The 57,671-nt window shown below is 64.2% G+C and carries 38 protein-coding genes and 1 tRNA gene (1 of these 39 only partly in view); 15 read left to right on the top strand and 24 right to left on the bottom strand.

All coding sequences use genetic code 11. The features are described 5' to 3' along the window. The 6 genes from DGI_RS06050 to nifB form a co-directional block, all read left to right on the top strand. A protein-coding gene (locus DGI_RS06050) for a nitrogenase component 1 (protein ID WP_021759918.1) crosses the window boundary here: on the top strand, positions 1 to 204 show its 3' end. Its footprint begins 1,182 nt before the window's first position; 204 of the gene's 1,386 nt are visible here — the last part of the coding sequence; the start codon falls outside the window, past its left edge; it ends in the stop codon at positions 202 to 204. Between the two features lie 115 nt (positions 205 to 319). Further along, the gene (locus DGI_RS06045) at positions 320 to 1,531 is read left to right on the top strand and encodes a radical SAM protein (protein ID WP_021759917.1); all 1,212 of its coding nucleotides are present in this window, start codon (positions 320 to 322) and stop codon (positions 1,529 to 1,531) included. Positions 1,532 to 1,545: 14 nt separating this feature from the next. Further along, positions 1,546 to 1,845, top strand: a complete 300-nt coding sequence (locus DGI_RS06040) for a (2Fe-2S) ferredoxin domain-containing protein (RefSeq protein WP_021759916.1) — start codon at positions 1,546 to 1,548, stop codon at positions 1,843 to 1,845. Between the two features lie 129 nt (positions 1,846 to 1,974). Beyond that, entirely contained in the window at positions 1,975 to 3,402 is a 1,428-nt protein-coding gene (gene nifE, locus DGI_RS06035) for a nitrogenase iron-molybdenum cofactor biosynthesis protein NifE (RefSeq protein ID WP_021759915.1), read from the top strand. After that, entirely contained in the window at positions 3,399 to 4,814 is a 1,416-nt protein-coding gene (locus tag DGI_RS06030; RefSeq protein ID WP_021759914.1) for a nitrogenase component 1, read from the top strand. Before nifE ends, DGI_RS06030 begins: the two co-directional genes overlap by 4 nt. Before the next feature lie 12 nt (positions 4,815 to 4,826). Continuing rightward, entirely contained in the window at positions 4,827 to 6,125 is a 1,299-nt protein-coding gene (gene nifB, locus DGI_RS06025) for a nitrogenase cofactor biosynthesis protein NifB (protein ID WP_202961837.1), read from the top strand. Between the two features lie 151 nt (positions 6,126 to 6,276). Here nifB and DGI_RS06020 read toward each other — a convergent pair whose 3' ends face one another. From DGI_RS06020 to DGI_RS05960, 13 genes are all read right to left on the bottom strand, one after another. Continuing rightward, on the bottom strand, positions 6,277 to 8,715 hold the full coding sequence (locus tag DGI_RS06020) for a penicillin-binding protein 1A (RefSeq protein ID WP_021759912.1): 2,439 nt from the start codon (positions 8,713 to 8,715) through the stop codon (positions 6,277 to 6,279). Between the two features lie 7 nt (positions 8,716 to 8,722). Next, positions 8,723 to 9,583 (bottom strand): hypothetical protein, encoded by an 861-nt coding sequence (locus tag DGI_RS06015; protein ID WP_021759911.1) that lies wholly within the window; start codon positions 9,581 to 9,583, stop codon positions 8,723 to 8,725. 171 nt (positions 9,584 to 9,754) lie between these two features. After that, positions 9,755 to 14,188 (bottom strand): translocation/assembly module TamB domain-containing protein, encoded by a 4,434-nt coding sequence (locus DGI_RS06010; RefSeq protein ID WP_021759910.1) that lies wholly within the window; start codon positions 14,186 to 14,188, stop codon positions 9,755 to 9,757. A 2-nt stretch (positions 14,189 to 14,190) separates the two neighbouring features. Beyond that, complete coding sequence (locus tag DGI_RS06005) at positions 14,191 to 16,074, bottom strand: autotransporter assembly complex protein TamA (RefSeq protein ID WP_021759909.1); 1,884 nt, start codon at positions 16,072 to 16,074, stop codon at positions 14,191 to 14,193. Between the two features lie 108 nt (positions 16,075 to 16,182). Continuing rightward, positions 16,183 to 18,933: a molybdopterin-dependent oxidoreductase gene (locus DGI_RS06000; RefSeq protein WP_021759908.1), complete on the bottom strand. Its 2,751-nt coding sequence runs from the start codon at positions 18,931 to 18,933 to the stop codon at positions 16,183 to 16,185. Continuing rightward, a complete protein-coding gene (locus tag DGI_RS05995; protein WP_021759907.1) occupies positions 18,930 to 19,886 on the bottom strand; it encodes a radical SAM protein in 957 nt (318 codons plus the stop codon). Before DGI_RS05995 ends, DGI_RS06000 begins: the two co-directional genes overlap by 4 nt. A gap of 10 nt (positions 19,887 to 19,896) precedes the next feature. Further along, the gene (locus DGI_RS05990) at positions 19,897 to 21,039 is read right to left on the bottom strand and encodes an ABC transporter ATP-binding protein (RefSeq protein ID WP_021759905.1); all 1,143 of its coding nucleotides are present in this window, start codon (positions 21,037 to 21,039) and stop codon (positions 19,897 to 19,899) included. Between the two features lies 1 nt (position 21,040). Then, positions 21,041 to 22,135 carry an ABC transporter ATP-binding protein gene (locus DGI_RS05985; protein WP_021759903.1) on the bottom strand — a complete coding sequence of 365 codons (1,095 nt, stop codon included), beginning with the start codon at positions 22,133 to 22,135 and terminating at the stop codon, positions 21,041 to 21,043. Beyond that, on the bottom strand, positions 22,132 to 22,992 hold the full coding sequence (locus DGI_RS05980; RefSeq protein ID WP_021759901.1) for a carbohydrate ABC transporter permease: 861 nt from the start codon (positions 22,990 to 22,992) through the stop codon (positions 22,132 to 22,134). Before DGI_RS05980 ends, DGI_RS05985 begins: the two co-directional genes overlap by 4 nt. Continuing rightward, positions 22,992 to 23,930: a carbohydrate ABC transporter permease gene (locus DGI_RS05975; protein WP_235619945.1), complete on the bottom strand. Its 939-nt coding sequence runs from the start codon at positions 23,928 to 23,930 to the stop codon at positions 22,992 to 22,994. The genes DGI_RS05980 and DGI_RS05975 overlap by 1 nt, the downstream gene beginning before the upstream one ends. A gap of 138 nt (positions 23,931 to 24,068) precedes the next feature. After that, positions 24,069 to 25,637: an extracellular solute-binding protein gene (locus DGI_RS05970; RefSeq protein WP_021759897.1), complete on the bottom strand. Its 1,569-nt coding sequence runs from the start codon at positions 25,635 to 25,637 to the stop codon at positions 24,069 to 24,071. A gap of 50 nt (positions 25,638 to 25,687) precedes the next feature. Beyond that, on the bottom strand, positions 25,688 to 26,818 hold the full coding sequence (locus tag DGI_RS05965; RefSeq protein WP_021759895.1) for a C45 family autoproteolytic acyltransferase/hydolase: 1,131 nt from the start codon (positions 26,816 to 26,818) through the stop codon (positions 25,688 to 25,690). 12 nt (positions 26,819 to 26,830) lie between these two features. Then, positions 26,831 to 28,213, bottom strand: a complete 1,383-nt coding sequence (locus DGI_RS05960; RefSeq protein WP_235619944.1) for a glutamine synthetase family protein — start codon at positions 28,211 to 28,213, stop codon at positions 26,831 to 26,833. Between the two features lie 373 nt (positions 28,214 to 28,586). Here DGI_RS05960 and DGI_RS05955 point away from each other — a divergent pair, with 373 nt between their 5' ends. Continuing rightward, positions 28,587 to 30,584, top strand: coding sequence for a hybrid sensor histidine kinase/response regulator (locus DGI_RS05955; RefSeq protein WP_051286545.1), 1,998 nt, complete (start codon positions 28,587 to 28,589; stop codon positions 30,582 to 30,584). A gap of 13 nt (positions 30,585 to 30,597) precedes the next feature. Then, complete coding sequence (locus tag DGI_RS05950) at positions 30,598 to 32,004, top strand: sigma-54-dependent transcriptional regulator (RefSeq protein ID WP_021759892.1); 1,407 nt, start codon at positions 30,598 to 30,600, stop codon at positions 32,002 to 32,004. 27 nt (positions 32,005 to 32,031) lie between these two features. Here the strand turns inward: DGI_RS05950 and DGI_RS05945 are convergent, their stop codons facing one another. The 3 genes from DGI_RS05945 to DGI_RS05935 all read right to left on the bottom strand — a co-directional run bounded on the left by DGI_RS05945 (position 32,032) and on the right by DGI_RS05935 (position 35,587). Next, positions 32,032 to 33,054 carry a calcium/sodium antiporter gene (locus DGI_RS05945; RefSeq protein ID WP_021759891.1) on the bottom strand — a complete coding sequence of 341 codons (1,023 nt, stop codon included), beginning with the start codon at positions 33,052 to 33,054 and terminating at the stop codon, positions 32,032 to 32,034. Between the two features lie 178 nt (positions 33,055 to 33,232). Beyond that, positions 33,233 to 34,243 carry a cytochrome d ubiquinol oxidase subunit II gene (cydB, locus tag DGI_RS05940; protein WP_021759890.1) on the bottom strand — a complete coding sequence of 337 codons (1,011 nt, stop codon included), beginning with the start codon at positions 34,241 to 34,243 and terminating at the stop codon, positions 33,233 to 33,235. A gap of 12 nt (positions 34,244 to 34,255) precedes the next feature. Next, positions 34,256 to 35,587 (bottom strand): cytochrome ubiquinol oxidase subunit I, encoded by a 1,332-nt coding sequence (locus DGI_RS05935; protein ID WP_021759889.1) that lies wholly within the window; start codon positions 35,585 to 35,587, stop codon positions 34,256 to 34,258. A gap of 339 nt (positions 35,588 to 35,926) precedes the next feature. On the opposite strand from DGI_RS05935, the gene DGI_RS18710 reads away from it, so the two are divergent. From DGI_RS18710 to murB, 3 genes are read left to right on the top strand one after another with little or no spacing between them, the layout of a single operon-like run. Continuing rightward, positions 35,927 to 36,511 (top strand): hypothetical protein, encoded by a 585-nt coding sequence (locus tag DGI_RS18710; RefSeq protein WP_021759888.1) that lies wholly within the window; start codon positions 35,927 to 35,929, stop codon positions 36,509 to 36,511. A 7-nt stretch (positions 36,512 to 36,518) separates the two neighbouring features. Next, positions 36,519 to 38,630, top strand: a complete 2,112-nt coding sequence (locus tag DGI_RS05925) for a PP2C family protein-serine/threonine phosphatase (RefSeq protein WP_021759887.1) — start codon at positions 36,519 to 36,521, stop codon at positions 38,628 to 38,630. After that, positions 38,627 to 39,607 carry a UDP-N-acetylmuramate dehydrogenase gene (gene murB / locus DGI_RS05920; protein WP_021759886.1) on the top strand — a complete coding sequence of 327 codons (981 nt, stop codon included), beginning with the start codon at positions 38,627 to 38,629 and terminating at the stop codon, positions 39,605 to 39,607. Before DGI_RS05925 ends, murB begins: the two co-directional genes overlap by 4 nt. Positions 39,608 to 39,757: 150 nt before the next feature. Here murB and DGI_RS17030 read toward each other — a convergent pair whose 3' ends face one another. The 5 genes from DGI_RS17030 to DGI_RS05895 are packed head-to-tail and all read right to left on the bottom strand — an operon-like array spanning position 39,758 to position 47,578. Then, positions 39,758 to 41,482, bottom strand: coding sequence for a sensor histidine kinase (locus DGI_RS17030; protein ID WP_051286543.1), 1,725 nt, complete (start codon positions 41,480 to 41,482; stop codon positions 39,758 to 39,760). A 34-nt stretch (positions 41,483 to 41,516) separates the two neighbouring features. Continuing rightward, positions 41,517 to 42,947: a PAS domain-containing sensor histidine kinase gene (locus DGI_RS17025; RefSeq protein ID WP_021759884.1), complete on the bottom strand. Its 1,431-nt coding sequence runs from the start codon at positions 42,945 to 42,947 to the stop codon at positions 41,517 to 41,519. Then, on the bottom strand, positions 42,944 to 44,113 hold the full coding sequence (locus DGI_RS05905; protein WP_021759883.1) for a sensor histidine kinase: 1,170 nt from the start codon (positions 44,111 to 44,113) through the stop codon (positions 42,944 to 42,946). Before DGI_RS05905 ends, DGI_RS17025 begins: the two co-directional genes overlap by 4 nt. 13 nt (positions 44,114 to 44,126) lie before the next feature. After that, positions 44,127 to 44,534, bottom strand: a complete 408-nt coding sequence (locus tag DGI_RS05900; protein ID WP_021759882.1) for a response regulator — start codon at positions 44,532 to 44,534, stop codon at positions 44,127 to 44,129. Continuing rightward, a complete protein-coding gene (locus tag DGI_RS05895) occupies positions 44,531 to 47,578 on the bottom strand; it encodes a chemotaxis protein CheB (RefSeq protein ID WP_158407294.1) in 3,048 nt (1,015 codons plus the stop codon). The genes DGI_RS05900 and DGI_RS05895 overlap by 4 nt, the downstream gene beginning before the upstream one ends. 308 nt (positions 47,579 to 47,886) lie before the next feature. On the opposite strand from DGI_RS05895, the gene DGI_RS17020 reads away from it, so the two are divergent. Both DGI_RS17020 and DGI_RS05885 read left to right on the top strand, forming a co-directional pair. Beyond that, on the top strand, positions 47,887 to 50,355 hold the full coding sequence (locus DGI_RS17020; protein ID WP_021759880.1) for a cache domain-containing protein: 2,469 nt from the start codon (positions 47,887 to 47,889) through the stop codon (positions 50,353 to 50,355). A gap of 569 nt (positions 50,356 to 50,924) precedes the next feature. Next, positions 50,925 to 51,302, top strand: a complete 378-nt coding sequence (locus DGI_RS05885) for a hypothetical protein (protein WP_021759879.1) — start codon at positions 50,925 to 50,927, stop codon at positions 51,300 to 51,302. Between the two features lie 409 nt (positions 51,303 to 51,711). Here the strand turns inward: DGI_RS05885 and DGI_RS05880 are convergent, their stop codons facing one another. The 3 genes from DGI_RS05880 to DGI_RS05870 all read right to left on the bottom strand — a co-directional run bounded on the left by DGI_RS05880 (position 51,712) and on the right by DGI_RS05870 (position 56,315). Continuing rightward, positions 51,712 to 53,766 carry a diguanylate cyclase gene (locus DGI_RS05880; protein WP_021759878.1) on the bottom strand — a complete coding sequence of 685 codons (2,055 nt, stop codon included), beginning with the start codon at positions 53,764 to 53,766 and terminating at the stop codon, positions 51,712 to 51,714. A gap of 339 nt (positions 53,767 to 54,105) precedes the next feature. Further along, positions 54,106 to 55,932 (bottom strand): methyl-accepting chemotaxis protein, encoded by a 1,827-nt coding sequence (locus DGI_RS05875; protein WP_081696854.1) that lies wholly within the window; start codon positions 55,930 to 55,932, stop codon positions 54,106 to 54,108. Between the two features lie 306 nt (positions 55,933 to 56,238). After that, a tRNA-Arg gene (locus tag DGI_RS05870) sits at positions 56,239 to 56,315 on the bottom strand. A gap of 202 nt (positions 56,316 to 56,517) precedes the next feature. Here DGI_RS05870 and DGI_RS05865 point away from each other — a divergent pair. Continuing rightward, on the top strand, positions 56,518 to 56,874 hold the full coding sequence (locus tag DGI_RS05865; RefSeq protein WP_021759876.1) for a DsrE family protein: 357 nt from the start codon (positions 56,518 to 56,520) through the stop codon (positions 56,872 to 56,874). A gap of 224 nt (positions 56,875 to 57,098) precedes the next feature. Next, positions 57,099 to 57,656, top strand: a complete 558-nt coding sequence (locus DGI_RS05860; protein WP_021759875.1) for a DUF2087 domain-containing protein — start codon at positions 57,099 to 57,101, stop codon at positions 57,654 to 57,656. The last annotated feature ends 15 nt before the right edge of the window (positions 57,657 to 57,671 follow it).

Raw genomic sequence — 57,671 nt, 5'->3', positions numbered from 1 at the left:
AACTCCTACGCCAAGTACATCGCCCGTGACGAGGACATCCCCCTGGTGCGCCACGGCTTCCCCATCGTGGACCGCGTGGGCCATCAGTACTTCCCCACCACCGGCTACCGCGGCGGCATGCGCCTGATCGAAAAGATCGTGGACGCCCTGCTCACCCGCACGGAACGCGACGCCCCGGTGGAAACCTTCGAACTGGTCTTCTAATCCGCAACACGCCCCAGGAGCGGGGCCGCCCGGCCCGGGCAACCTCCCGGCCCAGGCCCACGGCAGCCCCGCTCCTTTCTTTCCACCACATTTCGGGAACCCGCAGGCACGCACCATGCACAGCACGGCCCCCCTGGACTCCGAACTCTCCTGCGGCAGACTCCATCTGCCGGTGGCCGCCCGCTGCAACATCCAGTGCAAATACTGCGACCGCAACTACGACTGCGCCAACCAGTCCCGCCCGGGCGTGGCCAGCGAGCTCCTCACCCCCACCCAGGCCCTGGCCTACCTGGATGCAGTCCTGGCCGCCAAGGACGACATCACCGCCGTGGGTGTGGCCGGCCCCGGAGACGCCCTGGCCGATCCGGAAAAAACCCTGGAAACCCTGCGTCTGGTGGCCCAGACCCACCCGCAGTACACACGCTTCATTTCCACCAACGGCCTGGCCCTGGCCGAGCACGCCCAGGCCCTTACCGAAGCCGGCGTCTCCCGGGTGTACGTGGCCGTGAACGCCGTGGACCCGGCCATCGCCGCCCGGGTGTACTACTTTGTCCGCGCCGGCAAGCGCAATCTCTTCGGTCAGGAAGGCGCCGCCCTGCTCATCGAATCCCAACGCCAGGGCATCGCCGCCTGCAAGGCGCTGGGCCTGGAAGTCATCGCCGTGTGCACCGTGATCCCCGACATCAACGATGCCCACGTGGCCGATATTGCCGCATGGCTGGCGGCGCTGGGTGTGGACGGGCTGGAACTGACCGCCTTCCACCCGGCCCAGGCCTCTCCCCTGGGCGCGCACCCCCCCGCCACCAAGGCAATGATGCTCGCCGCCCGCGAAGCCGCCGCACCGCATCTGCCCCTCATGGAATGCTGCACCCACTGCCGGGCCGATGCCATTGGCCTCCTGGGCGAGGAAAAGGCCACCACCGTCTTGAACAAAATCAAGGCCATGGCCGCAAACGAAAGCCCCTGGGCCATGCCAGACGCCCAGCGGCCCCTGGTGGCCGTGGCCACCAGCAACGGCGAAACCGTGGATACCCACCTGGGCCACGCCCGCCGGCTGCTCATCTATCAGAACGATCAGGGCCTCGTGACCCTGCAGGGACACCGCCAGGCCCCGCCCAAGGGCGGCGGCGACGACCGCTGGAAAGCCCTGGCCGACCTGCTGGCCGACTGCAAAATTTTGATCGTCGCCAGCGCCGGGGACACCCCGCAGCGGGTGCTCGGCGAGCACGGCCTGAGCGTGCGCGTGGTGCCCGAAGACACGGACGTGGCCGCCGCCGTGCTGGCATCCTTTGGCGTCAAGAACAAAAAAGGCAAACAATCCAAGTGAGTGGAGGAGACCCCGTGGAAAAGCCAACCTATCACATCCTGCTGTGCCAGTCCTTCCGCGCCAAGGGCGAACCCAAGGGCGTGTGCCACAAGAAAAGCTCCGGCCTGGCAGGCTACGTTGAAGAACAGATCCTCGATCGCGGCCTGGATGCCCTGCTGACCACCACCAGCTGCCTCAAGCAGTGCGACAACGGCCCCGTGATGGTCATCTACCCCCAGAACGTCTGGTACGGCGGCGTGGAATCCGAAGATGCCGTGGATGCCATCCTGGACGCCATGGAAGAAGGTGGCGTGGCCGAGGATTTTGCCCTCTAGTTTAACAATTTCGTCAGGCGGCCCGTGTTTTCGGCCGGGCCGCCCTGGACAATTTTCACCAGATTGTTAGCTTTCATACCGTCGTCATCTGAAAACTGACCATCAGACCCAGACGCACGGAGGACCGCCATGACCGACCACGCCACGCCCACCAAATCCGTTATTTTCGAGGAACGGGCGGATCAAATCCACGTCACCGGCAACGACGCCGCCGGCGCGCCCAACGTCTTTGATCTCGCCTGCAACCGCCCCAGCCTGGCCGGCGCTGTCTCCCAGCGCGCCTGCACCTTCTGCGGCTCCCGCGTGGTCCTCTACCCCATTGCCGACGCCCTGCACCTGGTCCACGGCCCTATCGGCTGTGCGGCCTACACCTGGGACATCCGCGGGGCCATGTCCTCCGGTCCCGAGCTGCACCGGCTCTCCTTCTCCACGGATCTGCAGGAGCGCGACGTCATCTTCGGCGGGGAAACCAAGCTGTACAAGGCCCTCATCGAACTCATCGACCGCCACGAGCCCAAGGCCGCCTTTGTCTATTCCACGTGCATCGTGGGCATCATCGGGGACGATATCCAGGCCGTCTGCAAGAAGGTGAGCGAGGAAAAAGGCATCCCCGTGCTGCCCGTGCAGAGCGAAGGCTTCAAGGGCAACAAGCGCGCCGGCTACGAGGCCGCCTGCAAGGCCATGGCCCAGCTGGCCGGCACGGCGGACGTGTCCGACGTCTCCCCCCTGTCCATCAATATTTTGGGCGATTTCAACCTGGCCGGGGAAATCTGGGTCATCCGCGATTACTACGAGCGCATGGGCCTGCAGGTGGTGGCCACCATCACCGGCGACGGCCGCGTGGACGCCATCCGCCGCTGCCACGGCGCAGCCCTGAACCTGGTGCAGTGCAACGGGGCCACCCAGCCCTTCGCCAAGATCATGGAAGAGAAATACGGGCAGCCGTATATCCGCGTCTCGTACTTCGGCATTGAGGACATGGCCCAAGCCCTCTACGATGTGGCCGAGTTCTTCAAGGACAAGGACCCCGCCATCATGGACCGCGCCCGCAAGATCGTGGCCGAGGAAGTGGGCGGGCTGCTGCCCAGGCTGCGGGAGTTCCGCAAGGATCTGGAGGGCAAAAAGGCCGCCATTTACGTGGGTGGCGCCTTCAAGGCCTTTTCCCTCATCAAGGCGTTCCGGCACCTGGGCATGCAGGTGGCCCTGGTCGGCTCCCAGACCGGGACCAAGGAAGACTACGAGGAACTGGCCGCCATCTGCGATCCCGGCACCATCATCGTGGACGATTCCAACCCCCTGGAGCTCTCCGCCTTCATCAAGGAAAAAGACGTGGACATCTTTGTGGGCGGCGTGAAGGAACGGCCCATTGCCTACAAGCTGGGCATCGGCTTCTGCGACCACAACCACGAGCGCAAGGAATGCCTGGAAGGCTTTGTCGGCATGTACAACTTCGCCCTGGAAGTGCACCGCACGGTCATGAGCCCGGTGTGGCGCTTCATGCCCCGCCGCGTGGCCAAGGCCGCTGCCACCGCCCACTGCACGGAGGCTACCATATGAGCGACGCCACCACCCTGGAACGCACCCCCAAGGGGCCGACCATGAAAGCCAAATCTCCCGATTTCGTCTCCACCACCAATGCCTGCAAGCTCTGCACGCCCCTGGGCGCGAGCATCGTCTTCCGCGGCATCGAAGGGGCCATCCCCTTCCTGCACGGCTCCCAGGGCTGCGCCACGTACATGCGGCGCTACATCATCAGCCACTTCCGCGAACCCATCGACATCGCCTCCTCCTCCCTGGGCGAGAAGCAGGCCATCTACGGCGGCGGCCCCAACCTCAAGCAAGGCCTCCTCAATGTGATGAAGAAGTACGAGGCCAAGATGGTGGGCATCGCCACCACCTGCCTCACCGAAACCATCGGGGACGACGTGGCCATGCTCCTGCACGAATTCAAGCAGGAATTCGGCGACCTGGACCTGCCGGATCTGGTGCACGTCTCCACGCCCAGCTACTCCGGCTCGCACATGGAAGGCTTCCAGGCCGCGGTGAAGGCCGTCTGCGATCAGATGCCCCTGCCCGTGAGCGCCGAGAACCCCAAACACGCCGGCGTCAACCTGCTGTCTGGCTTCGTCTCCCCCGAGGACATCCGCAACGCCAGGGACATCTTCGAGCGCTTCGGCCTGCCCGTGACCATCCTGCCGGACTATTCCGAGACGCTTGACGGTGAAATTGTTGACGATTACCAGAAGCTCCCCCCCGGCGGCACACCCCTGGCCAGTCTCAAGGCCATGGGGGCGGCCCGGGCCACGGTGGAGTTCGGCGCCACCCTGCATCCGGACAACTCCGGAGCCAAGGTGCTGCACGACAAGTTCGGCGTGCCGGGTTACCGCCTGTCCACGCCCATCGGCCTGCGCGCTTCGGACGCCTTTTTCGAGACCCTGCAGGAGATTTCCGGTCAGCCCCTGCCCGCCCGCTACGCCCACGAGCGCGGCCGCTTTCTGGATGCCCTGGTGGACGGCCACAAGTACATCTCCGGCAAACGCGCCGTGGTGTACGGGGAAGAAGAGCTGGTGGTGGGCCTCACGGGGCTGCTGGCGGAAATCGGCATCGTGCCCGTGCTGGTGGCCTCTGGCGGCAATTCCGGCCTGCTCAAGGAAAAAATCGCCGAGGCCTGCGGGGATCTGCTCAAGGAATTGCCAGATGTTCGCCCCAACATCGACTTTTTTGAAATCGAGAACGAAACCAAGGCCCTGAAGCCTGACCTCATCCTTGGCAATTCCAAGGGGCACCGCATCGCCCGCGATGCCGGCGCGCCCCTGATCCGCGTGGGCTTCCCCATCCACGACCGCTTCGGCGCCGCCCGCATGCCGCACCTGTTTTACACGGGCACGCAGTCGCTGTTTGACCGCATCGTCAACGCCATCATCGAAAAACGCCAGGCCGACAACCCCCTCGGCTGGAGCTACGTCTAAAGGAGCGGCGCCATGCAAGAACTTCTCGCCCCGTCCACCGTGTCCCAGTCCAAGGATTTTTCCAAGCATCCCTGTTTCAACAAGGAAGCCAAGGGGTCCTGCGGCCGCGTGCACCTGCCTGTGGCGCCCAAGTGCAACATCCAGTGCAACTTCTGCAACCGCAAGTACGACTGCGTGAACGAGAGCCGGCCCGGCGTCACCTCCGCGGTGCTCTCCCCGGCCCAGGCCGTGCATTATATGGATAAGGTGCTGGCCAAGGAGCCGCGCATCACCGTGGTGGGCATCGCCGGCCCCGGCGATCCCATGGCCAATGCCGACAAGACCATCGACACCATGCGCCGGCTGAACAAGAAGCATCCGCAGCTGCTCTTCTGCCTCTCCACCAACGGCCTGGGCCTGCCGGCCCATGTGGACGAACTGGCCGAGGTGGGCGTCTCCCACGTCACCGTGACCGTGAACGCCGTGGACCCCGAAATCAGCGCCGGCATCTACGCCTGGATCCGCGACGGCAACGTCATGTACAAGGGTCTGGAAGGCGCGAAGCTGCTGCTTTCCCGGCAGCTGGAAGGCATCCGCCGTTGCAAGGAGCTGGGCATGGTGGTCAAGGTGAACACCATCGTCATCCCCGGCGTCAATGAACACCATCTGGAAGAAATCGCCAAGACCATGAAGGCCCTGGGCGTGGACGTGCTCAACTGCATGGGCCTCAAGCCCGTGGCCGGCACCATTTACGAAAACATCGAAGAACCCCAAAAGGCCAAGCTGGACGCCATCCGCGACACCATGGAACAGCACCTGCCCCAGATGCGCCACTGCCAGCGCTGCCGGGCCGATGCCGTGGGCCTGCTGACCGAAGACCGCACCAAGGAAATGGCCGGCTGCCTCTCGGCCTGCAGCAAGCTGGAACTGCCCGCAGAAGAAACCAGGCCGTACGTGGCCGTGTGCACCCAGGAAGGCCTGCTGGTGAACCGCCATCTGGGGGAGGCGGAACGCTTCCAGATCTGGAATCAGACGGCGGAGGGCTGCTACGAACTCGTCGAGGAGCGCCCTGCCCCCTCCCGGACCTCAGGGCCCAAACGCTGGCTGATGGTGGCGGAGCTGCTCAAGGACTGCAAGGCCGTGCTCTGTGCCGCCATGGGCGCCACGCCGCGGGCCGTGCTGGAGGAATCCGGCCTGGCCTGCCACGAAATGCAGGGACTCATCGATCAGGGTCTGGCCGCGATCTACGGTCACGGCGACCTCTCCCAGTTCCGCAAGCAGAAAGGCGGCTGCAAGATGGCCGGCTGCGGCGGCAGCGGCGAGGGGTGCTAAGGCAAGGTATCTTTGACAGGAGTTCTCGGGGGAAAACCTTTCTAAAGAAAGGTTCTTCCCCCGAACCCCCTTTNCCTTTCCAAAGACTTTTTATTGTGATTCAAGGCCACTATGAAAGTTTTGGAAGGGAACATTGCGAGAGTAACATGCTCTAAAAGAGCTGCTTCAGCAGCTCTTCTTCCTGCCGGGATCCGGCAGTACCGCCGCGGCTGCCGCCTTCCGTGCCGCTGTAGCCTTCCTCGCTGCCGTACATCTCGTCGTAGTACATGGCCGTCTCGGCATCGTAGCTTGCGCCGCCGTGTTCCTGCCCGGCGATGAAAGCCAGTTCGAAGGACCGGCCGCCATGTTCGCCCACGTCGTACACCGTGCGGGTCACGATGCCCTCGGGCACGGGGAAGTCCTTGACCGGATACTCGCCTTCCACCTGTTGCCGGTAGTCGATCCAGATGGGCAGGGCCGCGCGCGCCCCGGTTTCCTGCTTGCCCATGGGTGAGTAATCGTCATAGCCCACGTACACCCCGGACACGAGATATGGCGCAAACCCAAGGAACCAGGCGTCGCGCTCCTCGTTGGTGGTGCCGGTCTTGCCGGCCAGGGGCCGGTTGAGCACCCGGGCCTTGGTGGCCGTGCCGCGCAGGACCACATGTTTGAGCATGTTGGCCATGATGTAGGCATTTTGCGGGGAGATGGCCTGGCGAAGCTGCGGCTCGAAGAACCTGAGCTGCCGGCCCTGATTGTCCGCAAGGGAGGCCATGAGCCGCGGGCTGGAAACCACGCCGCCGTTGGCAAAGGCCGTGTACGCCTGCACCAGATTGATGGGCGTGACCACCTGGGAACCCAGGGCCACGGAGAGGTAGGCCGGATGCTCGCCCAGACCCAGATCCCGGGCGCGTTCCGCCACCTTGTTCATGCCGATGCGATCCGCCACCTGGATGGTCACCAGATTGCGCGAAAGGGCAAGACCGGTGGTCAGCAACGTGGGGCCGTAGAACTTGTTGGAATAGTTCTTGGGTTCCCAGAGGGTTTTGGACCCGGCGTCCCAGATGGAAATGGGCCGGTCGTACAGCACCGAAGCCGGGGTGAAGCCGTTGTCCATGGCTGCGGAATAGACAATGGGCTTGAAGCTGGAACCCGGCTGCCGCTGGGCCTGGGTGGCGCGATTGAAGGAACTTTCGTGAAAGTCGTAGCCGCCCACCAGCGCCGTGACGTCGCCGGTGTTAGGCTCCATGGAGACCAGCGCCCCCTGGATTTTGACGATGGGCTGCATGGTGCACGCCGCATGGGACACAGTGGGGTCCAGAAACTGCGCCGGCTCATCCAGCGTGACCCAGATGACGTCGCCCACGGCCAGCGCGCTGCCGGCAGGGCCGCGGGCCTTTCTGGCCCAGCTGATGGAGGCCGCCGGGATGCGGCCCTTTTTCTGCTGCCCCAGCTGCACTTCCGCGCCCTCGGCGTTCACCCGGACCACCAGCGCCAACACCGGCCCCTGCGGCAGCCGGTTGGGCGGCAGTGCGCCGTCACCCGCCAGGAACTCATCGAAACGGTCCGGGGTGACGGTCTTCACCGGCCCCTTCCAGCCGGCGCGTCTGGTGGCATCCTCCAGCCCGCGGCGCAGGGCGTCTTCGGCGGCGATCTGGTGCTGCATGTCCATGCTGGTGAACACCTGCAGCCCCAGGGTATAGAGGGCCTCCTCGCCGGTGGCGTTGGTGTCAAAACCCATGGCCTGCACGGCGTCGGCAGTGAGGGAAGCGATGAGGGTGCGGCGCACCTCTTCCAGATAATACGCCCCGCGGCCGAAGGTGGGATCCTCCATGGACCGGTATTCCAGGGGCGCGGCCAGGGCGGCGTCATGCTCTTCCTGGGTAATCCAGGTCAGCTCCAGCATGCGGCCCAGCACGTACTGCTGGCGCTCCTTGGCCACCTTGGGATCATGGTATGGGTTGTAGGTGGTGGGAGCCTTGGGCAACCCGGCCAGGAGCGCACCCTCGGACAGGGTCAGGTCCGTCACATGCTTGCCGAAATAGATGCGGGCCGCGGCTTCCACGCCGTAGGCGCCGGCGCCCAGGAAGATATCGTTCAGATAGATGCTGAGGATCTCGTTCTTGGTCAGACGGCGTTCCAGCCGGTAGGCCAGAATGGCTTCCTTGGCCTTGCGGATGTAACTTTTCTCGGACGTGAGCAGCAGCCGCTTGATGACCTGCTGGGTGATGGTGGACGCGCCCTGGACAATGCCGCCGGCGGCAACGTTTTTGGAAAACGCCCGGAAGATGGCCTGCAAGTCCACGCCTTCGTGCTCGTAGAACGCCGAATCCTCCGCGGCCAAAAAGGCGTTCACCACATGCGCGGGAATCTGGGCCAGGGGAGCCAGAAAACGCTTCTCCCGACCGAACATGCCCATGAGTTCGCCGTCTCGGGCATAGACCATGGTCACAAGGGGCGGACGGTAGTCCATGACCTTGTCGAACTCGGGCAGGTGCGTCTGCTGGCTCAGGTTGGTGGCCTGCTGGGCATGAGCCAAGCCAGCCGGAGCAGCCAAAACCGTGAGGGCGGCCAGCAACGCGACGGTGCGCAAAAAAAGCGTGGAGTGCATGCGGGGCCTAGCGGATGTTGATGGTGAAGAGCCCGAGCAACTCGGAAATCTTCTTGATGGGATTGATCTTGGCCATGGTCAGGGGCTGCTTGAGCGCGAGTTCCATGGAAAAATCGGCCGGCTTCTGCATGTAGGCCAGCAGCGCCTGCAGGGAGGCGGTAGCGGTGGCGTCCTGCTTCTGCTTTGCCAGGGCCACTTCTTCCTTGAGCCAGTCTTCCACAAACCGCAGCAGTTCCTTTTCCTCCTCGCCGGCCGCCAGCAGCACGCCGCGCAGGAGGGTCTTGTCCTTGTACTGCATGGAAAAGGACGCAAGCGCCAGATCATCGACCTGCTGCTGCCGGAGCTGTTCCACGACGAAGTTTTCCAGGGCAAAGGCCATGCGGAAGGACCCGCCCTCGGCGATGTCCACATCGAACTCCGACACCGTCAGCCGCCGGGCGTCCGGGTCGTAGCGGTAGTCCACAGCCACATCCACCACCAGGGCCTGCAGGCCGAGTTCCTGCACCGCGGGCAGCTCGGCGCGGAAGTTCTGCTCGTCCACAGGGATGGTCAGATCCTCCAGCTCCAGGGCCAGGAAATGGGGAGCCTTCATGTGCTTGCGGTCAAAATTCTTCACCACCACCGCGCCGATGGAGCCGTGGCGGCCATCCTTGAGACGGATGGCCACGTCGGACAACGTGACGGACTGACGCAGCAGGTTCACGTGCAGGTCGCGGTACTGCACCGAGGTACTGTTGCCCAGGCGGGCCAGGGTGGCCTGAAGTTTTTCATCCACCAGCCGGTCCGCAGCCAGTTGGGCGGCATAATAGCCGCCGCCAAGCAAAACCAGCAGGACGACACCGAGAATCGGAAGCAGGCGTTTTTTCATGGACTGATCTGCGCGCGTGGAAAGGAAACGCAGCACACCGGACGGGTGCCGCCGTGGATACGATCATAAAATCAGGATACGGCCGTCACTCTATCAGGATAATCCAGATTGGACGCAGACGCAATCCGGATTTTCCGGGCACGCCGGGGCCGCATCCACCTGCCGCGTTGCTCAGTAGTCATGCTTCCATTGCAACCCCACGCCTTCCTGGCCGCGGTCGTCCACCGTGCCGTGGAGCATGATGTCATTGGTAATGTCCACCTCCACGGCAACTTCGTTGCTCGTCTTGCCCACAGGCTGGCGCACGTCCACGCGCATGGAGTTGCGGGCGCGGTCCAGGAACCGGCCCAGCCCCGAGGACTCGCCGTCGCCGTCGCCGCCAAGGGACAGGCCGGGAATCAGCTCGTCGTTGCTGCCAAGCATGTCCCAGGCGCCGCTGCTGCCCAGGAGCATGCTGCCGGCCTTGGCCAGCTGCACGGCCTGCAGGGCCGAGAGATTCTGCAAGTCCCGACCAAAGAGGATGCGCGAGAGCACCTCTTCCCGCGGCAACGCCGGATTGGAACTCAGATTCAGGTCCAGGTCGTCCGCATGGCCCTGGAGGCTGAGGACGGCTGTGACGTCCCCGGCGTCCGTGGTGGCTTCCACCACCACCAGGGGATCCGGCGGCCAGTCGCCCCCGAAGCCCACCTCGCCTTTGGAGATGACGAACCGCTTGCTCAGGAAATTCACGTCCCCGCGGGAGACAGCCACCGCCCCCACCAGCGTGGGCCGGGCCGCCGTGCCCTGGACATGCAGATTGCCGCCCCAGGTGGAATCCAATCCAAGCCCATGAATACGCAGGGAATTGGGGATGCGGATCAGGATGTCCAGATCCAGGGGCCAGCCGGGACCGGCCGGAACGCCGGCAGTGTCGGTTTCGGCCGCGACGGCATCGCCGAACACGATGTCCAGCTTGTCCACCGGGGCCACGTCCGGCGGCAGCCGCGTGGGCAGGCTGACGGACGCAGGATTGACGCTCAGCGCGCCTGTCGCCTTGCCGCCCTTGGCCGTGCCGGTCACAGCCACGTCGCCGCTCAGCTTGCCCGTGCCCAGCTTGTGCCGCGCCGGCGTGAAGTTGCTGAAGGCAACCTTGATCTGAAAAGGCATCTCCTCGTTGAGCGTCAGGGAGCCGGTGGCCAGGAGCCGGCCGCCGGCGCGGTCGCGCACGTCCAGGGCGGTGAGGGCGATGGCTGTGTTGCTGGCCTGGATGTCCATGGACACGGGATCCAGCACCGTGCCCGTGGAGAGCGCTTCCAGAAAGCCCTTCTCCAGCGTGATGCCGCCGCGCACCTGCGGGACGGCCAGGGTTCCGGCCACGTCCACATCCACGGTCAGCCGGCCCTTGCAGCGAGCGTCGAAGTGTTCCAGCATGGTGGAGAAGCGGGCCAGATCCACGCCTCCCTTGGCCGAGGCGGCCAGGGGGCCGTCCCCCAGGCGGAACTGGAAGGGCTCCAACACGAAGGTGGCCGGCAGGCTGGCTGTGACGGTCAGCGGCGCGTTGCCGGCGCCGTCCAGCCCGGTCAGGCGCACGGTGGCCTTGGCGGCGTCGCGGGTCAGGCCGGCGTCCACGTCCAGGGTCAGGGCCGGCATTTCCGCCAGCGCCGCATCCCCGGCGGCCCGCAGGCCCGTGCCCTTGAGCTGCACCGTGGCCTTGGGATTGGCCGGGGTGCCGCTCAGGCCCAGCTGCAGCCGCACCTCGCCGCGCACCTCTTCCATGCCTGCCACGCCGAGCTCTGCAAGCCGGGACAGCGACAATGCCGAAACCGCGGCTTCTCCGGCAAGCTTGTCAGACGATTTCAAGATATTGGCCGTCAATTTGGCCGGGCCGTACTGCAGGGAGAGGCCCTTGACCTCCAGGGATGTTCCCCGCTGGCTCACCCGCAACGGGGCCAGCAGCTTGGCCGGCGTGCCGGCATAGGCGGCGGCGAGGCGGGAAAGGGTCAGATCCACGCCGCCTTGCGGCAGGGCCACATCCCCGGCCAGATCGGCGGAGAACGGCGCGCCGCCGGCCTCGCCGTCCTTGGCCACCACGGTGAAGGCGATCTTCGCGCCGTCACCCTTGGCCGTGACCGCAGCCGAGCCCAGGCGCACATCGCCGCCCGCACCCAGGGCTGTGGCCTGGAGCGACACCGATCCCTGGGGCATCCGCAGCACATCGCGCAAGGAGGAGGTCAGCTTGAGCCGGCCCAGGGACAGATCCCCGGCCTGCAGCCGGGCCGCCTCCAGACTGAGTTCCACATCCTGCCGGCCGTCCCTGACGATGAATTCCGAGGCAAGCTGCACCGAGCCCAGGAGCTGCTGCCCCAGGGTCCGGCCCAGGGGCGCGAGATCCTGCGCCCCGCCCTTGAGGACGCCGGCGGCCAGCGTGCGTTGCAGATCCAGCTCCAGCGTCCCGGCCAGGGAGGTGCCGGGGCCGCGCAATTCCAGGGCGTCCAGCCTGAGCTGCGGTTCCTGGAGGCGGTAGCGCGTGGACAGGGCAAAGTCGCCCTGGTCCCCGGTCAGGTCCAGACGCAGGGCTCCGGCCAGAATCTGTTGTGCCGCGTCCCCGCCGGCCTGGGGTTGCAGATCCCCGGCCAGCCGCAGGCGCTTGAGGGCCATACCCGGGGAGGCGATGTGTTGCGCGTCCAGCCGCAGCACCGCAGTGGGCGCAGCCAGGGGGCCGGTGGCGTTGAGATCCAGTTCGCACACGCCGGCGATGGGCTGGCCGATCCACCCTTCCAGCGGGGCCAGGGTGGCCAGCCGCAGGCTGGTGCGGACGTCCATGACGCCGGCGGCCAGATCCACATCGCCTGCGCCCTCAAGCCCGAGGGATGCGCCAGCAAGCCGCAGGGATTCCAGGACAACCGTCTGATTGTGCCACTGCGCCGCCAGCATCACGGACGGCGACGCGCCCAGCAGCCTGACGGCGGGCTCCAGATCCGGCGCGCGGGCGGTCAACTGCTGCACCGCCACCGTGGCGTTCAGGGATACCTGCTGCTGCGCCAGATTGCCGGATGCCGTGGCTGCGAGGGAGGCCGTGCCCGTCAGGGGCACGCCGGGCAACCGCTCCCGCAAGCCCAGGCCCTCCACGGCCAGTTGCAGATCCAACGCGCCAGAAAGATTGATGGGACCAGACGCCGAGACCACGGTGTCGCCATCGCGCACGGACAATTCCACCACGCGCATGCCGCCGTGGGGATCGGCTTCGACATTCCACGTCGCCTGCACCTTCGGCCCCAGGACACCCGGCGCACCGTCCAGCAGCAGGCCTGTGGCGTTGCAGGCGCCGTGCGTGCTGACGCCGGCGAAGGGCTGATCCAGGGAGGCCAGGGGGGCGGCCTGGGTCTGGATGGTCAGGGACTCCACAGCCACGCCGGGCAGGCGGGCGCGCTGGAGCTGCGCCGCCACCGAGACAACAGGGGCCTGCGGCGTGCCGCGCAACCGGATGGCGGCCTCGAACCCGCCGGTCAGGGCCTCCCCGGCCACCAGCCCCAGGGGGGCGAGATCCGCGGCGGCCACGGTGGCGTCCAGGGTCAGCGCCTTTTCGGTCAGCGAACCATGGCTGCGCAGGAACACCGGGCCGGCATCCAGGGTGACCTCATGAATGCCCAGGGTGGCGAGGTCTGAGGAGCATTGGATGTCCGCCTGCAATCGCACGACGCCACCCAGGGTCTGCAAGGCAGCGCGGGCCTGGGGCGCGGCATCGGCCGGCAGCAGATCGAGTTGCGGATGCAGCATCAGATCCAGCCCGAGGCGCGCATCCTGCTCCTTGCGCGGTGGCACGGCCAGATGCACCGCCCCTTCCAGCAAGGTGGCGTTGTCTGCCCGAGCTTCGAGGGTGCCCCGCCAGTCCTGCAGCGAACCCTGCCCCGCGAGGGAGCCGGCCAGGGGCAGATACGCCGGCAGGGAGGCCAGCCCGGCGATCAGCCCGCCGGGCGCTTCGTGCAGCCGGGCGTCCAGGGCCAGGGACCAGGCGATCAGGTCGGCCGTGGCGGTCAGATGCAGGGCAGAATCGTGCCCGTCGATGCGTGGCATGTCCAGCCGGGCATCCACGCGCGCGCCCTTGCCCTCGGCCGAACCGGACACCCGGTACGCCGCAGCCTGTCCAAGCACGGCCTCGCCGAGCTCGAATCGTCCAATTTCCAATGAATCCAGCAAAATATCAGGGAGCGACACAGGCGGCGGCGGCCAGAGCGGCCCGGCCTCCACTGGCGGGGCGGTGTCTTCCGTGGAGGGGGGCAGGCGATCCAGCCGGATGCGCGCCGCGGCCAGGGAGGCCACGCGGACGCGCGTGCGCAGCAGGGCCAGGGGGTTCCAGTCCAGGGAGAGGTCGTCGATTTCCAGCCACCAGCCGTGCTCGTCGCCCAGGGCAAAGCGTTCCAGGCGGAGGGTGAAAGGCAGCCGGCCCGAGAGGCCCTTGACCTCTGCCGTGCCGTTTTCGCTGGCCAGGGTGGAGGCCAGCAGGGAGGCCAGTTCCCGATGGGCCGCGGAGGTCTGCAACACCAGCCACGCGGCCAGCACGAACACCACCGGCGCCGCGGCCAGCCCGCCAAGGAGCACCAGGGCATGACGACGCTGCAATTGCATGATCAGAATGCCTGTCCTACGCTGACGTACACCTGGAAGGTGTCGTCCGTGCTGCGTTGTTCAAAGGGGAAGGCCAGGTCCAACCGCAGGGGGCCGATGGGTGTGGCGTAGCGCAAGCCTGCGCCGCCGCCCCAGAGCAGGCCGTTGCTCAGGTCGTCCAGGGTGTCATAGACGTTGCCGCCGTCGAGGAAGGGAACGAAGCCGAGATCCTCGGTAAGGCGCAAACGGATTTCCGCCGAGACTTCCGCCAGATAGCTGCCGCCGGTGGGATTTTCGCCACGCATGGGGCCGGCCGTCTGGTAGCGATAACCCCGCACCGAGCCGCCGCCGCCGGTGTAGTAGCGCAACACCGGGGGCAGTTCCTCGCCGGGCAGGCCCAGAAACGCGCCAAAGGTGCCGCGGCCAGCCAGCACCAGCCGGGGCTTTTCCAACAGGGTCAGAAAGCCGCGGGCCTGGGTTTCCAGCTTGAGGAAGGCGTCGCTGCTCATGGTGGATTCGCCCACGCTGTAGAACGGCTCGGCCATCCAGGCCAGGAGCACGCCGCGGGTGGGATCCAGCACGGAATCACGGGAGTCGTAGGTCAGGGCCAGGGGGGTGGAGGCCAGGGAGTATTTGAGCTCGTCCTGTTCGGGGCGGGCCTCGTCGCGCAGGACGTCGGCCTGACGGAAGGCCACCCCGACGGAGCCCCGCCAGCGCTCACCGAATTCGCGCTCCACCAGCACCTTGCCGGTCAGGCTGTCTGCCTCGTAGGCCGAGGTGTCTTCGGTTTTGGCTTCCAGCGAGGATTTCAGGGACTGGTCCGGCCGCAGGAACTTGGGTTTTTCAAATTCCGCCAAGGCCTTGGATTCCAGCATGGAGACGTCCAGCACCAGGGCGAGCCGCTCACCGCCGCCAAAAAGATTGCGATGCTCCCAGCCCAGGGAGATGCTCGCGCCCACATCCGACTTGTAGCCGGCACCGCCCTTGACGGTGCGGTGTTTGCGCTCGCCCAGGGTGACGATGATATCCACGGAGCCATCAGCATTGGGGGTTTCCGCGGGCATGGCGCCGATGGCCCCGAAGAGATTGTGCCGGGCCAGACGCTTTTCCAGCTCGCGCAGCAGGTCGTGGTTGTAGAGATCGCCGGGCTTCCAGAGGGGCTCGTCTTCCAGAAAAGATGTCTTCACCGAGGTCAGGCCCTCAAAGCGGGTGGCGCCGAAGGTGGCCCGAGGCCCGGGGGTGAGGGTGTACACCACGCGCACCGTGGGTTCGGTGGTGGAGGCCAGCACCAGGGGCCGGGCCGCCGTGGCATAGGGATACCCGGTGCGGCGCAGCTGGGCCGTGAGCTGGCCCTGAGCATCCAGCACAGCCTTGGCCTGGAACGGCCCACCCACCACCAGCCCCAGGCCGGGCAGCGGGGGGAAGGAGGCGGAGGCGTCCACGCCGGGCTGATCGGCCAGGGTAATCTCTACCTTGGAAAGCACATACACCGGGCCGGGCGTGATGCCGAACCGGAGCACGGGCGGCGTCTGCTCCTGCTCCACGGTCACGGCCACGGTGGCGTTCAGGTGCCCCCGGGCGATGAGGGCCTTCTTGAACGTGGCGGCATCGTCCTCGCCGCGTTTGCGCAGCAGGCCGACGGAGGCCACCGGGGCGTTTTTCTGGGATTCACTTGCGGAAAGGGCGGTCAGGAGCCCGGCCACATCGCCGGACACGCCCTCCAACTGCACGGCATAACTGGTGATGGCCGGGGCATCGCCATTCCCATTGTCAGAGGGCGTCGCGGCATCGGTCTGGATGAGATCGGCGCACCAGCCGGGGGATGTCGCCGAGGCAATCACCAGGGCAGCCCACAGCATCCACCCCAGGGCGATGCGCAAAGATGTGGATACTCGCGGCGTTGGCATGAGCGGGTTCCCTGTTCAGTTCAAGACACAGCCATCATAGCATAGGGTCAAGCCTCCATACCGTGACGTTTTTGCACCAGCGGGTCAAGAAAATATTCCGCAAAAATCTCAATGGGCCTGGACCTGGGTCTGGGTCTGGGTCTGGGCCAGCCAACGGGCGACGATCTCCCGGCAGAAGCGCTCGCCACGATCGGCCAGCACGGGCAGTTCGGCGGCAAGGGTCTCGAAACAGGCCTCGTCATGCTGCTCGCGGTACTGACGATACGTCTCCACCGCGCCCTCGCGCAGCAGCCTTGTCCAGTGGGCCACGGTGGCGGCGTCCACCTCCAGATGGAACTGGAAGCCGTAGGAGACCCGGCCCACGCGGAAGCACTGGGCCTCGCAGGCCTCGCCCCGCACCAGCAGCGTGGCTTCCGGCGGCAGGCGGAAGGAGTCCTGATGAAACTCCATGAGCCGCGGCAGGGGCAGCGCCGGCCCCAGCACGGGATCGACCTGCCCGGCCTCGGTGACGGCATGCTGCACAAAGCCGAACTCCAGGGCCTCCATGGCGAAGCACTCCCCGCCCCAGGCCCGGGCCAGGAGCTGGGCCCCCAGACACACCCCGGCCACGGGCCGGCCCAGGGCATCAAATTCCCGCATGAGCCGCAGCAAGGGTGGAATGTGCGGCCAGGCCTCGTCGTCCCAGGCGTGTTGCGGCCCGCCCATGACCACCAGGGCGGCGTAGTCCTGCGGGGTGTGCGGCAGGGCCTCGCCCTCGAAGGCGCGCACCGTGTGGAGACGGCAGCCCTGCTGTTCCAGATGCTTCAGGAAATTGCCGCCCAGGGAATGCAGCCCGTGCTGGATCACCAGCACCTGCGGCGGCCTGCACGGCGAGGCCTGAGGGCTCCCGGAGCAGGACGACGGCAGCGGCTCCAGCCCCACGGTGGCTTCGTAGTACGGCGTGCCGTTTCCCACTCGGCTGGCCACGTCCTTGATCAGCCGGTTCAGATCGTGCCCGGCCCGGGTCCAGCCGCCACGCTCGGCCACCAGGATATCCGGCCGGAGATCCTCCCGGGTGCGCAGCCGGGCCGCGGCCTGGCCCTCGGCGCTGTGCAGGCGCACGGCGTCGCCGTCTTCCAATCCCAGGGACGCCGCCACGGCAGCGTTGCACTGGACCTCAGGCAGCGGCTCGTGTTCGGCCATGGTCCGTTCCGAACAGATGAAGCGATGCGGGGCGATGGTCAACAGACGGAAGGGACGGGCAGGATCCGCCGCACCCAGCGCGTCGGCCATGGCCTCCATCTCCGCAAGATCTCCCACCAGTCTGAACCGGCCCGACGGCGTGGGGAAGGTGCGGTCCGCAAAGGGGACCATCGGCGCATCCAGCCGGAACGCGCCCTGCCGCAGCTGCTCCAGGGAACAGCCCTGTTGACGGATGGGGGCGCAGATGCGCTCCAGCCACTCGGCCTCGGGCTTGCGGAACTGGTCGGCAAAGTCGAACCGCGCGGCCAGCTCGTAAAACATGCGGAACTCGGACTTGCACTGCCCCACGGGCGCGATGGCCGGCGTGATGGGACCAACATAGTTGTGGCCGTAGCTGGCGACCACATCCTCTTCTTCCAGAAAGGTGGTGGCCGGCAGGAACACATGGGCCAGGGCGGCGGTATCGTCCAGAAAATGGCCGGAATAGACCACGAATTCCGCCTGACGGAAGGCCTGGGCCACCTTGTCCGAGCGTGGCGCGGTGCACACGGGGTTGGCCGCGGTGACGTAAATCATGCGGATGGGCGGATCGGTGGCCGCCAGAATCTCCTCGCCCACCCGGGGCATGAGCAGGGTACGCCGCGGCGGGCGCAGGGAATCGCCCCAGTAGTGCTGATCGTAGGGGCCATACTCCTCAAAGCCCTGGCTCACGCCGCCGCCGGCCACGCCAATGTTCCCGCTCACCGCGCCCAGGGCATCGATGGCCCGGATGGTCAGATGCGCCTGCACGTGACGGTGCAAGCCCCAGCCCAGCAGGATGGACGTGGGTTTTTGGGTCATCAGCGTCTCGGCCAGGTGCTCGGCGTCGGCCACGGGCACGCCGGCCAAGCGGCACAACTCGGCCACGTCCCAGCGGTGCACCAGACGCAGATAGCCGTCCAGCCCCTCGGCATGCTGCTCCAGGAAGGCGCGGTCCTCGGCCCCTGCATCCAGGATCAGCCGGGCCGCGGCCAGGGCCAGGAAGGCATCGCCGCCGGGCCGGGGGGCAATGTGCCGGCTGGCCAGACTCGCGGACTTGGTGGGGGCGGGATCCACCAGCAGCACCCGGCCGCCACGACGGGCAACGTCGCGGGCGATGGGCGCCAGGCTGATGTTGGTGGTCACGGGGTTGCGGGCCCAGAGGACCATGGAGGCGCTGTGGAGGTGGTCCAGCGGATCATGGGACACCCGCTCGCCATAGTCCAGATTCTGGGACGCCTGCCCCGTGCCGCCGCACAGGGTGCCGTGCATGGTGGTGACGCCACCGAACAGGTTGAAAAAATACTTGTTCAGCAACTTCAGCGCAGTGCGCTCGCCGAAGCCCTGGTAATACAGGATGGCTTCGGGGCCGGACTCGTCCCGGATGCGGTGCATGCGCCCGGCAATCAGATCCAGGGCCGTATCCCAGGAGACGATTTCCCATTGGTCCCCGCGGCGCAGCATGGGCCGGGTGATCCGCTCCGGGCTGTAGACGCGCTCGATGTAGCGCATGGCCTTGCGGCAGACCTTGCCCTTGATGAACGGGTGGGCAGGATCGCCGGCCAGACGGGTGAGCCGGTCGCCCTCCACCGTGGCCAGCAGGCCGCAGGTGTTGGGACAGTCCCGGGTGCATGTGGTGACAACGGTGCGGACGCTCATGGCAAATACTCCTTGTGAACAGCCGGCGCCTGCGCACGCAGCAGGGCCAGACACCCGCCCTGGCAGCGGCGCAGGTATTCCTCGCATTCAGCGCAGCCAGCCGGGGCATGCCCGGTGCGCAGGGGCCGCACGGTCTGGGCGAAGTGGCGCATCAGGGCAGCGGCATCGGCAAAGGCGGTCACGTCCGGCACCTGCACGTCATGCATGGGCAGGCAATAGGAGGCGGAAAGATCGGGATGCACGTCCATGGACGGATGGCAAATGCCCCGAAACTTCATGGACACCTGCTCCAGGTAGCGCCGGTCTGCGGTGTCCAGATCGCACAGACGGATGCTGCAGTCCAGCCCCGTGCGCACGCCCCTGGCCTCGCAGGCCCGCACAAAGTCCACCACCCGGCCCAGCATCCGGCGGGCGTCTTCGGGACGGCAGAAATCGTTGGCGGCATCGGCTGCAGGGCGGGAGATGTCGTACCGCACGGCGCTGACGCCGTAGCGCTCGATGGCGTCCATCAGATAGTCCCATGCCGACAACTGCGGCGAAAAGTTCTTGGAAAAGGTGATCCGCGCCCCCAGCTCCCGCAGGGTGGACAGCGTGCCGTGCAGCATCTCCTGCTGACCGCGGGCGTAGCACTCGGGGTTGTTGTAGTTGATGACGAAATTCGACACCTGCGGAGCCAGGCGGCGGACCAGCTCCCGGGAGAACAGGCCATTGCTGAAGAGCACCGCGGCCATGCCGGCCTCGGCCGTGGCCTGGATCATGGCCGCCAGATGCGGATGCAGCGTCGGCTCGCCGCCCAGAAAGGCCACAGCCGGCACGGCGGCGCGGCTGGCCCAGTCCAGAAAGGCGGCGAAACGCTCCGGCGTGATGTCCCCCGGATGACGGGCTGCCAGGGGCCGGGCAAAACAGTACGGGCAGGCCAGGTTGCAGCGGTAGGTGACAAAGAGATTGATCATGCGCCCGCGCCTATGGTGCCGCCATCGCTTGGACCGGTGCGATGCGTCGGCCGGATTGCAGGTCGAAGGCCAGCAACGCGTCAGGATTGGTCACCGTCACGCCCAGGGATGCGCCCACGGCAAGGCCCAGACGCGGCAGCGTCGCCGTCTCCACCACCACGCGCAGCTCGGCATCCTCGTTGCGCACCGTGAGCACGGACTTGAGGCCCAGGGGCTCCACATCAATCACTTCGGCCCGCAGGGCAGCGCGGTCGGGATCGGCCGGGGCCAGATGCTCGGGCCGCAGGCCCAATTCAAAGGCCGTCTCCGCCTCGCCGAAGGCCTCCACAAAGGCCCGCGGCGCACGGATGCTGCCGCCGGCCGCCTCCACCCTGCCCTGCCCCGGCACATACCGGGCCGGCAGGCAGTTGATCTGCGGCGCGCCCACAAAGCGGGCAACTTCGCGGTCCGCGGGCAGGTCATACAGCGTCTGCGGCCCGGCCAGCTGCACCACCCGGCCCTCCCGCAGCAGGGCCACGGTATCCGCAATGGCCAGGGCTTCGGTATAGTCCGGCGTGGCCATGAGGAAGGTCGCACCGCATTCGCGCTGCAGGCGCTTGAGCTCGGCCCGCAGTTCGATGCGCAGCATGGCGTCCAGGCTGGACAGGGGTTCGTCCAGCAGAAAAAGCCGCGGCGTGCGGATGAGCGCCCGGCCCAGGGCAATGCGCTGACGCTCCCCGCCGCTCATGGTCCTGGGCAGACGGTCCAGGATATGCAGCACTTTCAGCGTCTTGGCCATAGCCTCGACCTTTTCCCGAATCGCCTCGGACTTCTCGCCGCGGATGCGCAGGGGGCTGGCCAAGTTCTGGAAGCCGGTCTTGTTGGGATACAGCGCCAGATTGTCAAAGATCATGGCGACGTTGCGATCCTTGGGCTCCCAGCCGCGCATGTCCTGCCCGGCCAGCAGCACGCGGCCGGCGTCTGGCTGATCGAGCCCGGCAATGACGCGCAAGGTGGTGGTCTTGCCGGCCCCGGCCGGCCCCAGCAACACGGTGAAGGACGCCTCGGGCACGGTCAGGGTGACGTCGTGCAGGGCCTGGGTGGCGCGAAAACGCTTGTGCACCTGCTCCAGCGCCAGCACCGGCGCAGTAGTTGTGGCGAATGCGGTGGTCATGTCAACACAGCTCCATGCGGTGGCTGGTGTCGTTGCTGAAGAAGACCAGGGAGGCAGGATCAAACTCCAATCCCACCATGGCCCCTTCCCTGGGATGGCTCTGCGACGGCGCCACGGCCTTGAGCTGCACCGCGGCCGACTCCACGGTGAGCACCACTTCCGGCCCGCGCGGCTCGGCCAGGAGCACCTGCCCGGTGATGGGCGCCGTCTCGGCCGGCGCCAGCCGCAGGGATTCCGGCCGCACCCCCAGCGTCACCCCCCGCGGCATGGCCACGCCCGGCCTGGGCGGCGGCAATTGCAGGCGGAACTGGCCGATCCTGAACAGCATGCCCTGGCCGTGGGCCTCCAGGTTGCCCCGCAGCAGGTTCATGGGCGGCGAGCCCAGAAAGCTGGCCACGAACACGTGGTCCGGCGTGTCGTACATGGTGGTGGTCTTCTCCACTTGCAGAATCTTGCCCGCGCGCATCACGGCGATGCGGTCTGCCAGGGACAGGGCTTCGATCTGATCGTGCGTCACATAAATGATGGTCAGACCGATTTCCTGCTGCAGCCGGCGCAGTTCGCGGCGCATGGCCAGGCGGGCGGCGTATTCCAGATTGGAGAGGGGCTCGTCCAGCAGCAGCAAGGCCGGCCGGGTGGCCAGGGTGCGGCCGATGGCCACGCGCTGCAGCTCCGAGCCGCCCAGATCCCGGGCGCGGGCGTCCAGACGGTCGGCCATGCCCAGCAGCTCGGCCACCTCGTGCACGGCGCGGTTAATCTCGGCCTTGGGCATCTTGCGGATCTCCAGCCCAAAGGCCAGGTTCTTGCGCACGGTCATGGAGGTGAACACCGCATAATCCTGAAAGACCATGCCCACGTTGCGCCGGCCGGCCGGCACCCCGAGGATGGAGCGGCCGTCTATCTGGATGTCGCCCGAGGTGGGAGACTCCAGCCCCACAATCATGTTCAGGGTGGTGGACTTGCCGCAGCCGGAGGGCCCCAGCAGCGCCAGGGTTTCGCCGGGCTGCACGGCGAGGTCGATGCCGTCCACCGCGGGCACGGAGCCGTCGGCGTAGTCCTTGCGCAGGGCCACCAGTTCCAGTTTGGGCTTGTTCATTGCTTGATCGCTCCAAAGGTCATGCCCCGGGCCAGATGGGACTGGATGAGGTAGCCCATGAGCATCAGCGGCACCATGGCCAGCACGGCCAGGGCCGCCTGCACGCCGTACAGCGTGCCGGCCGTGGCCGTGACATAGCGCGCCAACTGCACCGGAATGGTGCTGATGTTGGTATACGACAGCACCAGGGAGAACATGAATTCCGACCAGTTCAGGATGAAGATGAACAGCGTGGTGGCAAAGATGCCGCCGCGGATAAGGGGAATCGTCACCGTCAGATGGGCCATGAGCCGGGAACGGCCGTCGATCATGGCGGCCTCCTCCACCTCCCGGGGCAGGTCCTCCACGAAACTTTTGAGCATCCAGGTGGAAAACGGCAGCGTGGCGGCGGTGTAGATGGCGATGAGGCCGGCGTAGCTGTCTATCAGTCCCACGTTGGAAAAGATGATCACAAACGGCACGGCGATGGCCGCCGGCGGAAACATGCGGCCCGAAAGGATGATCAGCGGCGCAAGCTTGCTGCCGTTGCCGTAGCGGGTGATGCCGATGGCCGAGAACAGCCCGATGCCCACCGACAGAGCCGTGGCGATGATGGACGCCCGCACCGAGCCCCACACCGCCTTGGTGGCCGACTGGCTGACCCCGCCCACGCCATAGGCCCGGATGGCGTCGGGATCGAACAGGGTCATGAAGTTGATGTGCGTGGGGTCCGAAGGAATCCAGATGGCCGGGGAGGCGTTCCAGTCGATGGGCGGCTTGACGGCCGTCATCACGATCCAGAACACCGGAAACAACGTCACGGCCAGGGCCAGGCCCATGACTACGGCCAGCAGCGGGGAAAGTTTCTTGGCGTGCATCAGCGTCCCCCTTTCAGCAGCTGGTCCCGCACCGGAGAAAGCAGCAGATGGATGAGCAGCAGGCAGCCCAGCAGCACCAGAAAGGCCGCCGCCGCGCCGTACGCCAACTGGAAGTCGTTGAACGCCAGCTTGTAGATGTACAGGCTGATGGTTTCCGTGGCCGAGCCGGGCCCGCCGCGGGTAAGCATGTACACCTCGTCGAACAGCTTGATGATTTCCATGGTCCGGATGACGAAGGCCACCACGATGACCGGCTTGAGCATGGGCATGACCACCCGCCAGAACACCTGCCGCGGCGAGGCCCCCAGGATGACCGCCGCCCGCACCGGGTTTTCGGGCACGGCGTTCAATCCCGAAAGCAGGATGAGGAAAAACAACGGCGTCCAGTGCCAGACTTCAGTGATAACGACCGCCAACACGGCCAGGGGCGCGCTGCGGAACCACTCCGGACTCGATCCCGGCCCGAAGCACAGCTCAACGATCTGATTGATGGGCCCGTTGGACTGAAAGAGCATCCAGAAGGTGTATCCCACCACCACGGGCAGGATCATCATGGGCGAAAGAAATGCCGAAAACAGCAGGGACTTGCCCCGGAACTCCCGCAAAAAGAGCACGGCCAGCCCCAGCCCGATGACGAATTCCAGCCCCAGACACACCGCGGCAATGCACAGCGTGCGCAATACGGCGTACAGAAAGCGCGTGTCGTAGATGGTCAGTTCGCTGTAGTTGTCGAAGCCCACAAAGCTGGCGTCGAAAAAGGAGCTGCGGGTGGGGGACCAGTCCGTAAAGCTCATGTACAGGGCCACCAGCAGCGGCGTCACCAGCACCACCAGGGAAACGAGCGTCCCCGGCAGGGTGAGCAGCCTGACCACCGCGCCCCGGCTCAGACCGCCGGGCGGTCTGCCGGAGGCCGTTGCTTGCATTGTGTTCTCAGCCACGTTCAACTCCTGCCCTTTGCTGCGATGCCGCCCGGTTAGGCCGCATCGTGTACCCACCATCACCGTTTTGGAAGGGGAGAGCGCGTCTCCCCTCTTGGAAAATCAAAAGGTTTCCCCTCTCGCAAGGATCTTGTTGCTCTAGCTCCACTTGTCCGCGCCGCTGGCCTTGCGGATGGGCTCGGCCAGGTTCTTGGCCAGGGCCAGCCAGGACTTCTTGACCTTGTCCTTGCCGATGCGGCGGGTGATGCGCTCAAAGGCCTTGGCGGCGTCGTCCAGGGCTTCCTTGGGCTTCTTGTCGCCGGTCATGCAGGCGTGCACCTGCTTGTCCAGGGCGTCCTGATACTCGAAGCCGCCGGGGATGCAGAAATCCGGCACGGTGTTGACCATGTTGTCGTACAGCGTCTGCAGGTATTCGGGGGAATACGTGTCGATGAGGCGCTGGGTGGGCTTGAGCATGTGGTTGATGCGGTAGGGATCGGAGTAGCCGCCCAGGTAGGGGATGGCGTCCGCGCCGATGGTGGGGGAGGTCATCCACTGGGCGTAGGCATAGGCCAGTTCGGGGTTGGCCGAGTACCTGGACACGGCGTAGCCGTAGCCCCAGCAGAACAGGCCGGCATAGAGCTTGGTGCCGTCCTTGAGGGTGTCCGCCGGCATGACCGTGGCGGCAATCTTGCCCGTGGTGGCCGGCCCGGTGGAAGGCGCCTTGGAGTACTTGAAGCCCGAGGGCCAGACGATGTTCATGAAGCCTTCGCCGCGGCCGAAGGCGTTGTAGTTGGAGGACCAGGTGAAGCTGAAGGCGTCCGGGTGGAGGTACTGGTTCATCTTGAGCATGTCTTCCAGCGCAGCCACCCCTTCTTCGGAATTGAAGGTGGGGTTCATGTCGCCGTCAAAGTACAGCCGGCCCTTGGAGACGAGGCGCTGCATGAACATCCATTTGACGTAGTACGGCGAGCGGTACTCCAGGCTGCCGTAGAACTTGTTGGCCGGATCGTGCATGAACTCGGCCAGATTGTAATACTCGGCCCAGGTGGAGGGCACGGCCAGGGGGTAGCCGTACTTGTCGGCAAAGGCCTTCTGCTTCTCGGGATTCTTCAGGTAGTCGTCGCGGCACAGCAGGGTGATCTGGTCGCCGTCGTTGAGCAGGCCGGCCACGCGCCCGTTGTAGAGCTGGGCATGATGGCTGGCCGGAAACACCACGCCCCATTCCTTGTGGAACAGGTCGGGCTGGTATTTTTCAGTCCATTCGGTGAGGTCGTAGATGACGCCGGAATCGATCCAGTCCGGATAGGACATGGCCGTGGGCATCATCACGTCGTAGCGGCCGGTCTTGGCCACGGCTTCCTGCATGCCTTTGGTGTGCACCACCTCATCGGGTTCCTCGATGAATTCCAGGGTGATGCCCAGCTCGTTCTTCCACTTGTCCACGTAAGGCGTCATGTTGCCGATGGACCCCGTGGGGATGAGCAGGGTCAGGGTCTTTTTGGTGGCCTTGGCCGCGGCCACCTTGGCCAGTTCCCAGGCGCGCTCCTCGGCCCCGCTGATCTGGGCAAAGGCCAGCGTGGCCCCCAACGAAGACAGGCTCACAGCGTTGGCCACCACGGCGGCCACACCCAAAAAGCCCATTTTCTTCAGAAAGCTGCGGCGATCCATGCCGCCGGCATCGTACTCGGCACAAAGGGTATCAATCTTCGCTCGGTTGGACTGCATGCTGCACCTCTTGGAATATCGCGTTGAAGCGGTTGCGGACCTGGGGATTTTCAGAGTTGATGCCGGCGGTAGTCGCCCTGGCAGGGGTTGCCCACGCACAGATCCAGCCAGCCGGCAGCCGGATCCATCACCACCGCAAACACGGTGTGGAACGCTGTGGTTTCTGCCTCGCCGTCAAAGCCATGCGCGCAGATGCAGCGCGGATGGTTCACGTGATTGCGGCTCAGCTCCGCCAGCAGGGCCGGGGTAATGTCCCCGCGGTGGCGGTCCAGGAAGTCCTGGGCCACCTGGCGACGGACCATGGACCCGCCGTGGCTGAGCCAGTTGGGCGTTTCGAACCGGCGCATGGCCTGGCTCAGGTAGTGGTTGGTGTGGGCGATGGCGCCGTCGAACTCCAACAGCTCGTAGGACGTGGCCGAGACTTCGGCGCAGAACGCCACGCCCATGCCGGCCAGCTGATAGTTCATGCCCGTGGCCCGGGGGGAGAAGATCACCGCGCCCAGGGCATCCCCGATGCGGCGGGACGCCAGCGCCCGGCGCATGATGCAGGGGTAGATCACCCCGGGCCGGGCGTCCGTGGCCACCACCTTGTTGATGACTGCGGCCACCCCGGCGGCGTTCACGCCGTTCACGCCCAGCACCCCGGCAAAGGTCACCACCAGCTGCGCCGGGCCGTCTTGGGGCGTGATGCGCAGCAGCACCACGAACTTTTCGTAGTAGCGCTCCATGTCGTAGGTCTGGCCGATCAATGCCTGCCCACCGGCGGCGGCGGCAGGGGCCACGTTGTACGTGGTGCAGCCCCACAGGGCATCGGGCATGGTGCGGCCGCCCAGGCCGGGGGCGCGCAGATCCTCCAGTTCCAAAAAGGAGTTGAGGTACAGGATGTCCTCGAAGGGCAGGCCTGCGCCGGCGGCGATGCCGCGCATCTCCTCCACCAGCTCGGGACACCACTTTTGCAGGAACCCCAGATTGCGCAGGCAGAAGCCGGTCAGCTCCTCGCGCTCGGCCTTCAGAAAGCGATTGTTGGCCTGGTGCACCTGGAGCACGGAGGCGGCGAATTCGCGGATCAGCTCGCGGCAGGCCTGGCCGTGGGTCAGGCCCATTTCATAGGGCGTGCCGGCCAGGTCCACCACCAGCGGGGAACTGGAAACAGGAGCAGCAGCGGGGAGGGTGCCTTCCATGTCGCCCCCCGCCTACAGCAGTTCCATGTAGTAATCCCATTCCCAGGGATCCACACGGTTGTTGAAGGCCGGCGTGCCGTAATCCGCAAACTGGGCCTTGGCCGTCTGCACCTCGAACTTCTTCACCGCCAGCACCAGCTTGACGAATTCCGGATCCAGCACCTCGTGCAGGGACGTATCCTGCTCGAATTCCCGGATGGCCTCTTCCAGACTGTGCGGCAGCACGGGCACGTCGTTTCTGGTATAGGCGATGTCCATGATGGGATCGGGCAGGGGCGGATTGGACCGCAGCCCCTCCAGCCCGGCGGCCAGGGTGCTCACGGCCATCAGGTACGGGTTGGACCCGCCGCACGCCAGCCGGTTCTCAAAGTGCGTGCTCTGGCCGCGGCAGCCCTTGAGGCGAATGCCCACGGTGCGGTTCTCCATGCCCCAGGTGGCGCTGTGCGGGGCAAAGGAATTCACGCGGTAGCGCTTGTAGCAGTTGATGGTGGGCGCGGTGAACACGGTGTTGGCCCGGGCATGCTTGAGCAGGCCGGCCAGGAACCTGCGGGCCAGATCCGTCAGGCCGCAGGCGCCGTCTGGATCATCAAAAACATTCTTGCCGGTCTGCTTGTCGATGAGACTCACATGAAAGTGGGACCCCGAGCCGCTGGAATCGATGAAGGGCTTGGTCATCCAGGTGGCCATGTAGCCGTGCTGCAGGGCGATTTCCTTGGCCCCCATCTTGAAGAGCATGGCCGTGTCCGCAGCGGGCAGGCCGTCCTTGTAATAGAGATTCAGTTCCTGCTGGCCCGGGCCATGCTCGGAATTCTGGGTGATGATGCGCACGCCGGCCTGCTCCATCTTGCGCATCAGATCGTAGGTGAAGTCCATGTCGAAGTTGTTCTTGAGCGTCACGAAGATGGGCTGCCCGCCGTAGACCGGCTGGCGGGTGTCCTTGTGCAGCACGTAGAATTCAAACTCGTAGCCCAGGCGGCAGATGAAGCCGAGATCGTCGTACGCCTGCAGGAGCTTCTTGAGCAGCAGCCGGGGGGAGGCCATGGCCGGCGTGCCGTCGTACCAGTAGGGATCCACAATGATGTTCGCCGTGTGCGGGGCCCAGGGCAGCACGGTGAACGTGGACAGATCCGGCACGGTGCAGTGGTCCGCAAAGGCCACTTCCTCGGCATAGCCCGTGCCGCTGGGCACCATGGACTGAATGTCCAGCCCCAGCAGGCCGCCGTAGAAGTTCAGCCCGTTTTCCACGTAATCCATGAAGCTGTTGATGGGCACGGTCTTGCTGCGGGAGACGCCGTACAGATCGGCCTGCTCGAAGCGGACAAAATGGATGTCGTGTTCGCGGATGGTCTGCTTGATGCTGTCGAGGGAACTGGAGCGTTGCTGGAACATGGTCATGCCTGCACCCTTTCTGCCGCGGCAATCCGCGGGCGGGAATCATGCTGTTTGACAAATATGCGGAGCATGCTTCCCCTCTATCAAGGGCCGTGCCAGAACGGGCGCACAGGAAATATCCTTCTTTTACAGTAAATTGAGTCGCAATCCAGCCCGGCCATAGGCGGACAATCCCGGGCTGATTCCCTCGCAATTCTTAGAATCGAGAATCATTGGTGAGAATCTCTGGCGCCCGCAGGCGCATTGATCGTTTGTTCCGTGCAATTTCAGGCGATTGTCAGACTGCGGTCGCGTTTGCCTTTTGGGTCGTTCCGCGATAGCCTGACGCGACTGATTGACAGAATTGCATAAATCGACCCGCCGCGCGGAGGCTCCCATGCCCTGCAGTTTCGCGCACTTTGCCGAGGGATGCCCCAGCCCCCTGGCCAGCTTCGACGCCAAGCGCCGCCTGACCTATGCCAACCCCGCCTTCTGCGCCACATTCCTTGGCGGGGACGATCAGGCCTCCGGCCGCGGCCTGGCCGATCTCGGCCTGCCGCCCTCCCTGGCCGCCTCCCTGGCCCAGGGGCTGAACCGTGCCCGCCGCACCGGCCAGGAGCAGGCCTTCATCTGGGATCCCTGTCCGGATTGGTACCTGGATGCCGGCCAGCAGCCGTACCGCTGTCGCTGCATCCCGGCGGACCGCGACGGTGGCGGTCAGGCGGTGGTGGAATTTCGGGAGGTGCCGGACGCCGAGCGCCTCAAGAAGGCCCTGCTGACCGAACGCCAAGTGCGCCGCGAGGCCGAGCGCCTCAAGGAGCGGGGCCGCGAGCTGTTTTACAACGTCATCGACGAGGTGCCCATCTTCGTCTACATGCAGCGCCGCGACTACACCGTGGCCTATGCCAACCGCAAAACCCGCGACCTGTACGGCCCCACCGAGGGCCGGCTGTGCTATGAAGTCTTTGGCGGCCGCACCTCGCCCTGTCCGGTCTGCCCTACCTTCCGCGTGTTCGAGACCGGCAAGACCGAGAGCTGGCAGTTTACGGACCGCCAGGGCCGGACCTTTCACGTCTACGATTATCCCTTCGAGGACGAACACGGCGAGCCCCTGGTGATGGAGCTGGGCATCGACGTCACCGAGCTCAAGCGCGTGGAGCGGGAGCTGTATCAGGCCCAGAAGATGCGGGCCATCGGCGTGCTGGCCGGGGGCATTGCCCACGATCTGAACAACAACCTCGTGCCCATCATCTTCAACCTGGATTACGTCCTGGGCCGGCTGGCCGGAGAGGCAGACCGCGCCCCCCTGGCCGAGGCCCTGCGCGCCGCCTACCGCGCCGCGGATCTGGTGGAACAGGTGCTGGAATTCGGCCGCCGGCAGCATGTCAGCCGCGAACCGCTGCGCCTGGAGCCGCTGCTGCAGGAGCATCTGGCCCTGTTCCGCGCCTCCCTGCCCCGCAACGTCCGCCTGGATCTGCGCTGCGAGGTCGATGCCGCCGCCGGCCAGGATTGCGTGCTGGCCAATGCCGGCCAGATGCAGCAGCTGCTGGACAATCTGTGCCGCAACGCCGTGCAGGCCATGCCCGATGGCGGGCTGCTGCGCGTGCAGCTGCGCGGCTTCCGCATGCCGGGGCAAGGACAGGGGCAGGGGCAGGGGCAGGCGGCCGGCAGCGGGCAGGCTGCGCCCCATCCCGGCCTTGCGCCGGGCGAGTACGCGGCCCTGCGCGTGGCGGACACGGGCCAGGGCATTGAACCGGACCGGCTGGAACGGATCTTCGAGCCCTTCTACACCACCAAAAAAGGCGCCGGCGGCACGGGCATGGGGCTGGCCGTGGTGCATTCCATCGTGGCCAGTTGCGGCGGCATCATCGCCGTGAACAGCGTCCCGGGCCGGGGCACGGTCTTTGAAATCCTCCTGCCCCGCTGCGAGGCCGGCCCGGCCGAGTCCCCCGGACCGCCCGGACCGCCCGGACCGCCCGGACCAGCCCCCCTGCCCGCCCGGACCCCGCCGCCGCGGCATGCCGGCCCGGAACACGGCCATCTGCTGTTGGTGGATGACGATCAGGCCGCACTCCAGGCCATGGACCGGGTGCTGCGGGAGGCCGGCTATCAGGTGACGGCCGCCGCCAGCGCCGCCGAGGGGCTGGAGGCCTTCCGCCAGGCCGGGGGCCGGTTCAACCTTGTGCTGGCCGACCACTTCATGCCGGACATGGACGGCCTGGAGATGGCGTCCCGACTGCTGGCCCTGGACGCCTCGGCCAGAATCGTCATGTGCACCGGCCACGTGGAACCGGCCCTGGAGCGCCGGGCCATCGCCGCCGGGGTGGTGGATTTCCTCATGAAACCCATGACCCCGCGAACCCTGGCGGAATGCGTCCGCCGGCATTGCCGGTAGAAGGAACCCACCCATGGCCCGAGTGCTGATCATCGACGACGACGACTTCATCCGCAGCAGCCTGGCCCGCTGTTTTGCCGATCTCGGTCACGAGACGCTGCTTGCCGCCAATCTGCAGGAGGGGCTGGCCCAGGCCGAGGCCGGGGCGGATGTGATCTATCTGGATCTCGGCCTGCCCGACGGCGACGGCAAGGCCGCCATCGATCAGCTGGCCGCCACGGCCACGCGGCCGGAAATCATCGTCATCACCGGCCTGGGCGACAACTACGGCGCGCGGGAAGCCCTGGCCTGCGGCGCCTGGGACTACCTGCGCAAGCCGGCCTCGCCGCACCAGGTCAAGGCCTCCCTGGCCGGGGCCCTGCATTATCGCGCCTCCCGGCACCAGGATGCCGCCCTGCCCCAGGCTTTCAACGCCTGTGGCATCCTTGGCGAGTCGGCCAGCATGAGCCGCGTCAAGCACCTGCTGGCCCGGGCCGCCCAGAGCGAGGCCAATGTGCTCATCACCGGCGAAACCGGCGTGGGCAAGGAACTGGCCGCCAAGGCCGTGCACGCCAACAGCCCCCGGGCCGGCGGGCCGTTTGTGGTGGTGGACTGCTCCACCATGTCCAGACAACTGGTGGAAAGCCAGCTCTACGGGCACATGCGCGGCTCCTTCACCGGGGCGCATGCCGACCACGCCGGGCTGGTGGCCGCGGCCCATGGTGGGGTGCTGTTTCTGGATGAAGTGGGCGAACTGCCCCTGACCCTGCAGAAGTCCCTGCTGCGCGTGCTGCAGGAACGTCGCTACCGGCCCGTGGGCGGCACCCGGGAACTGGTCAGCGATTTTCGGCTGGTGGCGGCCACCAACCGGGATCTGGACGCCATGACCGCGGCCGGCGCCTTCCGGGGCGACCTGCTCTTCCGCCTGCGGACCATGGACGTGACCCTGCCGGCCCTGCGCGAGCGCGGTGACGATCTGCTGCTGCTGGCGCGGCACTTCGCGGCCAAAAGCTGCTCGCGTTACCGGCTGCCGCAGAAACTCCTCTCGCCGCACCTGCTCCAGGCCCTGGGTGGATACGACTGGCCCGGCAACGTCCGGGAGCTGGGCAATGTCATGGAGGCAGCGGTCATCGAAGCCGGGCAGGATCCTGCGCTGTATCCCAAACACCTGCCGCCGCATGTGCGGCTGTCCGCCATCGGCGAGGCTGAGGCGGCGGCCCCAGTCCTGTCCCCTCCCGTAACACCAGCCGCCCTGCCGGCCCCATTGTCCACGTATGACGCATTCAAGGCGGCCCAGGATCGCCAGTATTTTCAGCAGCTGCTGGAGATCACCGGGCCGGATGTGGTCCGGGCCAGCCAGATTTCCGGCCTCAGCGTGCCCAGCATCTACCGCCGGCTGCAGCAGATCGGCCTGCCCACCCCGGGCAAGGTCCGGCGCTGACAACACGCCCGGGAACTGAAGACGGCCCTACGCCCCGCCCAGGGCCGTCACCACCAGCCAGGCGGTGTAGCCCAGGTAACAGGCCGTCAGCACGGCCCCTTCCGGCCGGGTGATGGCTCCGGGCCGGCGCAGGCCATAGCCCAGCACGAACAGGGAAAGCGTGAGCAGGCCCATGACCGGCATGTCGCGCAACAGCACGTCGCGGGTAACGTCCATGGGGTGGATCATGCCGGCGATGCCCACCACCACCAGCGTATTGAACAGATTGGAGCCGATGATGTTGCCCAGGGCGATGTCGTCCTCTCCCTTGCGGGCCGCGGCCACGGAAGAGGCCAGCTCCGGCAGGGAAGTGCCCAGGGCCACGATGGTCAGGCCGATCAGCAGATCGCTCACGCCGAAAGAGTGCGCAATCTCCACCGCCCCCCAGACCAGCAGCCGCGAACTGATGATGAGCAGCACCAGCCCGACGCCCACCCAGAACAGCGCCTTGTTGATGGGCATGGATTTCGTTGCCAGCTCCAGGGCCACTTCCTCGCCCAGGGCATCGGGACTATCAGGCAATTCGGCCTCGCCGGGCGCTCCGAGCAACCCGTTGCGCCGCTGCCGCAACCCCTGGCGGATGGTCCAGGCCATCAATCCGGCAAACACCAGCAGCAGCAGCCCCGCATCCAGGCGCGAAAGCCGGCCGTCCCACAGCAGCAGCACGGTGAGCAGCGTCACCCCGGCCAGGATGGGCAACTCCTTGCGCAGCACCTGGGAGTGCACGGCAATGGGGCTGATCATGGCCGAGATGCCCACAATGCAGGCGATGTTGGTGATGTTGGAGCCGTAGGCATTGCCCAGGGCAATGCCCGGCACCCCCTGCAGGGAGGCCAGGGCCGAGACGACCATCTCCGGCGCAGACGTCCCGAAGCCCACCACCACCATGCCGATGAGCAGGGGCGGCATGCCAAAATGCCGGGCGGCAACCGCGGATCCTTCCACAAAACGGTCCGCACTCCAGACGAGCAGCGCCAGGCCGCAGACCATCGCGAACAACGCCAATACCATGAGTGGAAACTCCAAAAAATTCGGGGGGAATTGATCAAAAAATCGACCGAATCCGTGCTCCCTCGCACGCCCCTGCGCCTTTGTCAAAGCCTGTCGGACAAACGAGCGACGGCGGACAGGGCCAAAGCCCCATCCGCCGTCCTGTCATGCGCTGCGGCAAGCGGTGACGGTTACAGCATCAATAAATCATTTCCTCTTCCTTGATCTGGAAGCTGAAATGCTTGAACACCCAGGCCTGATACAGGATAATCGCCGGCACCATCACCAGCGCCACGCCCAGCATGATCTGCAGGGTCAGGGGGCTGGAGGCGCCGTTGTGGATGGTCACGGAATGTTCGGGACCAATGGACGACGGCAGCAGCGCCGGGAAGATCCCGGCCACGCCGAAGGCCGTGGTGCCGAAGATGGTGGCCGCGGAGAAGATCCAGCTCTGCCACAGGTTGCGTTTGCCCAGGGCCACGCGGGTGAGCACCAGGCCGGCCACGGGGATCATGGGGATGAAGAGCAGGAACGGATACTTGAGGTAGTTGGCGTACAGATCCGTGGCCAGGGCCGAGGCCGCCAGGAAAACGACCGCCAGCAGCACCAGGGCCGGCCAGATCTCCTCGGCCGCCCGGATGGCCCGCTGCCGCATGCTGGCGGGGGACTTGATGGCCAGCCACACTGCGCCATGGTAGCAGAAGGCCGTCACAAACAGCAGGCCGCCGGCCAGGGCGTAGGGGTTCAGCAGCCCGAAGAAGCTGCCCTGGCTCACGCCATTCTCCAGGGGCAGGCCCATGAAGATGTTCGAGAATGCCACACCCAGCAGCAGGGCCGGCAGGAAGCTGCCCAGCACGTGGCAGATGTCCATGAATTTCTTCATGGTCGGGCTCTCGCTCAGGTGGCGGAACTCAAAGGTCACGCCGCGGAAGATGAGGGCAAAGAGCAGCAGGTACAGCGGGGTGTACAGCTGGGAGAACATCACCGCGTACACCTCGGGGAAGGCGGCGAAGGTCACGCCGCCGGCAGTGATGAGCCACACTTCATTGCCATCCCAGAAGGGTCCCTGGGCGTTGTACATGATGCGTCGGTCGGTCTCGTTCTTGGCCAGGAAGGGCATGAGTGTGCCGATGCCGAAATCAAAGCCATCCAGCACGAAGTACATGGCCCACAGAACGCCCCAGAGGATGAACCAAATGGTCTCCAACATGGCAATCTCTCCTTAGGCGGCTTTGGGTTCAGAGGTGCTGGCCTTTTCCGGCCCCTTCACCGCATACTTGCGCAGCAGGAAGAAGTCGATGAGCCCGAGCAGGGTGTAGACCACGAAGAATGCGCCCAGGGAGACCGCCACCTGCGTGGCGCTCACGCCCACGGAGTGCGCGTTCTCGGTGCGCATGAGCCCCCAGACGATCCACGGCTGCCGGCCGATTTCCGCCACGGCCCAGCCGAACTCCAACGCCAGATACGGCAGGGGGATGGCATACACCAGCACCCGCAGCAGCGTCCGCTTGGTTTCAATCTTGTTGCGCCACAGCCAGGCCATGGCCCCCAGGGCGATGAAGAGCGTGCCCAACCCCACCATGGCCCGGAAGCTCAGGAAGGTCAGGGTTACGGGAGGGCGGTCTTCCTTGGGCCATTCCTTCAGGCCCTTCACTTCCGCCATGGGATCATTGAAGGCCAGGATGGAGAGCACATACGGAATCTTGAGGAATTCCACAAGATTGCGCTCGTTGGCTTCGTCCGGAATCACCAGCAAAGACATGCCGGCCGGCTTTTCCGTCTCCCACAAGGATTCCATGGCCGCCATCTTGGTGGGCTGCAGCCGGGCCACCTGGTTGCCGTGGTGGTGCCCCTGCACGGCCACCAGCACCGAGAAGATGATGGCGAACGCCGCCCCGAACTTGAACGAGCGTTTGAAGAAATCCATCTCGTTGTTGCGCAGCAGATGCCAGGCGGAAATGCCCATCACGAAAAAGCCGGCGAGCATCCACGCCCCGGACACGGTGTGGAAGAACTGGCTCCAGCCAAAGCCGTTGGTCACCACCTCATAGAAGCTGTCCAACTCGGCGCGACCGTTGCGAATGACGTAGCCCACGGGATTCTGCATGAAGCCGTTGGCCAGCAGGATCCAGATGGCGGACAGGTTGGTGGCGATGGCCACAATCCAAATGGCTGCATTGTGCATCTTTTTGGAGAGCCGGTCCCAGCCGAAGACCCAGACCGCGATGAAGGTGGACTCCAGGAAGAAGGCCACCGTGGCCTCCACGGCCAGCAGCGAGCCGAAGATATCCCCCACAAACGAGGAATACCGGGCCCAGTTGGTGCCGAACTGGAACTCCAGGGTAATGCCCGTCACCACGCCCAGGGCGAAGTTGATGAGGAACAGCCGGCCCCAGAACTTGGCCATGCGTTTATAGGTTTCGTCGCCAGTGCGGACGTATTTCGTCTCCATCATGGCGACCAGGACAGAGAGTCCCAGCGTCAGCGGGACAAACAGGAAGTGAAAAAAGGACGCAACGGCAAATTGCCATCGCGACAACAACAAGGCGTCCATGTAAAACTCCTTGCGTACCGTTAAAGGTCACTCAGGGTGGTATATCCATCGGGCAATCTTGCGCCCGAGTTGGTTGCCTCGGGGGGATGCCCCCCCATAAGACGAAAGCTGACATTTTTTTAACGGAGAACAGAAAAAATGCAACAACCAGGGGCTATTTGAACATCATTTTTACCCCGCACGCGCGCATTTTACCATTAACTTACTGATTTTCAAGACTAACATAATCTTCTCCGCCACCCGCCCGCCCAGGCCGCGGGCAATGCCCGCTTCCTCGTTGTCCTCCTGGCCCAAAGAGGCTAGTGGAAACAAAGCATCACCAAAGACAAGGAGCGCTGCATGATTGTCCGAGCGTCCACCATCCTGCTGCTGTGCGCCATCCTGCTGGCCCTGCCTGCCGCCGCCGCCCGGGCCCAGCACCTGCTGCCTGCGGACGGCTTCAACAAGGTGGCCTGGGGCACGCGCCTGGACCAGACCCCGGGCTTTCATGCCCTGGCCACTCAGGGGCCCCTGGCCATCTACGCTCAGGAACAGAGCGACTACACCTTCGGCGGCTTCGGTGTGGTAAAAATCTATTACGCCGCGCAGAACGGCGTGTTCTTTGCCGCGTACATGCGCATGCGCAACGAAAACATGTACCGCCAGATCCACAACAGCCTGCGCCTTGAGCTGGGCCAGCCCGAACGTCAGGCAGACACCAGCATCGAAACCTCGCGCTGGAGCCGCGGGGGCGTCCTGGCCCTCATGCAGCACAGCAAGATCAACAACGACTCCCGCCTGTGTTATGTCTCCCAGGCCCATGTGGACGCCGAAACCCTGGCCAGGGCCGATGCGCTCTTCGCCACCATTAACACCTCCACGATGGAACGCGACACCTGGAAGAATCCCAAGACCTTTGATCTGGACCTTTTCATCAAGAAATAACCCCCCCATGCACCTGCGCTGGAAACTCCTCATCCTTCTGCTGCTCTTCGCCGTGGCCCCCATGCTGGCCAGCCGGCTGTACAATGCCAGGGCCTTTCAGGACATGCGCCTGGATTTGGTGCGTCAGACCAACGCCACTCTGGTGGAACGCGCCCGCCAGGCAGTCACCATGCAGGTGCTGGACCATGCCCGGCACATCCGGCTGCAGGAAGAACTGCTCGAACTGGCCGTACAGATGCAGGCCGCGGGCCTGGCCTGGGAGCAGGGCAAGCTCCCGGGCCCTGGCGGCATGCTGCTCAGGCCGGGCATGTTCCGGCATCGCATGCCCGACGCCGCCCCGCCTTCGTCACCAGGGCCGGCATCGCCGCCGGACACCGTCTTCGAAGCCGTGGCCTCCCGCTTCGGGCAGCGTCTGCTCTGGCAGGCCGCCCGCCTGCCGGATGCGCCCTTCACGGTGTATCCGCCGCCAGCCACCCGGCACGATGCCGTCACGCTGGCGCACCTGCTGGAAGCCCTGCCCCGGAGCGACCAGCCCTTCTGGTCCGACCCCTTCCAAGATCCCCTGTCCGGCCAGCTGGCCCTGGCCGTGTCCATGGGCAACGCCACCACCAGCTTTGCCGTGTGCGTCGTGGCCGCTCACACCCTGCTGCACGGCGGTGGGCACCTGGACAACCTGTCCCCGCGCCTGGAAACCATGCTCGTACGGCCGGATCCCGGCGGCAGCGGCCTGCAAGCGCTGGCCGTGCAGGAGCGGCCGCAGGGAGAAGGGCATGACACGCTCTCCATGGACTGGCGGCAAGGCAAGACCGTCATCGCCGGCGGGGAACGCATGCTCGCGGACCTGCAGGCCGAGCGCGCCGGCTCGGCCATCCTGAAACGCGAGGAAGCCCCCAACGAGCCGGCCATGCTCTGGGCCTATGCCCCCCTGGGTCGCGACCGCCTGTCCCTGCTGGCCTGCCTGCCCCTGGACGATGTGACCGCGGAAACCGTGGCCATGCAATCCTTCATCGACCGCCGCCTGGCCGCCTTGCGCGCCTTCAGCGCCAGTTCCTTTGCGGTGCTGATGGTCCTGGCCTTCTGCTGCTCCCTCATCGTTTCCCGCCGCATGCACCAGCGCGTGATGCGGCTCCTGCACGGCTTTGCCCAGGTGGCCCGCGGCAACTTCGCCGTCCGGGTGGACGCCACCTCCCGCGACGAGCTGGGCCAGCTGGCCCGGTCCTTCAACGCCATGGTGCCGGCCCTGGAGGAACGGTTCCGCATCATGGAGGCCCTGGATCTGGCCCACGCCATGCAACAGCGGCTGCTGCCCCAGGCGCCGCCAGTCGTGCCCGGCCTGGAGCTGGCCGGCGCCTGCCTGTACTGCGAAGCCACGGGTGGAGATTTTTACGACTTCCTCACCCCCTCGGCCCGGGCCGTGGATGTGGTGGTGGGCGATGTGACCGGCCACGGCCTGTCCGCGGCCCTGCTCATGGCCACCACCCGGGCCAGCCTGCGCCAACGCGCGGCCCTGCGCTCGGTCTGCTGCGGCGAAGTGCGGCTGGCCTGCAACATCAACGACGTCAACCGCCAGCTCTGCCGCGACCTGGCCCTCTCCGGCAACTTCGTCACCCTGGCCTGCCTGCGCATCATCCCCCGCACTGGCGAGATGGCCTGGATCCGCGCCGGACACGATCCGGCCCTGCTCTACAACCCCGCGGACCACTCCTTCCTGGAACTCGGCGGCGCGGGCATTCCTCTGGGTGTGGAAGAACAATGGCGCTACGAGGAGCAGGCGCACCTCCTGCCGGCGGATCACATTCTGGCCATCGGCACCGACGGCATCTGGGAAACCCAGAATCCCGCGGGCGAGCGCTACGGCAAAACCCGCTTCCGCGCCGCCCTGCAGCGCCTGACCACCCCGGAGGCCACCCTGCAGGAGATTCTGGACGGCCTGCTGCAGGATGTGGCCGGCTTCCGCCGCCACGTGCCCCAGGAAGACGACGTGACCCTGGTGCTCCTGCGCCGCCGCCTCCTGGCCACACTCCCCGGCAACCTGCTTGACGCCGACCCAGACGATGACGATGCTGACGGCGAAGACACCACCTGCCGTGCGAACCTTTCCGGAGGACCCTCCCGGTGACCCCCCCAGCCTCCCCAGTCTCTCCCCTGCTTGAGGCCCTGTCCCAGGAAGACATCGGCGCAGTGCGCGTGCATGCCCCCCTGGCAGACTATTGCACCTGGCGCATGGGCGGCCCTGCCGACCTGCTGGTGGAACCCGCCTCGGCCGCGCATCTGGCCCGCATCCTCGCCTGGTGCCGTGAACACGGGGCGCCGTGCGTGGTCATCGGCGAAGGCTCCAACCTGCTGTTTGACGATGCCGGCCTGCGCGGCGTGGTGGTCCGCCTGGGGCCGGCCTTCGCCTCCCTGCACATCCAGGGCACCCGCATCGCCGCCGACGCCGGGGTCCACGTGGCCGATCTGGCCTGGGCCGCCCAGCGCGCCGGTCTGGCCGGACTGGAACACGCCGTGGGCATTCCCGGCACCCTGGGGGGGCTGGTGGCCATGAACGGCGGCAGCCGTCGCCAGGCCATCGGGGATGTGATTGTCCGCGTCTCGGCCGTGGACCACACCGGCGCCCTGCTCGACTTTCCCTGCGTCGCCTGCGGCTTCGGCTACCGCACCAGCGTGTTCCAGCGCAATGGCTGCATCGTCGTGGGCGCGGAACTGGACCTGCCCCGGGGCGATCCTGCCGCCATCAAGGCCGCCATGGAGGCGGACGTGGCCGAACGCGAGGCCAAGTTCCCCCTGGATCTGCCCAGCTGCGGGTCCGTGTTCAAGAACTCGGACGCCATGTACGCCGCCTTCGGCCCTCCGGGAAAGGTGATCGAAGACACGCAACTCAAAGGGCTGACCGTGGGCCAGTGTCAGGTTTCATCAAAACATGCGAATTTTTTTGTGAATCTTGGCGGCGCGTCGTCCGCGGACATGCTGGCGCTCATCGGCGAGGTCCGGGCCCGGGTCTGCGAGCGCACGGGGATCCAGATGGAATGCGAGGTCCGCTATGTGTCCCCGCAGGGTGCCATCATGCCGGCCCACGACGCCGCGCCGCAGCCATAGCACGCCCCCAGAACCACCTTTCCAAAGATTTTTTGTAGCTATTCCAAAGCACTATGAAGGCTTTGGAAGGGGAGAGCGCGAGNAACCTTTTGCAAAAAGGTTTTCCCTCTCACAACGTCCTTTTTCAACATTAAACAAAAAGACCATGCCCTACAGCCGTCCCGGGCCCGGCAGGGGGAAGCGCAGCCGCACGGTGGTGCCGGTCTCCTCGGAGGTGTCCAGCTCTATGCGGCCGCCATGGGCCTCGGTGATGCGGCGGGCAGAGTATGTGCCCAGGCCGGTGCCGCCGCGCTTGCCGTGGGTGACGTACTTTTCGAAGAACCGTGACCGGATAGGGGCAGGCACGGCCCCGGGGTTGTGGATGGCGATCTCGTAGCCTGTCACGTCCACCGCCACATCCACCGTCACCATGCTGCCAGGAGGCGCGGCCTCCAGGGCATTGAGCAACAGATTGAACAGCATGGTGGCATACAGATGCGGCATGCAGGCCAGCTGCAGGGAGAGCTCCCCGTCCACGGGGCGGCCGTGCAGCAGTACGCGGATGTCCGTGTCCCGGCCCTGGAACTGCCCCAGCAGTTCTTCCCGCAGGGAGCGGAGAATCTGAAAGAGGTCGCACGGCTGGGGCACGAAGTGGAAATCCCCGAGCTCGATATGATACAGGTCTGTGGAACTGTTGATCATATCCAGAAGGCGCTTGGAGGCGCTGCTCACGATTTCCCAGGTGGGCTGCTGGCTGCCGGAAAAGGTGGTGTCTGAGGCGTAGAGCCTGCTCAGGCTGTGAATGGCGGCGACGGGCCCGCGCAGGTCGTGGTAGAGGATGCGGTCCACCTCTTTCTTGAGGATTTCCAGCTCCTTTTGCCGGGAGATATCCTGCATGACCCAGACCTCGCCCGCGTTCGGCTGGTCGGAATCGATGCAGCGGCAGGAAATGCTGACCCACTTGTACGCGCCCGAGGCGCTGCGCAGCCGGTGCTCGCCGGCGTGGCTTTCGGCCGACAGAAACTCCGTCATGCGCCGGCCCTGCAGGGCCTCAATATCCTGATCCAGCAGGCGGGCCAGGGCCTCATTGGCCTCCACGATGACCCCCTCGCGCGTGAGCAGGGCAATCCCCACGGCATTGCTGTGAAACAGGGCATGATAATGGGCCCGGCTTTCGGCCATGCCCCGGTAGGCGGTCTTGCGCTTCTCCACTTCCTGCTGCAGCTCGGCCAGGGCCTGTTCCAGTTCGACCGTGCGTTCCTGCACGGCGGTGGCCAGGGACTGCTTGGCCTCCAGCAGGGCCTGGCGGGTGCGCTGCTCTTCGGTGACATCCTGGAGGGCGCACAGCCACACCGTGTCCGCCTCCAGGGAGGAGATGCGCATGGTCATGCGGCGGACTTCCAGCCGGCCCAGAAAACTCCGGCCGTTATGCGCACGGAACGCCACCTCGCCCCGCAGGGGGATGCGCTGATCCCAGGGGCAGGAGAGCAGCTCCTTGAAGGCATACAGGTATTCCGGCCGTACGAACTGGCTGAGGCGCTGGCCCTCCAGCACCCCCTTGGGCAGGCAGAAACACTCGCAGGCCAGGGCGTTGGCCTCGCGCACCACGCTGTCCTGCTCCAGCACCAGATACCCCACAGGGGCCAAGGTGAAGAGATCGTGCAGAAATTGCTTGGAGGACTCCAGGGCCAGGCGGGCGTCTTGCAGCTCCTGGTTTTGCAACTCCAGCTCCACCTGGTGCACGGAGAGTTCGTGCATCAGCGCCTCGGTGGACATCTGCGCCACCGCTTCCGGACCAAGCTGCCGGGAACGCAGCAGTTCCTGGGCCAGCTGACGCAGCAGGTCGTGCCTGTCCCGGGTCAGGGGCAGGGGTTTGGTGGTGATACGGGCCGGCATGGCTTCCCTCGCTCCTTGCCAATGGGTTGGCCGTTCAACGCGGCGTCTCACCGCAGCACGGTGCGGCAGGCAGGCGCACCGTGGCGCGCAGGCCGCCTTCCGGGCGGTTATCCAAGGTCAACGTCCCGCCGAGCAGGCCCACCAGCCGGCAGGCCATGGACAGCCCCGCCCCCAACCCGCCATGGGCGCGGGTGAGGCTGTCGTCTCCTTGCACGAAGAGCCCACAGACCTGCCCCAGCTGCGGCGACGGGATGCCCGGGCCGGTGTCCTCGATAACAAACACCAGCCCGTCCGCCGCCTGCCGGCAGCTGGCGCACACCACGGCGCCGGCTCCGGGCGGGGTGAACTTGACGGCATTGCCCAGCAGGGCCAGCAAGGCCTGCTTGAGGCGGACGGCGTCCGTCCGGATGCAGGCCAGGGAGCCGTTTCCGGTGGGGTCCACAGCCCAGTCCAGACGCAGCCCTTTGGCCCGGGCCACGGGAGCCATGCTCTGGCACACGGCGTCGAGCACGAGTTCGGGCGCCACGTCCGCGGGCAGCATCTCCAGGGCGTCGGCCTCCATGGCCGCCAGATCCAGCAGGTCCTGAAACAGTTCCACCAGCCCGGCCACCCCGGCCCGGGCCATATCCACCAGCTCGCGATCCTGCGGTTCACGCACTGTGGCGAGCAGGATTTCCGTCAAGGACATGAGCCCATGCAACGGCGTGCGCAGCTCGTGACTCATGTTCCGCAAAAAGGACGTTTTGGCCCGCTGGGCGGCTTCGGCCTGCTGGCGGGCGGCCTCGTACTGGTCCAGCAACTCCACCAGTCGCCGGTTGATCTCTTCCAGCTCCTGGGCGCGGCGGCGCAGCTGGTGATCCAGGGACTGGTTTTCCGAACGCAGGGCCTCGCGCAGGGCCACGGTATCGCTGATGTCCTGAAAGGTGCACACGGCCTGGGGCACGGCGGCGGCCTGCAGGTCCTGCAGGTCCAGGGCGGAACAGTCCATGCGGGCGTGGAAGCGCAGCCCGCCGAGCCGGCGCAGCCGCAGTTCCCGCGGCCGGGCCGGCCCGCCCTCCAGGGCGACGGCCAGCAGCTCCTGAAACTCGAACAGGGAGTCCGGATCCAGGAACACGCCGAAACGCTGGCCTTCCAGGTGCGTGCGCTCCAGCCCGAGGAGCATGGAGGTGGCTTTGTTGGTGCGCAGGATGACGCCGTTGGCATCCACCAGCATGATGCCCGTGGGCGAGGTGGCCAGCAGGGCGTCTGAGAGCCGCCGGGCGGCTTCCAGCTCCTGCTGGGCATGGCGCAGCTCCTCGTTCTGCATCTCCAGCTCCACCTGATAGATGGAGAGTTCATGCATGAGCACGCGCACATCCCCGGCTTCTTCCAGCCGGGAGGCGGCCTCTATTCTATCCAGCGCGGCCTCGGCCCGCTGACGCAGGGTATCGAAGCGGTCGCCGGTGTGGGCGCGGGCAGCGCTCATCGCGTGCTCCTTTCGGGAGGGGGCTGCCGGGAGGGATCGTCCGTCTGCGTGCATGCCGGGCCTCCAGACAGGGTGAAAGAAAAGGTGCTTCCCTCGCCAGGGGTGGACTCCACCCAGATGCGACCGCCGTGGCGGGCGACGATCTTTCGGGCAATGGCCAACCCGGCGCCGCTGCCGCCGCCATAGGCGTCGCGGTGGTGCAGCCGCTTGAAGAGCATGAAGATTCGCTCCTGCAGCCCGGCCGGGATGCCGATCCCATTATCCCTGACATAATACACCACGGGAGCGGTGTCGACAAACCCTATTTCCACTTGGCCTGAGAACTTGTCGGAGTAACGCAGGGCATTGCCGATGAGGATCTGCCACAGTTCGGCAATGAGAAGCGGATCGCAGATGGCCTCGGGCAGGCGTTCGGGGATGCAGATGTGGGCGCACCGCTCCCCTTGCAACGCAGCCAGATTCTCCACGGCCTCCAGGGCCAGCTGGCGCATGTCCGTGCGGGCGCAGGCAAGCTCCGCGTGACCAAAGCGGGCCAGGGCGAGCAGATCCTGCAGTTGATCTTCCATGCGGCGGGCAAGGCGCAGGAGCTTGGCCAGCAGGGTGTGGCCTTCGGCATCCAGCTGGCTCCCGTGGTCTTCCTGCAGCAGCGAGGCATAATTGAACATGCCGCGCAGGGGTTCGCGCAGGTGGTGGGAGATGACGTGCGCCAGATCTTCCAGCTCCTGGTTGCGGCTGGCCAGCTCGCCCACGGTGTGCCGCAGCTGGGACACGGCCAGGGGCAGGGGCGTGATGTTCTGCATGGACACGAGGCAGCGGGGCGCGGCGGCCTCCCTGTCCGGCGTCAGGCGCGTGATGGAGACAATGCACCACACGGACCGGTCTGCCGTCTGGGTCAGGCGGGCTTCCTCCATCACATGCGTCTGCTGCCCGGCCAGAAGCTCGGCGAACTGGCACTCCAGGGGTTCGGCATCGTCCGGATGCGCCACGTCCTGCAGCCGCAGGGCTGTCAGCTCCTCTGCCGTACGCCCCAGCAGGGCGCAGAGGGTCTGGTTGACGTGCAGGAACCGGCCCTCGGCGTCCAGCATGGCCAGACACACGCCCTCATGCCGCAAGAGCGCGGCGCAGGCAGCCTCCTGGCCTTGGGTGTCTTGCTTCGAAACGTCCATGGACACCTCCAGGCTATCCAGGCGCCGGCACCAGCCGCGCCACATGATCGAGCACGTCCCGCAAGTCCAGCGGTTTGATCAGGTAGGCCGCGGCGCCCAGGGCCAGGGCCTTTTCCCGATAGTCGCAACGGTCCATGAGGGTATGGATGATCACGGGCACGCTGGCCAGACGGGGATCGGCCTTGATGGCGCGCAACAACGCCATGCCGTCTTCGTCGGCCAGAAACAGATCCAGCAGGATGAGGGCCGGTGCCGCCTCGTGCAGGGCGGCCCAGCATTGGGATGCGTCGGCCGCCGTGACCGGCGCATACCCTCGTTTGGCCAGCAGACGGGCAAGGACATCCAGGGTGGCGGCGTCGTCGTCCACCACCAGGACCATGGAAGCCTGGGGAGCCTCGGGAATTTGCGGTGCAGCGTTCATATGGCAGACGTCCGGGAGTGGCGGCCGATCTCCATGAGTTTGAGCACGGCGCCTTCCACCTGGCCGGCCTCGCCCAGGATGGGATTGCCGCTGATGTTGATGTAATACTCCATGCCATCGTGCATGTACCGGACCACGAACTTGGGCAGGGGGGCAGCGGTGTCCACGATGGAGGCCACGGGGCCGTAATCGCGCATCAGGGGTCGGCCGTCCAGGTCCGTGAGGCTCAGACGTCCGGAATGCAGGTTGGAGCGCAGGAGGGCCTTCTTGTCCAGGAGCAGGATGTCTTCCGCCCCCTTGTTGGCATAGGTGATGTTCCCCTCCACATCCACCATCAGCTGGGCCGCAGGGCTGGATTCCAGAATGGTTTCGATGATCTTGATCTGATTCTTGAGGGCGCGTTCCACTTCCTTCTGGGCGCTGACATCCAGCAAGGTGAGCACCACGCCGTCTATCTCGTTGCGTTCGTTGATGAAGGGCAGCATGCGCAGCAGGAATTGCCGGTTCCCCTCCTCCACCTGACGTTCCACCACCTCGCCGGCGGCCAGCACGCGGTGGGTCTCGGCCAGGTACAGGTTGATGAGGGGGACGGCCAGATCCGAGACCGGCCGGCCCACGTCCTGGGCCAGGATGTTCACCGTGCGGGCCATGGCCGGAGTGAACCGGCGGATGCGCAGGCCCTTGTCCAGGAACAACGTGGCCAGCTCGGTGCTCTCCATGAGGTTCTTGAGGTCCATGTTGACCTTGGTGAGCTCGATGTTCTTGGCCTGGTACTCGGCGTTGACGGTGTTCAGCTCCTCATTGACGGACTGCAATTCCTCGTTGGTGGACTGCAATTCCTCGTTCGCCGCAAGAAGTTCTTCGTTGGAGGCTTGCAGTTCCTCATTGGAGGTCTGCAACTCCTCGATGGTGGCTTGCAGATTCTCCCGGGTAAACTGCACCTCCTGCTCCAGATCCTGGATGCGCTGGGCATAGAGGGCATCGCTCTCCGCCGTGGTCAGGGGGCGCTGGCTGGCTTCGTCGGGCTGGCGGGCGGTTTCCGCCAGCAGCACCAGAAAGTACTTGCCGCCGGCCTTGTTGGCCTGCAGCCAGTCCACCCGCACGTCCACCAGACGCACCTCGCTCCCGTTCTTGACGCGCACCCCCAGATACTCGCAGGGCTTGAGCTCCTTGCGCACGTTGTGCAGAGCAGACGACACGGCCAGGGACAACTCCCGCGGCAGCATGCCCAGCAGATCCAGGTGCACATTGCCCACGGGGAACTCCAGGAATTCCTTTGAATTCCCGAAGGTCTGCACCAGCTCGCGCTCCTCGTTGACCACCAGCAGGGTGGACACCAGCTTGCCGATGATCTCGTGGTAGTATTTCTCGTGCATTTCCGAGCGCTTGTGCGGCCAGGCATCGGTCGAGGCCTGGCGGGGCATGCGCGCCGCGAGGTCCGGCGCCGCCATCATGGCCAGGGAACCCTTGAGCGGCAGCACCCCCTTGCCTGTGTGCTGGTAGACACGGTTGCGGCTGTCCAGGGCCCGGAAGGCGTCTTCCAGGTCGCCCACGGTTTCGCTGATGCCCAGGAACAACGCCCCCCTGGGATGCAGAGAATAGTTGAAGATGGACAGCACGCGCTTTTGCACCACCGGCTGCAGATAGATGAGCAGGTTGCGGCAACAAATAAGGCTGACCTTGGTGAAGGGCGGATCCTTGACCAGATTCTGCAGGGCAAAGACCACCAGCTCCCGGACGCTGCGCTTGACCTGGTAGCCGTTGGGCCGCTTTTCAAAAAACCGGCTCAGGAACGTCACGTCCACATCGGCCACGATGCTTTCCGGGTAGATGCCCAGGCCGGCGATCTCCAGGGCGCTGCGGTCGATATCCGTGGCGAAGACCTTGATATCCAGGGTCGAGTCCAGCTCTTCCTTGCAGTCCTGCAGCAGCATGGCTGCAGTGTAGGCCTCCTCGCCCGTGGAGCAGCCGGCCACCCACACGCGCACGGCGTCGCGGCCTTCCTCTTTGGCGTCCTGGAACAGCTGGGGCATCACCTGGCTGCGCAACACCGCCCAGGCGTCCGGCTCGCGGAAAAACTTGGTGACGCCGATGAGCAAATCCTTGAACAGGGCGAGCACTTCCGGAGGATTCTTGACGATGTACGCCACGTAATCGTCCAGACTGTGCACCTGCACAATGCCCATGCGCCGCTCAATGCGCCGGATGACGGTGGCGGGCTTGTAATGCGTGAAGTCCACCTTGGTTTTCTTCTGCAGCAGCTGGAACAGGCGGGAGAAGCTGTCTTCCGCGTCGTAGTCCAGGGGCTCCTCCCCGGCGTGGGGCGGGTTGGCCACAAAGGGATGGCGGATGAAATTCACCAGGGCCGCAGGCATTTCTTCCGGCGGCAGGATGTAATCCGCCAGGCCTGTGTTGATCGCGCTTTTGGGCATACCGTTGAATTTGGCCGAAGCCTCGTCCTGCACAAAGATGGTGCCACCCTCCTCTTTGACGGCGCGCACGCCGCGGGTGCCATCGCTGCCAGTACCCGAGAGGATGACGGCGATGGCGTGCTCTTTCTGATCCTCAGCAAGCGAGCGCAGAAAAACATCGATGGGCAAATTCAGGGCATGGCGCTCGGGCTGTTCGGAAAGGTAGAGCTTGCCGCCCACCACAATCATGTTTTTCTTGGGCGGAATCAGGTACACGCTGTTGGGCTCGATGGCCATGCCGTCATCTTCCACTCGCAGGACGGCCATATCCGTGTATTTTGAGAGCAATTCCACCATGAGACTCTTGTAATCCGGCGAGAGATGCTGGACCACGATGAAGGCCAGGCCCGTATCGGTGGGCATGCTGGCGAAAAAGCTCTGCAGGGCCTCCAGGCCGCCGGCGCTGGCGCCGATACCCACAATGTAGCAGGGGCCATGCTCGTCCCGCCGAGACCGGGCCCTGCCGCCAATGAGCATGGGAAAATACCGGGCGCTGTCCGTGGCACCTTCTGCGGCAGCCTGTGCCGCATCCTTCGGGCGATTGCCCTGCTGCTGCATCTCGTCCTGATCCATGGTCATCCGCCTGGGTTGATGCGGGCTGGCCCGCGTTGCGCAATGCACGAGTGCGGGCTGGCCGCACAATCTGCGACTCAGCCCAACAGCCTGCCGCAATCCATGCCGGAACGCAACACCGGACACAGGCACAATCCCCCGTGCCCCGCTGGACAATGGCCCGCCGCTATGTTCTCCTGCACCCTGGGGGTGTTGCCTCCCCTGGGATGATGTGGCATTGCGAAGACCTCAAACACTCCGTTTGTGCCGTCCGGCCTTGCACGACGGCGGATGGCGCGCAGGCGGATGTCAATCCGGCAAGGAGTATTATGGCCGTGTTCCGGCGGTTGTCCTCCACGCATCTGGCCTCGCTGCTCGGCATCGCCTTTGTGTCCATGATGACCATGGCCGTCTTTTGGGTCATGGACAAATACGCCACATTCCGCAGCGAGTCGGACGCCATGCGCCAGGCCTACGTGGCGGAAAGCCGCGCTGACATTCGCGCGGAAGTCATCCGGGCCGTGGAGTACATTCAATACAGCATCTCCACCGCAGAATCCCGCCTGCGCAAGGACATCCGCACCAGAACCCTCGAAGCCGTCGCCATCGCCGAGGCCATTTGCCAGGAGCACCACCCGCATGCGGACCCGGAAGAACCCGGCCGGCTGGTCCGTGAGGTCTTGCGACAGATCCGCTTCAACAACGGCCGCGGCTACTATTTTGCCACCCGTCTGGACGGCGTGGAGATGCTTTTTGCCGACCGACCCGAGCTGGAAGGCAAAAATCTGCTGCACATGCAGGATGATGCCGGACGCATGGTCATCCAGGACATGATCCGTCTGGCCCGCGAACAAGGCCAGGGGTTCTATGAATACACCTGGACCAAGCCCGGCGCCCAGGGCAGTTCGCATCGAAAAATCGCCTACATCCACTATGTCCCATGCCTGGACTGGTTCATCGGCACGGGCGAATACCTGGACGACGTGCATGCGGACATCCAGGAAGAAGCGCTGCACCGGCTGGCGAGCCTTCGTTTCGACCCGGGCGGCTACCTCTTCGGCAGCACCACCACCGGGCTGCCCCTGTTCACCAATGGACAGATCACCCGGGGCGGTCCCGCCATTCTGGACCTGCAAGACCCGCACGGTGCGTTCATCATCCGCGACCAGATCGCCGCCGCCGCCAACCCCGAGGGCGGCTTCACCGAATACAGCTGGCGCAAGCTCACCGGGCAGACGCCGTCGCCCAAGGTCTCCTACGTCCGCGGCGTCCCGGAATGGGGATGGATCATTGGCGCGGGGTGTTATGTGGATGACGTGGAATACGCCATTGCCAACAAACAACAGGCGTTGTTGGACACCATGCGCCGGGGGCTGCTGCATGTGGGCCTGCTGCTGCTGGCCGTGCTTGGGCTGGCGGCCCTCATGGCCCGGCACCTTGCCCGCGGGGTGCGGCAGCATTTCGAGGTGTTCGGCGCGCACTTCGGGCAGGCGGCCCAGGTGCGGCTGCCCCTGCGCGAATCCGCCCTGGTGTATGCGGAGTTCCGCACCCTGGCCCGCGAGGTCAACGCCATGATGGCCCGGGAAGCCCAGGCCGAGCAGGCCCTGCGGGAAAGCGAAGACGCCTTCCGCCGGCTGTTCGAGGGTTCCTCGGACGCCATCCTGCTCATGAAGGACAACCGGTTCGTGGAGTGCAACCAGGCCGCCCTGACCATGCTGGGGGATGTCTCCAGGCAGGCCTTTCTCGACTCCACCCTCACGGACATCTCACCCGAACAGCAGCCCGACGGCCGCCGTTCTGCAGAAGCCGCCGCGGAGCATGTGGCCGCTGCCTCCAGCAAAGGCTCCCACCGCTTCGACTGGCTGTGCCGCCGTGCGGACGGCTCCCTGTTCATGGTGGATGTGTCCCTGGTGCCCATCACCCTGCATGGGGACAGCATGCTCCACGTGACGTGGCGAGACGTGACCGCCCGCATTCTGGAGCATGACCAGCTGGAGCAGGCCGTGGCCGACCGCACCCGCGAGCTGCAGGACGCCAACGCCCGGCTGCTGGCGCTGGATCAGCTGAAGTCGAGCTTTCTGTCCACGGCGTCCCACGAGTTGCGCACGCCCCTGACCTCCATCCTCGGCTTTGCCAAGCTCCTTCGCCGCGACGCCGCCCGGCTGGGCGACACCCTGGCGGCAAGTCAGTCCCAGGCATGCGGGCTGGCCAACCGGATGGTGGATAACGCCGCCATCATCATCAGCGAAGGCCTGCGCCTGACCCGGCTCATCAACGATCTGCTGGACCTCAACCGCATTGAATCCGGCCGCATGGAATGGCATGATCGCCTGGTGGATGTGGCTTCCCTGGCCCGTGAGGTGCTGGATTTCATGCGCGGCCAGCTGGATGCGCATCCCGGGGTGGCCCTGTCCGCCGCCATCGACGACGACGTGCCCTCCCTGTGGGTGGATCCGGACCGCATCAAGCAGGTCATCCTCAACCTGCTGACCAACGCCTTCAAATTCGCCCCGCAAGGCTTGGTGGAACTGCAGCTGCGCAGCGATGGCGAGGGCGGCGTGGTGCTGCAGGTCCAGGACTCCGGCCCCGGCGTGCCTCCGGAAGAACAGGAACGGATTTTCGAGAAATACCACCAGGGCCAGACCGCCATCACTGACGCCAAGCCCCAGGGCGCCGGCCTGGGCCTGGCCATCTGCCGGCAGATCGTGGAGCACTATGGCGGCCGCATCTGGGTGGAATCCGCACCGGGTCGCGGCGCCGCGTTTATCGTCGCCCTGCCCAGCCAGCCGGCACAATAAGACGACTTATTCCCGAACGCGTTCTTCGGAGAAAGAACCTTTCCAAAGATTTTTTATTGTGATTCAAGGTCACTATTAAAGTTTTGGAAGNGGAGAACCTTTTGCAAAAAGGGTTCCCCTCTCGCACTGTCCTTTTTCAAGGCTAAAATGCTCTAGCGTTTCCTGGCCCAGTGCACCGCGCTCAGGTGGCTTTTCTGCAAAACCTGCATGTGCTGCGCCATACCCGACGCGTTTCCTCGCGAAATCACGTGCAAATCATCGCGCCCTCCCTGCTAAAGGGCACTTCGCACATGAGGGGCGACTCTGTCAGAAGGGACCTGCTGCGCGTTTACTGAGCAATGTCTCCAGAAGTTTCAGGACACAATTATTTCGGGAAAAGCCCTTGGCCAAAACACCAGCACATGATACCCATGACAATAGTCCAAATACTCCATGCCTTGATTCTGCTTTTTCTTTGACCATGATACCAGTTGCTCCCGGACATCCCGGCGCTCTCTTGCAGATGCCGCCAGACGGTCCAGACTGCCGGGAGCACTTCCGCCTAACTGTCCACACAATAAGGAGAACATATGACATTTCAACGCTCATTCAGCAAACAGGAGCAGGAGATTCGCAGTCATTTCCGTGAAATGCTGAGCAAGGCCGAATCGGTGGAGGACGTCAAAAAGTTTTTGTATCAGACTGTACGCGATCTCCTGAAAAGCATTTGCGACTCAATACCCGAGGACATCAATATCCCTGATGTGCAGCTCAACCTTGAGCAAGGCAATGGGTATCTGCTCTCGGACAGACTTATGGATGGAGCCGGGCTTCATCTCCTGATGCAGGAATCTGATCTTGATGCAATTTTGCATAGACTGTCAGAGCAGGCCTGGAACCGATACCGCCATTTAGAAAAAAATCCTGCGAAGACGGAAAGCAAAATCTACCCCATCCCAGGCATCTGATGTACCTGCAGTCTGGTTGGCATGCCTGGCTGTGATGATGTATTCGCGTCACCGCGCACTTGGAGCCCACCAACAAAGCCTGAGAGCATTGCCAGAGCACGCCCAGGAACACAGGGCCAGACTGGCCCCGGCACTGCATTCGTACTGCATGCGCAGGGCGCGGGACGCGGCATCTGGCCCCGTTACGCCTGGGCTGGCTGGCGGGGTTCCGTAAGGGAAAATCCTTCGCCAGACCGTATTCGAGGCCGCATCTTTCCATTGCCGCGCAGACCTCACCGCTCATCAGGGCTTTCCCTTGCGGGCTCCTGCGCTCAGGATGCCGGCGCCAGCATGCGGCGCGCAAGTCGCGAGCGAACATTTAATTCGAGCATACATAAACGTACGTAACGACACTGGGCCACAAGAGGCATTATGCATTCGAGGTGATGAACGGGTAATACTCCACATCATCCCTAAACATATGCTGCATCACAAGATCATGTATTATATATTGCAACACATCAACCGTCTGAATTGGCTGGCTAGAGTGATCGCGCATAAGCGACATGCACCGTTCCAACAAGCGCTCATGTTCTGCAATATGAGCGTCTACATTTGGAAAACCAATTTCAGTTAAAATTTCCTCTTCATATTTGAAATGTTGCGCCACATGCAAAAGAAGTGTCGAGATACGTTGCGTCAATTTTTCGGTGTCATGTTTGGAAAAAGCAACCTTGAGAATATCGTTGGCAAGGGCGACAAGAAACATATGTTGCTCATCAATGCCTTTATTTCCAGATGAGTAGCCGTCGCGCCAAGAAATTTGTATTGCCAGTTTGCCTGCATGGTCTCCCAAAGAGTACGGAACGTCCGTCATGTCCTTGAACGCTACGCGGTTCCTCCCTTCGTTCTTTGCTCGGTACAGTAGCGCATCGGCATATTTCACAACATCACTTGGCAACGTCCCAGGGTCACACGACAGTGAAACAAGGCCCACACTCACGGTGACAACAGTGGAAACCAATGAGGTGCTATGGTTGATGGAAAGCTCTTCAATGGATTTACGGATGCCTTCTGCAACGCTGACTGCACCAATCAGATCGGTTTCCGGCAGAAGGCAGGCAAACTCTTCCCCGCCATATCGTGCGGCAAGGTCCGTAGGACGCTTGAGGCTATGCGATATGGCAAACGCCACGCGCTGCAGGCACTCATCGCCCTGTACGTGCCCATATGAGTCATTGAAGTTCTTGAAGTAGTCGATATCGAGCAAGATAACCGATAGCGTGGCATGGTTGCGTGCATGCCTGCTGCATTCGCTCGCCAGCACGGCATCGAAATGACGCCTGTTTGAGATCTTAGTCAGACCATCCTCATTGGTCATTGCGGCAAGCTTTTTATTCGACTCCTCAAGCGCAATCTCCATCAGTTTTCGTGTGGTAATATCCTCATGGGCGACGACAACATGCTTTGGGCCATCTCCCGGAAACGGCGTGACCCTTCCCACAAACCATCGCTGCAGACTGTCAGAGTGACACGAGTACTCCGTGGTGAATATATGTTGCTTCCCAGACAATACGCTTTTTATTCCATCTGAAAAATTCAATGCGTCTTTGGCACATGCTGCGGAAGAGTCGTCACACACTTTTATATAATTCATCCCGTTAAAGACTGCGGGGGACTTCATCCCATTGGAAACTGCGAAATCCATCCAGGCCTTGTTGACGAGGATGATGTCCCCCTGCTCATTCAACAGCGCGATATTTGCGGAAAGTCCATTCAAGGTAGATTCAAGAAATAACTTTGACTTCTCCAGTTTCGCTGTAAGATTTTGATTGACCAGAACAATAAGTCCAAAGGTCCAAAGCGTGCTTATGATCATGAGCATCAGATAAGAAACAATCAATGGCGTTGGCTTGGTAAAGAACACGGCATGGGAACCCGACAAAAGATCTGGAAGTGATAGAAACAGCAGCCATGCCACGTTGAATCCGAACAGGAGCTGCAAAAATCGTGATGCAGTGTTACGGGCACCGATTCTCGCATGATGAAGCGCACAGATGGACAACAGTGAAAACAAGGCAAGGGCCAATGAAACAACGATCCTCCTGCTCGCCAAACTATACACCACACTTGTATAATACAGCACGAAAACAAGCGCGAGCACGTTTATTGCAAAGATTTTGTATAGATGTATTTTCTTGTTCTCAAAGCGATAGACGCCAACACAGATGAGCGACATGCCAACGACAAAGGACATATTGTAAAAAATTACAATGAAATTATGAAACAACTCTATGTCGCGAAAAAAATTTACCAAAAAACCAAGAGACATGCAGGCGCTACCGCAAGTCCACCAGAGAAGACCATTCTCAGAACGATTTATTCTGTACTGCATATAAAATGCTACACACTGCAAGCAGCTGAGAATCCCAAAGCAGAGCGCGAGTGTTTTGGCGTCCAGTGTGTTGATGCTAAAAAAACCCATTATGGTAGATCCTTGCTCGCAAGACGTAATGCACGGAGGCCTGTTGGTTGAGCAATCTGAAGAGTCCTCGCTACCTTTGAACCACAATTTTTGATGGTGCTCAACCAATAATTGTCACAAGAACCACCAACCTCCTCAGTCTCTGCGGCTTGGATTGTGGATTGCTCTAGTGTTGCGTCCTCAAAATATGTCCATATATGAAAGACGCAACACTGGGCCGTCTGCAAGGCGATCCCGGAGCCGCAGGCTTCGTGAGTCCGCCAAGATCCACGCATCTTGGCGGCCGGTCCTCCCCGAAATAAAATGATGGAGACATCGTCTTATTTCGGGGACGTCACACTAGGATCTCCCGAACGCGCTGCGTTGATTCCCAGGGGAAGGCGCATGTGCACTGACGCTGTTGTCAGACTTCATTTCATGGATGAGCCGCTTAAGCACTTGGGCCTGATTGGCCAGCTCATTCACTGCCTGGGCAGATTGCCGCATCGCTTCAGACGTTTCGATCGATACTCTATTGACGTCTTCAATACTGCGATTGATTTCCTCGCTGGCCGAGGACTGCTCTTCCGATGCGGTAGCCATGGAGCGGATTTGATCGGTTGTCCTTTCGGCTAACGCAACAATCTCTTGCAATGAACTCCCGGAATTCTTTGCCAGCCCGGTGACTTCCTCGATATTTCTTCCAATCTTTTCGACATTTTCGATATTCTGTCTGGTGCCATCCTGAATGCCACGGATCGCCTCGCCGACTTCCTTTGTCGCCGTCATCGTTTTTTCAGCCAGTTTTCGCACCTCGTCAGCCACGACAGCAAAGCCGCGTCCCGCCTCACCAGCCCGGGCAGCTTCGATGGCGGCATTCAGGGCCAGCAGATTTGTCTGGTCTGCGATATCAGAAATAACATTCATAACTTGCCCGATACCTTCAGCCTGTCTGCCCAGGCTGCCCATGTCTGTCTTCATCGCCTGGGATTGGTGCTGGACGCGCTCGATCCCCTGCACAACCTTGCTGACGACCTGAGCGCCTTCAGCCGCCTTGCTCTTCGCTTGATCTGCGGTGCCCGCGGCGCTGGCGGCGTTTTTCGCAACCTCCAACACGGTTGCGTTCATTTCTTCCATCGAGGTTGCCGTTTCGCCGATACGATGCGCCTGCTGCTCGGCGCCGCTGGTCGATTGTTCAATTTGCGCAGACAGTTGTTCCGAAGCGGATGTGACAATCTCCACGACGGATTCGAGTTGCTGGGCAGCGCGAAGGATGTCGTCCGCTTTGCCCTGGGCTGTCTTCGTGGCTGCTTCCGCCAGGGCCTTCGCTTCTCGCGCCTTCTCTGTTTCTTCCAGCGCCTCTGCGGACTTGCCGTCAGCTTCAAGAATTTTGCGTTTCAGATTGGCGACCATAAGCTTGAGGATGGCATAGACCCCGCCCTCCCCCTTGTGGTCCTTGAATTGGATATCCATCTCGCCAGCCGCAATCCTGCTGGCAACTTCATATAAGTACCCAGGATCTTCCCCGAGTTGGTTAAAGAGCTTCCGGGTAATGAGCACCGACAGCCCTGCGCCGAGCAACAAGGCAAACAATGTGCCTATCACTATTGATTTTTTTGTAAAATTTACTGTCCCTGCAGCTTCAGTGGCCCGCGTCACGAGTAATCCGTCCTCGACTGCAATGATGTCCGCGAGAATGGAGCGCATAGTATCCATCAACGTCTTTCCAGACCCTTGCTCCATCATACTGATCAGACTATCCATGGTCCTGACGTGCTTTGCGGCCTCTTCGCGCGCAGCAATTTCAGGCGTTGCAACTTTTTCTATCCATTCCTGCTGCAGGCGCTGCAATTTTTCCCAACGCTGAACCTGGACGGGGTTGTCGGATGTCAATTTTTTCCCTTTCACAATCAGTTCAGAAAAACCCCTTTCACCATTTTTGAATGGCTCCAGGTAGTTTTCTTTTCCTGTGATGAGAAATCCGCGGACCCCAGTCTCCATGTTTAACAACTCTTGAAGTGCACCTGAAGCGGTTTGGATGACCTCGTGGGTGTGTTCGACCCATCTGGAGGTGGTCACAAGTGAACCAATGTTGATATATGTAATCGAAGACAAGACAAGCAATAACGCCAGGAGCGTGCCAAACCCGAGCCCCAATCGTGTTGTTATCTTCATTTCTCTGGCCATCCCGCCCCCTGTACATGGATTCAGTGTCTATCGATACTATACCACGGACAACATGTATCAACGAGAATCATCCCCGTCAACACGGTATAAATTCCAATACGTCTGGGGGCCGTGGCGGATTGCTCTAGGATTTTCTTGAACACTGAACGTGACGTACACGGCAGCGCCCTGGAAGTGTCTGAGAGAGACGGCAGCGAGTGGCCCGGGCGGCTTCGGGTCAGGCGCAACGCCATGCATGCTGGCCCTGCCCATGTTCCGCCAAAACAAAAGGGGCTGCGAAATACTTCGCAACCCCTTGAAATCTAATGGTGGGCAATACAGGATTCGAACCTGTGGCCTTTGGCTCCGGAGGCCAACGCTCTATCCAACTGAGCTAATTGCCCAAGAAAGAAATCCTTTAGCGCATCAATGGCGGGACGTCAACTGCTTTGCCGCGACGCAGGCTGCACGGCCGCGCCAATCATGACGGCCACGCCAATCATGACGGTCGCGGCGGGAACCTCCAGGCCCTGTTGCCATATTCCCGCATTTTTTGTATGCTTTTATGGCCAATTCCAGCCAGCACTGCAGCCGCAAGGAGCCGCCATGGCACGCTTTCTGTTTGTCCTGTCCCGCGGGGCGGAAGACCCCACCCGCTGCGTCCGGTGTTTTCAGTTCGCCAAGATCGCGGTGGAAAAGGGGCACGAGGTGACGGTGTTCCTGGTGGACGACGCCGTGCAGCTCTGCCATTTGAGCATCACCGAACGCATCAAGGCCCCCACCGGCGACGAATGCCTGCCCTACCTGCGCCTGCTGCAGGACCGGCAGGTGCCCCTCCTGGTGTGCAAGCCGTGCGCCGAGGCCCGGATGATCGGCGAGGATGACCTGCCCCAAGGCTTCCGCATCAGCACCGGGGCTACCCTCATCGACCTGGCTGCCGAGGCCAAGGTGTTCACGTTCTGACACAGCAGGCCGTGGGGTGCTGAAAATGTCCGCCCCCACGGCCTTGCCATGGCATGGCCCGCGGTGTATGGAGGGGCCGGGTCTGCAGTTCACCCAGGCGTCGCTGCCCCGCACGGGGTGCTAAACCTGCCCGTTTTTCTTCGACACCCACTTATCCGGTGCCATGTCGTAAGCCAGCGACCATCGACCTTCCCCACGAAGCGGCACGCACGCGAGGATAGGTGATGTCCAGAATCGAATTCCCCTTTGTGGCCAAGGATGTTTCCGCCCTGGCCAAGTCCCTGAATCGGTCCCTGCTCAAAACACTGCAAGAGAACGGCCATGCGCCGAGCCATGTCCAGTTGCTGAACATGCTGGTGCAGTCCGTCGGGTACAAGAACTTCCAGCATTTCCGGGCCCAGCACGAGGCCCAGGCCCAGCTGGCCAGCCCGCCGCAGGCTCCGGCCCCCGTGGATCACCTGCTGGTGGCCCGCGTGGCCCGGCACTTTGACGCCGCCGGCAACCTGACGCGCTGGCCGGGCAAGGCCACGCATCGGCAACTGTGCCTGTGGGTGTTCTGGTCCAGGATTCCGGCCGGCAGCGTGCTCACCGAGGTCGCCCTCAACGCCCTGCTGACAGCGCATCATCTGTTCGGCGACCATGCCCTGCTGCGGCGGGAACTGTTCGACCACGCGATGGTCACGCGCACGCCAGACGGCCGCGAATATCGCCGCCTGGAGCGCCGCCCGCCGCCGGAAGCCGTGGCCCTCATCCGACACATGACCGCCCGCCGGGCAGGCTAGCCCGCATATTGCATG

This window comes from Megalodesulfovibrio gigas DSM 1382 = ATCC 19364, assembly GCF_000468495.1.
Lineage (GTDB): Bacteria > Desulfobacterota > Desulfovibrionia > Desulfovibrionales > Desulfovibrionaceae > Megalodesulfovibrio > Megalodesulfovibrio gigas.
This window is presented reverse-complemented; position numbering and strand designations above follow the sequence as displayed.

What these genes read in the sequence shown, in the direction of transcription:
- DGI_RS06045 (WP_021759917.1), top strand. Translation starts at nt 320, where the DNA reads ATGCACAGCACGGCCCCCCTGGACTCCGAACTCTCCTGCGGCAGACTC.
- nifE (WP_021759915.1), top strand. Translation starts at nt 1,975, where the DNA reads ATGACCGACCACGCCACGCCCACCAAATCCGTTATTTTCGAGGAACGG.
- DGI_RS06030 (WP_021759914.1), top strand. Translation starts at nt 3,399, where the DNA reads ATGAGCGACGCCACCACCCTGGAACGCACCCCCAAGGGGCCGACCATG.
- nifB (WP_202961837.1), top strand. Translation starts at nt 4,827, where the DNA reads ATGCAAGAACTTCTCGCCCCGTCCACCGTGTCCCAGTCCAAGGATTTT.
- DGI_RS06020 (WP_021759912.1), bottom strand. Translation starts at nt 8,715, where the DNA reads ATGCACTCCACGCTTTTTTTGCGCACCGTCGCGTTGCTGGCCGCCCTC.
- DGI_RS06015 (WP_021759911.1), bottom strand. Translation starts at nt 9,583, where the DNA reads ATGAAAAAACGCCTGCTTCCGATTCTCGGTGTCGTCCTGCTGGTTTTG.
- DGI_RS06010 (WP_021759910.1), bottom strand. Translation starts at nt 14,188, where the DNA reads ATGCAATTGCAGCGTCGTCATGCCCTGGTGCTCCTTGGCGGGCTGGCC.
- DGI_RS06005 (WP_021759909.1), bottom strand. Translation starts at nt 16,074, where the DNA reads ATGCCAACGCCGCGAGTATCCACATCTTTGCGCATCGCCCTGGGGTGG.
- DGI_RS06000 (WP_021759908.1), bottom strand. Translation starts at nt 18,933, where the DNA reads ATGAGCGTCCGCACCGTTGTCACCACATGCACCCGGGACTGTCCCAAC.
- DGI_RS05995 (WP_021759907.1), bottom strand. Translation starts at nt 19,886, where the DNA reads ATGATCAATCTCTTTGTCACCTACCGCTGCAACCTGGCCTGCCCGTAC.
- DGI_RS05990 (WP_021759905.1), bottom strand. Translation starts at nt 21,039, where the DNA reads ATGACCACCGCATTCGCCACAACTACTGCGCCGGTGCTGGCGCTGGAG.
- DGI_RS05985 (WP_021759903.1), bottom strand. Translation starts at nt 22,135, where the DNA reads ATGAACAAGCCCAAACTGGAACTGGTGGCCCTGCGCAAGGACTACGCC.
- DGI_RS05980 (WP_021759901.1), bottom strand. Translation starts at nt 22,992, where the DNA reads ATGCACGCCAAGAAACTTTCCCCGCTGCTGGCCGTAGTCATGGGCCTG.
- DGI_RS05970 (WP_021759897.1), bottom strand. Translation starts at nt 25,637, where the DNA reads ATGCAGTCCAACCGAGCGAAGATTGATACCCTTTGTGCCGAGTACGAT.
- DGI_RS05965 (WP_021759895.1), bottom strand. Translation starts at nt 26,818, where the DNA reads ATGGAAGGCACCCTCCCCGCTGCTGCTCCTGTTTCCAGTTCCCCGCTG.
- DGI_RS05960 (WP_235619944.1), bottom strand. Translation starts at nt 28,213, where the DNA reads ATGACCATGTTCCAGCAACGCTCCAGTTCCCTCGACAGCATCAAGCAG.
- DGI_RS05955 (WP_051286545.1), top strand. Translation starts at nt 28,587, where the DNA reads ATGCCCTGCAGTTTCGCGCACTTTGCCGAGGGATGCCCCAGCCCCCTG.
- DGI_RS05950 (WP_021759892.1), top strand. Translation starts at nt 30,598, where the DNA reads ATGGCCCGAGTGCTGATCATCGACGACGACGACTTCATCCGCAGCAGC.
- DGI_RS05945 (WP_021759891.1), bottom strand. Translation starts at nt 33,054, where the DNA reads ATGGTATTGGCGTTGTTCGCGATGGTCTGCGGCCTGGCGCTGCTCGTC.
- cydB (WP_021759890.1), bottom strand. Translation starts at nt 34,243, where the DNA reads ATGTTGGAGACCATTTGGTTCATCCTCTGGGGCGTTCTGTGGGCCATG.
- DGI_RS05935 (WP_021759889.1), bottom strand. Translation starts at nt 35,587, where the DNA reads ATGGACGCCTTGTTGTTGTCGCGATGGCAATTTGCCGTTGCGTCCTTT.
- DGI_RS18710 (WP_021759888.1), top strand. Translation starts at nt 35,927, where the DNA reads ATGATTGTCCGAGCGTCCACCATCCTGCTGCTGTGCGCCATCCTGCTG.
- DGI_RS05925 (WP_021759887.1), top strand. Translation starts at nt 36,519, where the DNA reads ATGCACCTGCGCTGGAAACTCCTCATCCTTCTGCTGCTCTTCGCCGTG.
- DGI_RS17030 (WP_051286543.1), bottom strand. Translation starts at nt 41,482, where the DNA reads ATGCCGGCCCGTATCACCACCAAACCCCTGCCCCTGACCCGGGACAGG.
- DGI_RS17025 (WP_021759884.1), bottom strand. Translation starts at nt 42,947, where the DNA reads ATGAGCGCTGCCCGCGCCCACACCGGCGACCGCTTCGATACCCTGCGT.
- DGI_RS05905 (WP_021759883.1), bottom strand. Translation starts at nt 44,113, where the DNA reads ATGGACGTTTCGAAGCAAGACACCCAAGGCCAGGAGGCTGCCTGCGCC.
- DGI_RS05900 (WP_021759882.1), bottom strand. Translation starts at nt 44,534, where the DNA reads ATGAACGCTGCACCGCAAATTCCCGAGGCTCCCCAGGCTTCCATGGTC.
- DGI_RS05895 (WP_158407294.1), bottom strand. Translation starts at nt 47,578, where the DNA reads ATGGATCAGGACGAGATGCAGCAGCAGGGCAATCGCCCGAAGGATGCG.
- DGI_RS17020 (WP_021759880.1), top strand. Translation starts at nt 47,887, where the DNA reads ATGGCCGTGTTCCGGCGGTTGTCCTCCACGCATCTGGCCTCGCTGCTC.
- DGI_RS05885 (WP_021759879.1), top strand. Translation starts at nt 50,925, where the DNA reads ATGACATTTCAACGCTCATTCAGCAAACAGGAGCAGGAGATTCGCAGT.
- DGI_RS05880 (WP_021759878.1), bottom strand. Translation starts at nt 53,766, where the DNA reads ATGGGTTTTTTTAGCATCAACACACTGGACGCCAAAACACTCGCGCTC.
- DGI_RS05875 (WP_081696854.1), bottom strand. Translation starts at nt 55,932, where the DNA reads ATGGCCAGAGAAATGAAGATAACAACACGATTGGGGCTCGGGTTTGGC.
- DGI_RS05865 (WP_021759876.1), top strand. Translation starts at nt 56,518, where the DNA reads ATGGCACGCTTTCTGTTTGTCCTGTCCCGCGGGGCGGAAGACCCCACC.
- DGI_RS05860 (WP_021759875.1), top strand. Translation starts at nt 57,099, where the DNA reads ATGTCCAGAATCGAATTCCCCTTTGTGGCCAAGGATGTTTCCGCCCTG.